The sequence below is a fragment of the Fodinibius sediminis genome (assembly GCF_900182555.1).
Classification (GTDB): domain Bacteria; phylum Bacteroidota; class Rhodothermia; order Balneolales; family Balneolaceae; genus Fodinibius; species Fodinibius sediminis.
Genome location: NZ_FXTH01000007.1, coordinates 115,343 through 173,013 on the forward strand (window position 1 = coordinate 115,343; position 57,671 = coordinate 173,013).

General features: G+C 49.0%; 32 protein-coding genes (2 of these 32 running past the window's edge). 6 read left to right on the forward strand and 26 right to left on the reverse strand.

Annotated features, from left to right (window positions below; translation table 11 throughout):
• Both FN808_RS09490 and FN808_RS09495 read right to left on the reverse strand, forming a co-directional pair.
• On the reverse strand, nt 1-2,466 hold the 5' portion of the coding sequence (locus FN808_RS09490; protein WP_221929997.1) for a SusC/RagA family TonB-linked outer membrane protein. The gene continues 645 nt to the left of window position 1, outside the view; the window shows 2,466 of its 3,111 coding nt (coding positions 1-2,466); the start codon lies at nt 2,464-2,466; its stop codon lies beyond the left edge, outside the window.
• Between the two features lie 531 nt (nt 2,467-2,997).
• Nucleotides 2,998-4,044, reverse strand: a complete 1,047-nt coding sequence (locus tag FN808_RS09495; protein ID WP_142714342.1) for a FecR family protein — start codon at nt 4,042-4,044, stop codon at nt 2,998-3,000.
• 249 nt (nt 4,045-4,293) lie between these two features.
• Here FN808_RS09495 and FN808_RS09500 point away from each other — a divergent pair, with 249 nt between their 5' ends.
• The 3 genes from FN808_RS09500 (at nt 4,294) to FN808_RS09510 (ending at nt 9,107) form a co-directional block, all read left to right on the forward strand.
• Nucleotides 4,294-5,361: a Gfo/Idh/MocA family protein gene (locus tag FN808_RS09500; RefSeq protein WP_142714343.1), complete on the forward strand. Its 1,068-nt coding sequence runs from the start codon at nt 4,294-4,296 to the stop codon at nt 5,359-5,361.
• A gap of 41 nt (nt 5,362-5,402) precedes the next feature.
• Nucleotides 5,403-6,386 (forward strand): N-acetylglucosamine-6-phosphate deacetylase, encoded by a 984-nt coding sequence (locus tag FN808_RS09505; RefSeq protein WP_142714344.1) that lies wholly within the window; start codon nt 5,403-5,405, stop codon nt 6,384-6,386.
• 255 nt (nt 6,387-6,641) lie between these two features.
• A complete protein-coding gene (locus FN808_RS09510) occupies nt 6,642-9,107 on the forward strand; it encodes a DUF7133 domain-containing protein (protein WP_185958330.1) in 2,466 nt (821 codons plus the stop codon).
• A gap of 142 nt (nt 9,108-9,249) precedes the next feature.
• On the opposite strand, the gene FN808_RS09515 is transcribed toward FN808_RS09510, so the two are convergent.
• From FN808_RS09515 to FN808_RS09595, 17 genes are all read right to left on the reverse strand, one after another.
• Nucleotides 9,250-10,509: an AGE family epimerase/isomerase gene (locus FN808_RS09515; RefSeq protein ID WP_142714346.1), complete on the reverse strand. Its 1,260-nt coding sequence runs from the start codon at nt 10,507-10,509 to the stop codon at nt 9,250-9,252.
• Between the two features lie 3 nt (nt 10,510-10,512).
• Complete coding sequence (locus tag FN808_RS09520; RefSeq protein WP_142714428.1) at nt 10,513-12,009, reverse strand: sodium:solute symporter family protein; 1,497 nt, start codon at nt 12,007-12,009, stop codon at nt 10,513-10,515.
• A gap of 241 nt (nt 12,010-12,250) precedes the next feature.
• Nucleotides 12,251-12,802, reverse strand: a complete 552-nt coding sequence (locus tag FN808_RS09525; RefSeq protein ID WP_185958331.1) for an RNA polymerase sigma factor — start codon at nt 12,800-12,802, stop codon at nt 12,251-12,253.
• A 304-nt stretch (nt 12,803-13,106) separates the two neighbouring features.
• A complete protein-coding gene (locus FN808_RS09530) occupies nt 13,107-15,455 on the reverse strand; it encodes a glucuronyl esterase domain-containing protein (protein WP_142714348.1) in 2,349 nt (782 codons plus the stop codon).
• A 106-nt stretch (nt 15,456-15,561) separates the two neighbouring features.
• Entirely contained in the window at nt 15,562-16,815 is a 1,254-nt protein-coding gene (locus FN808_RS09535) for a glucuronyl esterase domain-containing protein (RefSeq protein WP_221929999.1), read from the reverse strand.
• Between the two features lie 204 nt (nt 16,816-17,019).
• Nucleotides 17,020-18,795, reverse strand: coding sequence for a RagB/SusD family nutrient uptake outer membrane protein (locus FN808_RS09540; protein ID WP_142714349.1), 1,776 nt, complete (start codon nt 18,793-18,795; stop codon nt 17,020-17,022).
• A gap of 55 nt (nt 18,796-18,850) precedes the next feature.
• Entirely contained in the window at nt 18,851-22,339 is a 3,489-nt protein-coding gene (locus tag FN808_RS09545; protein WP_221930000.1) for a SusC/RagA family TonB-linked outer membrane protein, read from the reverse strand.
• 78 nt (nt 22,340-22,417) lie between these two features.
• Entirely contained in the window at nt 22,418-23,437 is a 1,020-nt protein-coding gene (locus tag FN808_RS09550) for a FecR domain-containing protein (protein ID WP_185958332.1), read from the reverse strand.
• Nucleotides 23,438-23,579: 142 nt separating this feature from the next.
• A complete protein-coding gene (locus FN808_RS09555) occupies nt 23,580-24,161 on the reverse strand; it encodes an RNA polymerase sigma-70 factor (protein ID WP_142714351.1) in 582 nt (193 codons plus the stop codon).
• Between the two features lie 287 nt (nt 24,162-24,448).
• Entirely contained in the window at nt 24,449-25,117 is a 669-nt protein-coding gene (locus tag FN808_RS09560) for a 3-keto-disaccharide hydrolase (protein WP_221930001.1), read from the reverse strand.
• Nucleotides 25,118-25,197: 80 nt separating this feature from the next.
• Complete coding sequence (locus FN808_RS09565) at nt 25,198-25,815, reverse strand: gluconate 2-dehydrogenase subunit 3 family protein (protein ID WP_142714353.1); 618 nt, start codon at nt 25,813-25,815, stop codon at nt 25,198-25,200.
• A gap of 37 nt (nt 25,816-25,852) precedes the next feature.
• A complete protein-coding gene (locus FN808_RS09570; RefSeq protein ID WP_142714354.1) occupies nt 25,853-27,565 on the reverse strand; it encodes a GMC family oxidoreductase in 1,713 nt (570 codons plus the stop codon).
• A 260-nt stretch (nt 27,566-27,825) separates the two neighbouring features.
• Complete coding sequence (locus FN808_RS09575; protein WP_185958333.1) at nt 27,826-29,394, reverse strand: RagB/SusD family nutrient uptake outer membrane protein; 1,569 nt, start codon at nt 29,392-29,394, stop codon at nt 27,826-27,828.
• A gap of 30 nt (nt 29,395-29,424) precedes the next feature.
• A complete protein-coding gene (locus tag FN808_RS09580) occupies nt 29,425-32,871 on the reverse strand; it encodes a TonB-dependent receptor (RefSeq protein WP_185958334.1) in 3,447 nt (1,148 codons plus the stop codon).
• A gap of 23 nt (nt 32,872-32,894) precedes the next feature.
• Entirely contained in the window at nt 32,895-33,929 is a 1,035-nt protein-coding gene (locus FN808_RS09585; protein WP_142714357.1) for a FecR family protein, read from the reverse strand.
• Nucleotides 33,930-34,044: 115 nt separating this feature from the next.
• Nucleotides 34,045-34,599, reverse strand: a complete 555-nt coding sequence (locus tag FN808_RS09590; protein ID WP_142714358.1) for an RNA polymerase sigma-70 factor — start codon at nt 34,597-34,599, stop codon at nt 34,045-34,047.
• A gap of 321 nt (nt 34,600-34,920) precedes the next feature.
• Entirely contained in the window at nt 34,921-35,856 is a 936-nt protein-coding gene (locus FN808_RS09595) for a sugar phosphate isomerase/epimerase family protein (RefSeq protein WP_142714359.1), read from the reverse strand.
• A 278-nt stretch (nt 35,857-36,134) separates the two neighbouring features.
• On the opposite strand from FN808_RS09595, the gene FN808_RS09600 reads away from it, so the two are divergent.
• From FN808_RS09600 to FN808_RS09610, 3 genes are all read left to right on the forward strand, one after another.
• Entirely contained in the window at nt 36,135-37,388 is a 1,254-nt protein-coding gene (locus FN808_RS09600; protein WP_142714360.1) for an MFS transporter, read from the forward strand.
• A 176-nt stretch (nt 37,389-37,564) separates the two neighbouring features.
• Nucleotides 37,565-41,026 (forward strand): HEAT repeat domain-containing protein, encoded by a 3,462-nt coding sequence (locus FN808_RS09605; RefSeq protein ID WP_185958335.1) that lies wholly within the window; start codon nt 37,565-37,567, stop codon nt 41,024-41,026.
• Between the two features lie 17 nt (nt 41,027-41,043).
• Nucleotides 41,044-41,868: a 3-keto-disaccharide hydrolase gene (locus tag FN808_RS09610; RefSeq protein ID WP_142714362.1), complete on the forward strand. Its 825-nt coding sequence runs from the start codon at nt 41,044-41,046 to the stop codon at nt 41,866-41,868.
• A 101-nt stretch (nt 41,869-41,969) separates the two neighbouring features.
• Here the strand turns inward: FN808_RS09610 and FN808_RS09615 are convergent, their stop codons facing one another.
• The 7 genes from FN808_RS09615 to FN808_RS09645 all read right to left on the reverse strand — a co-directional run.
• On the reverse strand, nt 41,970-45,341 hold the full coding sequence (locus FN808_RS09615; RefSeq protein WP_185958336.1) for a VCBS repeat-containing protein: 3,372 nt from the start codon (nt 45,339-45,341) through the stop codon (nt 41,970-41,972).
• Nucleotides 45,334-45,915, reverse strand: a complete 582-nt coding sequence (locus FN808_RS09620) for a hypothetical protein (protein ID WP_142714364.1) — start codon at nt 45,913-45,915, stop codon at nt 45,334-45,336. Before FN808_RS09620 ends, FN808_RS09615 begins: the two co-directional genes overlap by 8 nt.
• 5 nt (nt 45,916-45,920) lie before the next feature.
• Complete coding sequence (locus tag FN808_RS09625) at nt 45,921-49,349, reverse strand: VCBS repeat-containing protein (RefSeq protein ID WP_142714365.1); 3,429 nt, start codon at nt 49,347-49,349, stop codon at nt 45,921-45,923.
• A gap of 84 nt (nt 49,350-49,433) precedes the next feature.
• Nucleotides 49,434-51,131 carry a RagB/SusD family nutrient uptake outer membrane protein gene (locus FN808_RS09630; protein ID WP_142714366.1) on the reverse strand — a complete coding sequence of 566 codons (1,698 nt, stop codon included), beginning with the start codon at nt 51,129-51,131 and terminating at the stop codon, nt 49,434-49,436.
• A 28-nt stretch (nt 51,132-51,159) separates the two neighbouring features.
• Entirely contained in the window at nt 51,160-54,219 is a 3,060-nt protein-coding gene (locus FN808_RS09635; RefSeq protein WP_142714367.1) for a SusC/RagA family TonB-linked outer membrane protein, read from the reverse strand.
• Between the two features lie 534 nt (nt 54,220-54,753).
• Nucleotides 54,754-56,733: a plastocyanin/azurin family copper-binding protein gene (locus FN808_RS09640; RefSeq protein WP_221930002.1), complete on the reverse strand. Its 1,980-nt coding sequence runs from the start codon at nt 56,731-56,733 to the stop codon at nt 54,754-54,756.
• 94 nt (nt 56,734-56,827) lie between these two features.
• Nucleotides 56,828-57,671, reverse strand: the 3' end of a protein-coding gene (locus FN808_RS09645) for a 3-keto-alpha-glucoside-1,2-lyase-like domain-containing protein (protein ID WP_185958337.1). Its footprint extends 1,043 nt past the window's final position; 844 of the gene's 1,887 nt are visible here — the last part of the coding sequence; its start codon lies off the right edge, out of view — the gene reads right to left on this strand; its stop codon occupies nt 56,828-56,830.

Genomic DNA, 57,671 nt, shown 5'->3' on the forward strand with positions numbered 1-57,671 from the left:
CGGGATTTCTCCCTCATATTCCCTGCCCTCCAGAGTATAGGTTCCGGTATCACCAAAAAGAGTTTTGATCTCATTTCTATTCAATGAAAAATTGAAGCTCGATTGCCAGTTGACGTCTTCAGTACTGACATTCAGGGTATTCAGGGTAAGCTCAAAGCCCTTGTTACCCAGCTCTCCAATGTTGGTTGTCACCCCGTCAAAGCCGGTAAGCATGGGTAATGTCCGGTCCACCAGGAGGCTTTCCGTCGTCATATCATAATAATCGAGACTTCCGTTGATACGCCCCTCCAGGATGCCAAAATCCAGCCCGACATTGAAAGACTCGGTCTCCTCCCAGCGCAACCCCGGGTTGGCCAGCGAATTGGTTCGCACCCCGACCTGGACCTGCGAGCCATCATAATACAAATTGGTTCCCAGCTGGGCCAGAGATGAATAGGCCCCGATATTTCGATTCCCGTTCTGTCCGTAGGATAGCCGAAGTTTCAGGTTGCTGATCAGATCACTGTCAAAGAAATCTTCTTCCGAGATTTGCCAGGCAAAAGCGCCCCCTGGAAATATGGCCCGGGGATTTTCCTGGCCAAATGCCGAGTACCCATCCCGTCGGACCGAGGCTGTAAACAGATATTTGTCGTGCAGCGTATAATTAAGCCGGGCCAGCATGCCCTCACCTGTAGTTTTCGTATCAACGGTCTCCAGGTAAGGATTGGTGCCGTACTGCAGACCGCTGTATCCCAGGCTTGCGGAAGGAAGGAAACCGGTATTTTGCTGAAAACTGCTCCATGAGCGGTTTTCTTCTACTTCGTGCACCAGCGTCAGATCAAATTCATGTACTCCATAGGTTTTACTCCAGGTCAGCATATTCGTCAGCATCCAGTCGAAGCGGGTGGCATCCTGCCGGTCAGCCCGACCGCCCGAAACAGACTGTCCCCCCACCTGGGTGTCCTCGCCCCAGAACTGATAGTCTTTAAAAACACGATAGCGGGGTTGAAAAGTAACCCGGTGTGTAAAGTTATACGGCAGTGACACTTCCACGAACGGAGAGGCAAAAAGATTGTTAATTTTGCGATTTCGATCCGCATTCAATGTGTTCAGGGCGGGATTGGAAACAATATATCCGTGCGGGAACCACTCCACATTACCCGACTCATCATAAAGCCGGGAAAAAGGGCTCATCAAATAGGGGTTGCTCGCTGGTATTGTACTTTCATCACGATCAGAATATTCGGCATTGATGCCTGCGCTCAGCCAGTCGGTTACGTGAAAATCCACATTCAGCCGGGTACGAATAGCCTCAAAATAGTCGCCGAGCCTCACCCCTTCGTTATCCACTCGTCCTATTGACCAGTAGTACTGCACATCCTCCGTCCCACCCGAAATACTCAGGTCGGCCTCCTGGCGTACGCCTGTTGGAAAGATATATCCCCCCCAGTCAAACGTTTCGCCGGCCAGATACTGCTCTCGTTCCAGCGGAAAGAAATTCATTCGACTCATCCATTCCTCTTCATTATCGGAGAGCGGATTTTCATTAAGCTGTCGCCATTCGTCCGTTGAAACCCCTTCCGGCAGGTTGTCCGGGTGCGTCCAGTAATGATCAGGCTGGCTCAACCCCTGGGACCTGAAATAATTTTGTCGAAAGTCGATATACTCTTCAGGCCCCCGGTACTTGTAATGATCGGTGGTGGTCTCCGTTACTCCAACCTTGGTGCTGAATTCAACGACAGGCTTGCCCACCTGCCCCCGGGTTGTAGTGATAACTACAACACCGGACGCCGATCTCGCTCCATAAACAGCCGCAGAGCTGGCATCTTTCAGAATGTCAATCGATTCAATGTCATTGGGATTAATATCACGCAGCTGGCCCCGGTAGATCACCCCGTCCAGTACAATCAGTGGATCACTGCCTGCCGTCAGGGAGTTCGGTCCCCGAATCTGGAAATTTGTAGCCCCGCTGGCGGAAGTCCCCTGGGTTGCATTAAAACCGGCAATAGTTCCGGTCAGCATGTCAGAAACATTGGTGATTCCCTGGTCTTTAAACTGTTCGCCGTCTATGCGGTCCACCGAACCCGTCAAATCCTCCCTTTCCCGGGTGCCGTAGCCAACAACGATAACCTCATCCAGTCTCCCAAGGTCAACCGCCATACTCACATTAATGACCTCACGATCCTGAACCGTAATTTGCTGTGATTTATATCCCACAAATGAGAAGACCAGTATTGACTCCGAACCTGGAACTTCAAGGCTGTACTCTCCGTCAATATTCGTCGCCGTTCCTCTGCTTGTGGCCTGTATCATCACATTAACCCCCGGCAGAGGCTCTCCAGTCTCAGCATCGGTCACTGTCCCCGTTACGACGCGCTGTTCTGATGATTGTTGAGCCTGAACCGTTCGCGTCAACCCCATAAGCATAAGACAGGTTACGGCCATCCCCAGTACTCCAATCGCTACTTTTTCATAGAACTGTGCCATATATAATACCACCCTTCTTTATTGGTTCCCGTTATTTGTTTGGGATGAGAATCTGCAAGTGCGCAATCAGCAGCAGGATATGACTGTTACCCATATCCAAAATGGAGGTCCGAACGCCTCTAACCTTATAGAGAACAGTAGCTGAACGCTGACCTGCTGTTATATCCCCATGGTTATGATCCAGGCCACGGATCGCCCCTTCAATATTAACAGTCTCACAGCGTAATACGGTCAGCCCGATCCTGCTAATAACGAGGGGGCACAGGTGCCTGGTTCGACAGCGTAACTTGTTGAGTCACCATCCCTTCTGTATACATAATACACACAAGTGGTGCAAAAGTATTAGAAAATATCTGTTATCAATACTATGATTCATTTCCTATTCACCCCAGCCCGGATTCTGCTCCAGATCTGAGTTCCGTGCAGGAGATAAAGCTTTTCCCCTTATCCGAGATTCATAAGCTGATTCAGATATACAGCAGAGAGGTATAAACGATACATTCCATCCCTATTTGCCCCACACAACCTCTTTCAACTGCTCTCAGCTCCTGTCTTACTTCCCTGATGCCCCCGCTCCCACCGGATCCTATTTTCGGTGCGGTTGTACGATAAATCCAGAGTCAGCGCAACAACCTCCAGCGCTTTCTCCAGGGATCCCCGTTCAAAGGTAGACGACAAGGTCAACTCTTTGATCACAGGCGATGCATATTCAAAGGATACATCATAAATACGACTGAGCTGCCTGCTAACATCCTTCAATTTCATGTTATCAAAAATGATGCGCCTGTTCATCCAGCTCAAATAGTTGTTATGTTCAAACTCATCTATCTCAATGGTTTGATTGTCAAGGTTAAGGTAGCCGAACTGCCCCGGATTGAGGATGGCAGCCTCAGTTTCAACCTGCTGAGAAGACCATAATGAAACTTTTCCCTCATTAACCGACACCTGCACATTATCGTCGTCCGGAAATGCCCTGACATTGAAAACCGTACCCAAATCCTTTACCGATGCATTCGGCGTGTGTATGATGAACGGCCTGTCTTCATCATGGACAACCTCAAAATACGCTTCCCCTTTCAATCGGACTTTCCTTTCACCCTCTCCGAAGGGTTCGTATATCCATAGCTTTGAATTACTGTTCAACCGTATTTTTGATCCATCTCGCAGCGTCAAGGCTTTTTGCTGGTTGTTACCGGTCTGGTAATAAATGGGGTCAGGAGAAGCTTCGGGAGTCGTAGTGGCGTAAGGCCAAAGATAAAACATGGATGCGGCCAGTATGGCAAACGCAGCGGCAACGGCTCCCCAGTATGCCGCAGGCTTTCTCATTTTCTTTTTCCGGATGGAATGGGGTCCATATCTGTAGTCCAGGTTATTCCTGATTACGCCCCACATTTTCTGAGATTTCGTTTCCGAAACCAGCGACTGAATTCTTTCATCCTGCAGGAGTGTGTAGTCTTCCCCTATTTTTTCTTCAAGATACTGCTGCCCTTCAGTAGTTGACAGCCAATTCAACACCTGCTCAGCTTCTTCCGCCGTGCAGTCGTCATCGATAAATTTTTCTATTAAACCTGCCCGCATATTCTTCTTCTTTCGATAGTTTATTAGTAATACACATAACAGAACGAGAAGTATTAGAAAAAAATTAAATAGCTTTAAAAACTCTTCTATCAATGTTTTAGCATCAGAATAAATAATACTTCTTAAACCGGCTATTAATGTTCAAAAGGGATTTGAGTATTTTTCTTTTTTGATTTTATTAAGTAGGTTAAGCGCAGATTTTCCTACCCTTTCTGTAAATTTTTTATCTATCTAATATTGACCAGGATTATGAATACAGAACAAAATACGTACGGTATTGGAATTGTCGGATGCGGTAACATATCAGAAACCCATGCCGAAGCCATTATAAGGACCGGCCGGGGTCAACTCATTGCTGCACATAGCAGAACAGAACAAACCGTTGAAGCATTCAGTAGTAAATATGACATCAGTGGCTACACTTCATTTCATGAATTTCTGAAAGCCCCTGACCTCGATGTCGTCGTTATCTGCACCCCTACGGGTACCCACCTGGACTATGGCCAGGCAGCCGCAGAAGCAGGCAAACACGTGATTGTTGAAAAACCAATAGAAATTACTGTTGCCCGCGGACAATCTCTCATAGACAGCTGCAAGGATAATGAGGTCAAGCTTGCTGTCATCTACCAAAGTAGATTTATTGATGATGTCAAAAAGATGAAAGAGCTTGTCGATAATAAAACCGTGGGCGATGTTGTCATGGCCAGCGCCTCCGTCAAGTGGTTCCGTGACCAGGAGTATTATAGCGGTTCTTCATGGCGGGGCACTTTTGAACTGGACGGCGGGGGAGCGGTCATCAACCAGTCTATTCACACTATTGATCTTTTGCAGTGGTTTGTTGGAGGCGTTAAATCCATTGCTGCCTTCAAGGGAACCTTCACACACGAAGGCATCGAAGCCGAAGATAATGCAGTGGCTTGCCTTGAATTTAATAACGGTGCCATCGGCGTTTTTGAGGCCTCTACTTCCATCACGCCTCCGCAGGATCGAACGGTAGAAATCAATGGCACCAAAGGTACGCTCCTACTTGAGGGAGATCGTCTGCAAAAGACCCTTCAGGATCAGTCTGGGGAGCCTAAACAAGATTCTCCGGGCGATGCAGCCGGGGCAGCCAGTCCTTTGGCCGGCATGACGTTTAAGAATCATAAAAACCAGTATGATGCCATACTTGATGCCTTTCACAGCGACACTGCCCCCGTTGTTTCCGGTGAAGACAGCCTGCAGTCGCTGGCAATAGTTGAGGCTTTGTACACCTCCGCCGACAAGCAGGAAGTCATTTATATTGATGATATTCTTGACACGGGTGACGTCGATTAACAGTAGCATTAATTTTAAAAATACGGAGATCAAACATACCAATGAACATCCCTGGATTCGTAGACCTTCAGGTTAATGGCTACAAGGGCATTGATTTTTCAAATCCGGAGCTGACGGAAGAAGAATTCACAGCTGCATGCCATGCCCTGCTTGACCACGGTACCGTTGCTTTTTTACCAACGATTATAACCTCTTCTGCTGAAACCTTCGAGCGGAATCTGCGCCTCATGGCTCGGTCTATCATTGATAATGATCTCCGGGAATCCATCCCCGGCTTTCACGTAGAAGGGCCTTTTATTTCGGGCGAAGATGGCGCACGGGGGGCACATAATGCCGAATGGGTGCGTAAGCCGGATATCAACTTTCTCCAGAAACTTGATGAGTGGTCGGGTGGCAATATCAAGCTGCTAACCATTGCCGCGGAAACAGAGGGCGCTGATGATCTGTGTCGATATGCCACCGACAACCTGGGAATAACCGTCTCCCTCGGTCATCAAATGGCGGGGGAAAATGATCTGGATAAATTAGCCCATTCCGGGGCCCGGTCTCTCACTCATCTGGGCAACGGCATACCGAGACTGCTGCCACGGCATCATAATCCACTGTGGGCCGGGATCGGCAATGATGATCTGACAGCAATGATTATTGCCGATGGGCATCATCTCCCACCGGCTATTCTCAAGGCGATCATCAGGACAAAGGGAACCTCAAAGATCATTGTGGTCAGTGATGCCTCCCCTATTGCCGGCCTTCCGCCGGGGACCTATAACACCCTCGGCAATGACGTAATCCTGGAAGAGTCGGGACTCCTGCACAACCCCGAAACAGGATACCTGGTAGGCTCTTCCTCATCCATGCTGGAATGCATGAATTACCTGAAGACACTCGATCTGTTATCCGGGGAAGAGCTTGCCAGAGTGGGATTTTATAATCCCCTCGAACTCATCGGCATCGCTCCATCAGATGTACTGGCCCATGCTGATCCCTCAATTGAGCTAAAGGACGGTCAGTTTTGTCTCATCTGATAAACCATGGTCCTGTTACCTATGGTGAATGTGCGAGGTTTGAAGTTTCCGTCCCGCAAGGCATTCCGTCCCTTTCCATCCATCCCTCTCTCCTGCCCCCGGAGGTTCCGGGCGGAAACAGTTGCAACTGGTTCAATAACACTATTCCGAATTAATCATATTCAAAGCTTAAAAGTTATTTATTTCCTTATGAAGCAGCATAATAGGTCCCGTCGTTCAACCGCCTATTTGTTCATATTCATACTGATTCCCCTTATGCTGTCTCTGGCGGCATGCGGGGAACAATCCTGGCCGCCCGAGGTGCAGCCTGCACCTGATAAATCGCCAGTGCTTTCACCTGCGAAAGCCCTGGAATCTTTCTACCTTCCTCCCGGCTATGACATCCAGCTCGTTGCCAGTGAGCCCCTGGTGGTTGATCCTGTAGCTATGGATTTTGACGCGCAGGGTCGCCTTTGGGTAGCAGAGATGCGTAGTTACATGCCCAATGTAGAGGGAGAAGGAGAAAAGAAACCAACCGGAAAAATTGTCGTGCTCGAAGATACTTCGGGCAACGGCAGGATGGACAAGCGCACCGTGTACCTGGACAGCTTGATCCTTCCCCGTGCCGTCAAGGCCCTGGATCACGGAGTACTCGTGGGAGCTCCGCCCAACCTCTGGATGACAGAGGATACAACGGGGGATCTAAAGGCCGATGCCATACATAAAATCCGATCGGATTTTGGTGATCTTTCTGTTAATCCCGAATCCAATCCCAATGGCCTGATGTGGGGTATTGATAACTGGATCCATACTACTCACTATGACGGGCGTTTTCAGTTGCGGGACGGACAGCTACACTACGACAAGACACCCAGCCTGGGGCAGTGGGGAATAACGAAGGACAGCTATGGCCGCATTTACCGCAACAGCAATTCGAATCCCATGGCCGTTGACTATATCTCTTCGCACTATTACAGTCGAAACAAGGATCTGGACCAGCAGCGCGGGCTCTATGAGTCAATCTATAAAAATAAAACCGTATGGCCGGTACGCCCCACAACTGGCATAAACCGCGGCTATCGTGAGGGCATGCTGCGGGATGACAGCACCCTCACCCGCTATACCTCAGCCAGCGCCCTGGCTGTTTACCGGGGTGACAAGCTTCCCGGGGAACTTCGCGGTGATGTCTTTGTCCCGGAACCCGCCGGTAACCTGGTTCAGCGATATGTGCTTAAAAAGCAACGCGATGGATCTCTTATCGGTCATAACCCGTACGAAGACCTTAAGGCAGACTTTCTGACCTCCACCGACGAGCGATTCCGACCGGTCAATATTTACACAGCGCCCGACGGAACATTATATATTCTGGACATGTACCGCGGGATCATCCAGAACCAGCTGTTTCTTACCAATTATCTTAAAACCGAAATTGAAAAACGAGGCCTGGAAAAACCGATTGGCCTCGGACGGATATACCGCATCATTCACGACTCCACGATCCCCGGTCCAACACCCGACCTTTCATCAAAATCACCTGAAGAGCTTGCTTCATATCTCAACCACCCCAACGGATGGTGGCGAGACACAGCGCAGCGGCTTCTTGTTGAACGCCAGGCGGATTCTGTTGTACCAAAACTCCGTCAACTGGCTACAGACAGCGAAAAGGATTATGCCCGTCTGCATGCGCTGTGGACGCTGAACGGACTTGACGCAATAAATGACGACCTATTGGATGCTGCTTTATCGGATTCCTCTCCACACCTTCGGGCCGCAGCCATACGTATTGCTGAAGCTGAATTTTCCAGCCATACTGACTCTTACCATCAAAAGCTGATAAGCCTGCTGGATGATTCAGCTCATGTGGTTCAGCGACAGCTGGCAGCCTCCATCGGTGAACTTCCCTCACCTGAACGTTCTGCGGCCCTGATGAAGATGGTAAAAGCCCATGGTAATGATCCCATCGTGGTGAATCTTGTCCTCAGCGGTTTAGGCAACCAGGAGTTTTCCTTTTTGAGTGGGCTCCTTGACCAGTTTCCCGACCAACAAATCGCTTCCAAGACCATCGAAAGGTTAACACGCGCTGTACTCAACTCCGGGTCGGGCAATCATATAAGCAGCCTGCTGAACAGGATAGGTGATCAACAGAAACCAGTATGGCAACGGCGTTCCCTGCTTGCGGGATTGGAGGAGGTAGCCCCCGAGCCTTCTTCCGGCGGCAGCCCCAGACTCTTTGAACTTGACAACAAACCCATCGCCTTGCTGGATGCCACCAGCGAAACCGGTGATCCCCTTGCCAGGCGAATTGACAAAATGATTAAACGCCTCGACTGGCCGGGAAAACCAAAAGCCGAGCCCACTCCGGAACCGCTGACACCAGATGAAAAAGAACGCTTTGAACTCGGAAAACAACTGTTTGCAACATCCTGCGGTTCCTGCCACCAGGAAGACGGAAAGGGCATGAAAGGCATGGCACCACCCCTGGTCAATTCAAAATGGGTGCTTGGAAAACCAAGTCACTTGATTCGCATCCTGCTGGACGGCAAGGAAGGTGAAATGAGGATGCCTCCTGTAGGCGACCGATATTCCGACGAGGAGATTGCTGCTATAGCAACCTACATCCGTCAAGCATGGGGGCACAAGGAACATCCAGTACCACCATCCCTGGTCATGGAAGTTCGCGGAGCTTCCACAGGCCGCGACCATCCATGGACAGACGAAGAATTGAACAGCCACAGGCACTGACTGTCACGCAATCTGCAGCAGTATAAGATGCTTACTGCAGTTAATGGGTTAAAGAAACGTACCGGGTCTATGCCGATAGTACCCTGAAGGAGCGATAAACCCGGTGAAAGCAGTACCCCCTTCCGCCGAATCCTGTTATTTTTTATTCCTCTTTCTCTGCCAGCAGATCGATGATCAGAATCATATTGCGAAGGATATGGAATGGATCCTTTACCGGCAGGGCAGCAATCTTATCGATGGGTTTTCCTTTTCTGTCCCGTATCTGTATCCATTCCCCGATATTCTTGTCAGGATTTGGAAAGGTGTTAAAGACGTACTGCTCCACTTTTTCATAGAGCTTTAGCATCTTTTCATCGCGAGTAAGATCATAAGCCAACAGCAGTGCGTACAATGCCTCGGAGTGGGGCCACCAGAGCTTCATATTCCATGAACCGAGAATCAGCTCTTCATAGGCCGTCTCCCCGGCGGCTCCCCGGGGCTTCCCTCCTTCCCGGTCTACAAATCTCAGCAGACCGCCGTACTGTTCATCCCATCCTAATGTCACAGCATGTCGTATGGCTTTAACAGCCTGTTCAACATAGTTCTTATACCCCTGCTCTCGGGCGGTATGGATGACAAACCACATCGACTCAATCGTGTGACCAGGATTGAGGTGGCGGTAAAGCAGCGACTTATCTTCATTGGTCGACCGCTGAATCGGTAACATTTCAACAACCCGGTGATCAGGCATGTAAAAATGCTCCATGATATCTTCCATGTACTCCACGCTGTGGGCCACCAGCTGCTGCCTGGCCGGGTGAATCATACGGACAGCCACCTCCGCCATTTCCTGGGCAACATTCAGCATGATCATCGGAATGGAATGAGCACGGTAATCCTTTGGAATCGGATACGGTTCAGTAGAAATACTTCCCTTTTCGATTCGTCTGCGAATGCGATGATAAAGGTCGAGTACCCGTTCGAAGCGCTTCTCATCATGAGTGAGTCCAGCAACTTTAGCCAATCCCAGGGCAACAAAACAATCCGCATAAATACTGCTGTCATAGCCCGCACCGGCTACGCTTTCCTTCTTATGTCCCTCTTTGGTTAGCAGAAAGGCGCAGTTACCATTTGGAAGGAATACATGTTCTTCCAGGAAAGAGGCACTCCTGTTCAGGTGCCGAAGGTACTCTTCCCGTTCACCCTTGAGTATATTTTGGTCAATAAGGCGTATTATTTCGGACCACAGCCATAAGAACCGGCCCTGCGACCAGGTATATTTATCCGTGCTGACCAATGCATCGCCCCTGTTGTTAAAACAGGTAAAAATGCCTCCGTGCTTTTGGTCCAATGCCCTGTTCCAGAATGGAAGCAGGACATCCTCAACCTGCTTAAGGTAAAAATCAGCTAACCCTTTTTCCACGAATTAAAAGGTTTCTTCAATCACTTCCCGTTTGTCCAGCTCCAGTTTATCCAGCAATTCATCCACTTCGGCCGGAACTTCATCTTTCTTGTTAAACCAGCCGATTGATACATAGAGAATAAACGATATAAACAGCGGCGATGCGATCTCAACGACCTGGGTCGAGTCCATCAGGTATTTGGACACAACAAAAGCAACCAGCCCCCCGATGATGGAGATAATGGCCGTCTTGGAATCGCAATGCCGGAACCTGGGAAGCAATCCCAGTATCATGGGAACAGAGATGGGACCAACGATGGCTGCAAACCAGCTGATAATCAAGCCCAGAACTCCCCCGAAGGAATCGGCATTAATGGCGATCACCAGGGTCAGCGCTGTAAAACAGAAGGTAGACAAGCGTGCCATGCGCAGCGACTCTTTCTGTTTTAAATCTTTGAACCTGTCAGAAAGATTGGGCAGTATATCCCGGGTGATGACGGACGAAATCGTATTGGAATCCGAAGAAGTCATCGACATGGTATTGGCAAACATGGATGCCAGCACCAGCCCAACCATCCCGGGTGGCAGCAGTTCCTGCGTAATTAAAGCGTACGACTGCGTGGGGTCCTCAAGATTAGGCAAGATTATAGGCGCCGCCCACATCGGGAAAAAGAGAATAAGAGGCCAGATCAGATACAACAGTCCTGACAGAATCGCCGCTTTACGAGCATCCGACCCCGATGGAGAAGAAATATAGCGGGTGGCGAGGTTCCAGGTGCCGCCGTTGTAGCTGAGAAAATTGATGAATAAAAAGGCAAAAGCGAAGCCTGGGGTATATGGATCGTTAAATAATTGTCCATTGTCTTCCGGAAGCTGGTCCCAGATCGTAAACAGAGAGTCAACCCCTCCCAACATGTCCATCACGATGAAAAGCATGGCCAGACCGGCAACAATTTGCACAACAAACTGTGCCAAGTCGGTCCAAACATCGGCCCATAATCCACCCACGGTGATATAAATCAATGAAATGCCGCCTGCCAGCAGAATTCCCACCACCAGGGAGGTCCCGGTGAATGCCTTCAACAGAACCGCGATGGCAGCCCATTTGGCTCCCACATCAAACAATTTCAGCAGCACCCCGGACCAGGCCATAAGCTGCTGGGTGGGGAGATTGTATCGTGTTTTCAGATATTCGGTGGGAGACTCAATATTGAGTTTGGCCCGCAACCGCGACCATCGGGGGGCAATGAAGATGGAACCCACAAAAATTCCGATAGCGATGGTAAAGGCCCACCAGATGTAGATGGTAAAACCGTGGGTATAGGCCAAGCCGGCATAAGCCACAAATACAGCCCCGCTGTATCCTGATATATGATGTGAAATGCCTGAAAGCCACCATGGTAGCTTACCTCCGGCTACAAAAAAATCACCGGAATCATCAACCTCCCGGAACGACCAAATTCCTATGATTACCATCACTAAGAAAAACAAAAATATAACTATCCAGTCAAGTGGCTGCATCATCTATATCGATCCTGTGTGCTTATTTATTTTTAGTGTTAAAACGTTTTATTGTTGTCTATTTCTCGCTGACATACCTGTCCATGCATTCGCTTCTTCCATGCCATATCGTAAATGGGTATTAACCTTTTTTAATAGTACACATCAGCAGGCAAAAAGTATTAGATAGGAAGTTCCTGCACGGTCCGTAAGCTAAAGGGCAGCTGTAAGATAACAACATCAGCAATAATCCATATATCTTTTATATAAAAAATATGATAAAAATAAATGAATAAATGTCGGCATGTTTTCTCAGATAATTGCGGATGAATTTTGAACTTAAATAATATTGTGTCTTTACCGTATTGATGGAGACCTTATTGAGCTCAGCTATCTCGGCATTGGTGAGTCCTTCAAAGCTTTTCATCTGGAATACTTTTCTCTCAGCCGGCGAAAGTTTCTTCAAGGCCTTCTTCAGAAAGTCGAGATACTCCGTATAGATAATTTTATTTTCTATGGGGTTATAACCGGGATTTTGCTGTTCATTAAGGGTGAGATCCTTCAAAATGCGCTTATGATTCTTTTTGTCGCGAATCATATTCAATACATGATTCTTCAGCATGGTAAATAAAAAACTCCTCACCGAAGCAGACTCGTCAAGGTCCTCGCGTTTCTGCCATAATTTTATGAAAACATCCTGAACCGCATCCTCGGCTATTGCTTCATTCTTTAGATATTTTCTTGAAAGATAATAAAGAGGTTTGTGGTACTTCTTATAAAGACGCTTGAATGATGTTCTGTCACCATTCTTCATACCCTTTACCAGAACGTAGTCATTCTTTCCCTTCATCTTACACCCATCCTATAAATGTATGTTTATGTATTTTGCAGACAAATGAATACAGCTTCCCAACGCATATCCCTTCCGCTCCTATGGGAAATCCCATTGCATTCCCTGACAGGCAATGATTAGTTCAGCCTCTTCCAAATATTAAGCTTACAACAGAGGATTCATCCCGATTACCCAGTGAGTACGCTATGCAAAATGAGTTAACAATCAACAATTAACTATTTTTTTAAAATAGTGCAAATATTAATTGCAGATCCCCTTTCGGGTTCTATTGTTTCAGCTGTCCATGCAACCAGTCTACCAGCTTTTTCTTCTGCAGGGAAGAGAAGCCTGTAAATTCATAGGGTGTCATGAAGTCAAGCTTTGAATCGCTATTGAAAAGACGATAGACCGTCTCAGCCTGCCCCACAGCCTGCTGTACCTTTTTGAAATCTGAATGCCGGTCCAGCTCCGGCGTTATAACAAGCATGGGCCTTGGCGCAATAGAGGCAAGGATAGCCGGAAAATCTACGGGTATGCGTTCGGTGTCATCCACAAAGAATCCCAGCCGTGGAAGCAACCCATGCAAATGGGAGTAGGTCTTGACTCCTTCCACATCTCCGGAGGCGTCACGCAAAGGCGTAAAGGCTCCTGAGACCCCCACCCCCGCAATCCGATCGTCGAGGGCAGCAGTAAACAGGCTGACCGTCCCTCCCAGTGCGAATCCGGAGAGAAAGATTTGATCACGATCAACAAACTCAAGTCCCTCCAGTGCATCGACGGCCGCCCGCGTATCAGTGACCATCTTACCCAGCTTGGACCAATGGGGATAGCGCTCGTAAAAGAGGGTTCCCTCCTCGATTCGGGTTCCATACCCGATCAGGTCCATAGCCAGCACAGCCATCCCCTCAGACAGAATGTCTTCGAACAGGCCCTCCACATTCGTGGCATCAAAACCGGTATTTGAGAAGCGGTGCAGATAGATGACTACCGGCAGCTTGCCCTCTTCCCCCGTTTGCATTTCTCCATCTTCGTCAGTGGGATAGTAAAGTCTGCCGTGCAGGTAGTCGCCCAGGGCGTTGTAGGGAGCGATATTCCTGCTGCGTCCGTTGGAGACTTCCGGGCGGCTGATAAAACTGTTGAGATAGTCGTCTCTCGCAGTAAGCCGTCTGATGGGGCTCGCAGTAACACCAGCCGGTCTGTCACCGAGCAGCCAGTCAACATCCGCAAGGATAGAATCCTTTTGTGCTTTCCACGCCGAAGGCGAATCAATAGTTGCGCCCCCTTCCCCGGTGAGGATTGCACGCTCGGCGGGAATGACCGGAAAATCCCGGGGATCGACAGTTTCTCCGCTCAGTTCTTTCCACTGGTCAAAGGAATAATTGTATACCAGTTCATTCTCCCAGGGGATCATACTGCTACGGTCGAACTGTATGTCCAGCCAGTCGATAAAAGCCTCGATATCCCGGGCCTCCACGGCATGTTCTCCATCCCGAAACCGAATTCCCAGTTTATCGCCAGCATCCAGGAACCCATATACCTTCTCAAGCGACTGGTAATTGTGCTCTATAGCCCACGGCGCTCCGCCCGCCTTGTTCTCGCGTATGGATGTACTCAGCAGTAGTGAATTTGGAGCAATCAGGGACAACAGTGAATTTTGATCAATCGGCAGCTTATGTTCCCGTCCCCAGTAAAAACGGAGTCTCGGGTGCAGCCAGTGCGTTCTCCGGGATACCAGAAACTCAATCTCCTCATTCGAATGACGTGCATCGGTATAGCGGTAGGGAATTTCACCGCCGGTCCCCCCGCTGCTGCTGATAACGGCCGTAATCCGATCGTCAAAAGCCCCGGCAAAAACCGACTGTTTTGCATTTCTCGAGTGACCGGTAATAGCAATTTGGGATCGATCTACCCGGTCCAGAGTATACAAGTAATCTACGGCCCTATGGGCTCCCCACGCACGTGCCATCAGTGTACTCCAGTCATAATCAGGATACAGCTCCAGGTATTCCCGGGTGTCGTCCCTGTCATCCGCCCCGGCATATACCAGGCCCATATATCCCCTACGCACTGCTATCTGAGCCCATCCCCGGTGATTCCACTGAGTCATAAAGACCGGAAATGGGCCATCTCCGGGCGGGGTGAAGAGTTCAAGGGTCAATTTCGCTTCCTTATTATTACCGAAACGCAGTTCAATCATTTCAATCTTGACCCCGTTTTCCATCTTCTCATCCAACACATGTGCAGTAACATTGCTGGGCGGCGGCGGGAAGGTGCCCGATAAAATATGTTTTGCCTGCTCCTTTATCCATTCTCTCTTCTCCTTCCACTGCGCCCTGGTCTCAACTGGAATATTTTCACCTCCCTCATCAATGACCAGTGGATCGGGAAGCAGCGGTATGGAAGGCATGTCCTCAAAATTCGGGGGTAGAGCGCCTGTACGCTCTACCCAATCGATCCAGGTAGAATCGTGGTAGCTGACAAAGGCATCATGAGAGGGAGGGGTTTCCTGGAGTTCCAGCAACTGTTGAAGGTAGGCATGCCGCTGTTGCTGCGCACTTTGCCCATAGGATGTAAATGCATGTGCAAAAATAAAATATGACAGTATGAACAGTGCGTATTTTGTTGTCTTGATCATGTGCTGAAAACTTCCCTTATGATGTTAATCCGTAGTTTTAGTGCTGAAGTACCGGTGTTGATCTTTGTGAACATATACTGTACCAAAAAGTGACTGGCCCCGTCTATCATTGCCCCCTGTTCCACCAGCGGTCAGCAAAATCCATATAGTGATTCCAGTCTTCCGGTGTAAGATTGTGCCCCCCGCTTCGAATGTGATATCCACGGGGACCAGCGACAAGCGGCTGATCCAGCGGGGGCATCTCATCGGGCTCAACGGCCTCATACCCCCACAAGCCATAGGCGGGAGAGGCATGGGCCAGTGATAAAAATTCACCGCGGGGATCGGCCCACAGGTCCTCACCGGCACTGGCGATGTATACCGCGCGCGGGGCCATAAGTGAGATGAGCATGTGCTGATCGAAAGGCAATGCTTCCTCCCGGTCATTGAAAGCCATATAATTTTCTGCAAACCAGTGATCAAATCCATTCACCGCTTTGACTGTTTCCCCGAACCTGCGCCTACTGAGGGCTGCGCCTCCGCTTCCGGAATTATTGGAAATAACGATGGAGAAGCGCGTGTCTTCCGCTCCGGCCCACAGTGCCGCCTTTCCTCCCCGGGAGTGTCCAAGCAGGGCCACTTTGGAATTATCAATACCGGATTCAGATTCAAAATAATCCATGACCCGGCTGGCGCCCCAGCCCCAGGCCGCCAGAGCCATCCATGCGTCAGCCTCTCGGTCAACTGAGGCGTCCTCTCCTTCAAAAAGACGAATAACGCCCTCGTGATAGCGGTCTTCGTCATCCGGGGCCAAATCATTATTTTGAATAGCTGCTATACCATATCCGCGGTCAATGACCTCCTCAGCAGGCCAGAAGCCTGATTTCTCCTTTCGGGTGGGATCCGTATTCGAGGGGGCCCGGTTATTCATCAGCATAAAAACGGGAATGGCACCGGATACATCATTGGGAAGAAACAGGATCAACTCGAACTCGTGTCTGCGCCCCTCATGCCGGCTTTTAATAGCCACTCGACGAAGTGTTGCCCTTCCCTTCATGGCTTGCGGATCTTCCTGAACGACTTCGAAGCTGAGTTCTTCCGGCGGGCCGGGCCGACGGCCATACATGTGGGTACGGAACAATTCCAGAATGTGGCGCCGTCTCCGGGGCCATTCCTCCTTGTTTTGTACCGTTGAACCTGAAGTGGTTCGCAATACTTCAGGTAACTCGTAGTCGGGAACGCCCGACTCACGCCAATTGTACCCCGGTCGCTCCTCCTCCAGTTGTTCAATACGCTCCCGATCAGCCTGCCAGCCGCTTTCCTGTGCTGCTAAATTCTGTCCGCAGGAAACGATAAAAACAATGACTAGAAAAATACGCAACGGGTAATATTCCATTTGATAGTTATGCTCTTATTTTAAAGGGATACAAGTACACCTGACCTTGTTAAGAAGGACTAAAATTTTATCCGGGCTATTATATAATAGTAGCGTGATATTAATTAACGTAATAATTTTTCAGTTCCACAACCTTAAAAGGCAGGTACTGTGTCCATGATAAACTAACATATTCGGTTGTATATCTCTTTAATAATTTTGCTCGTCGATGGTTTGTATGGGAGGCTCGTTATTTTCTGCACCGTCATAGCCTATATTTTGGTTCACTCGTCCCAGTGTATTCGCTGTAATAACGTTCTGAGGGATTGGCCAGAGTACATTGTGCGGCTCAATATTGGCTGTGTTCCCATACCACTGTAGTTTAGGTTCGTGATAATGATGGTTCACCGCCATCACCCTGTCATAAAACCAGTTATCTTCGCTGAACGTATCCAAATCATAGCCATCAATATTCTCAGCTGCCATGATGTAGGATGTCCTGACCATTTCTGAATGCCGGGGCACCTCCATATACAATTCACGAGCACGTTCATCGAATATATAATCAATGGTAACATCCGCGGCCGTAATCAGGGGAGCATTGGAGCGATCCCTGACCTTATTAATGTCATCGGCGGCTGCCCCCGATTTTCCAAGCCATAAATTAGCCTCAGCCCTGATAAGATAGGTCTCTGCCAATCGGAAAATATACCAGTCTGCCTGCCCTCCCCGGGGTGAGGATGAATTGGGAGTAGGTACAAATGTCTTGTAATGCGGAAAAGAATACCAGGTATCGGTTGTGTCATGAAGGCTCCCATACAAAGACAAGTTGAACTGTTCCCCGTACTCTGGAGAATCTTCCCTGCAAACCGTAATTTCAGCCGTCTGGTCTCCCATTTCAATCCAGTTAATATCCGCTCTTCTAATGTCCGGGGTCTCCTGCCAAGTATGCTCTTCATCCTCCCAGATTTTATAGTGCCAAAAATCATTGGTGCGTACGTCGGAATTCCCCTGCCCCAGCGTATCCCCGGTCGCAGTATCCCAGTTACAGCCGCGGGTCCCTTCCGAGTCCAGTATTTTCCACCAGGCCGGACTAAAAAGGCGAGACATATAAACGCCAATGCTCCAGGCATCAGAGGGGGCGTCTGGTCGGTCTACCGTCGTATAAATAGTTTCGGTATTGGCCGGGATATTTCTGTTTTGCCAACGATGCAAATCCCATTGCACATTTCTCTTGGGGTCCTCCTCGTCAATTCCAAACCGTTCCGTCATCAGAGCATAGGGCCCCTCGATGAGTTTTGTAGCCGCTGCTACTGCTTTCTCATATTCCATATTTGCCAGGTACACCTTAGCCAGCAGGTGCCGAGTAGCCCCTTTGGTGACATCTCCAAGCCTTTCCGGTTCCACCGGAAGTCTCGATTCAGCCCACTCCAAATCTCTCTGAATCTTATCGAGGATGGCCCATCGGCTGTGAGTTTTGAAATCAAATTTTGCCCCCTCTATTTCCTTTCCAACCCACGGCACATCACCATAGGAGTGAACCAGTCGGTAGTACCAGTAGGACCGGTGCCATAACGCTTCGGCCACCATCCGGTCTCTTACCTCCCCTGCCATGTCGATATTGTCTATTCGTGAAATTAAAACATTGGCATCCTTAATCAGTTCATAGACTTCCTCAAACATGTCAAGGAAGGGAAAGAACTGGCTGTTACTGGGGGTATTTCTGGTAAAATCCGCCTGGAAAACAGCCACCGCTAAATCTGAGGCCACATACTCCGTGGACAGATAGTGTCTGTTGCCCGTGTTTTCTCGTTGCAGTTCCTGTCTTAAACGAACAAGGATGGTTTCGAAGCCTTCTTCATCTATGTATACATTTTGAGGTGTATAGTCCGACAGGGGATCCGGGGCTAAAAAATCACTGCCACAGGAAATGATGAAACCTGTTACAAGAACTGCAATAAAGCTAAAATTAACTAACCGTGTCATAATCCGTTTATTAAAATATTGTTGGTACAGTTTGTTTAATGAATTGCCAACTCATTCATAATGCAAGGTTAACCCCCATCATGAAGGATCGTGCCAATGGTGTTCTGCCTGTCTCAGGATCCCAGTGGGGCCAGTTGGTAAATGTGGCAAGATTCCGGCCGCTCACATAGACTCGCATATTTCGGAGCTTCACTCTCTCTGTAAATTCGGAAGTTACGGTATAAGATAAGGTGGCATCCTGAATTCTAACAAAGGACCTGGGCTTGTATATCATCAGTCCCCCTCCATAACCACTGGTACTTACATCCAGCCTGGCGTAGTCATTAATTGTGTTTTCAGGAGTCCAATAGGGTACCGGCCCGACATTGCGGCTTCGCCGGTCGTTGCTTTCCGCACCGCCGTTCAGGGCTTCAGGATATCCCCCGATATGCCCAAGGTCTGCCCGCACAAAAACAGACGCTGACCAATTACCCAGAAAGTCCACCTGGTTTCTTAATCCCAGACGGTAGCGGGGTTCCAGGAAACCAATGAATCTCTTATCATCTAAATCCACATACCTGTTATCATCATTGGGGTCAACCGCTTTAAAATCACCGGGCCGCATTCCATATTTTTCAGCTTCTTCAGCTTCATCCTCCTGCCAGACTCCAATAATATCGTAATCCCATACCTCATCAAGCGCCCTGCCGGGGAACCACTCATTATCAAAATCGGGAATTTCCCCTGTACGGCTCTGTCCCAGCAACCGGTATTCGCCGGTATCCCCAAAAAGTTTTCTTACTTTATTTCGATTCAGTGAAAATACAAAATTGGAATTCCAGCTCAGGTTCTCGGAATTGATATTAACGGAATTAAAGCTCATCTCAAACCCCCTGTTACCCAGTTCTCCCAGATTAACCGTTACATTATCAAAGCCCGTCAACGACGGAAGCTGTCGATTCATCAACAAGTCACTTGTCCGTGCATCATAATAATCTAAGTTTACATTGATTCGACTCGCGAAAAAACTCACATCCAGGCCGATATTTATAGACTCTGTACGTTCCCAGGCCAGGTCAGGATTGCCAATAGTGTTGATATAACTTCCCACGCGAGTACTTGTCCCATCATACCACGTCTGTGAAGAGACATCAGCCAATGCCGCGTAGGCGCCGATCTCACGGTTGCCATTAATCCCCCATGAGAGCCGCATCTTTAATTGTTCCACCCAGTCGACATCAAAAAAATCTTCCTGGGCTATCCGCCAGGCAAAAGCAACAGAGGGGAAGTTGGCCCTCGGAAGATCCTGTCCAAAAGCAGAATACCCATCCCTTCTAATCGAAGCCGTAATCAGATACCGGCTCAAGAGCGAGTAATTCAGACGGGCCATCATACCATCACCAGATACCGTCATGTCGTAAGCCCCAACCCCCGGATCAACGCCAAAGCCTATACCGTGATACGACAGCTCCTGATTGGGTGAAAACCTTTGATTTACCAGTGAAGAGCTCCACTCACGGTTACGTTCCACGGTATGCAACAGCGTCACATCAAAATCATGGATTCCGAACTCCTTCTTCCAGGTCAACAGGTTATCAACCCGCCACTCAAATGCTTCAAAGTGAGATCTTGACCCCGTACTTATATCCGCTTCCAGTCCCCCCACGCTTTCATCAGTAGACATGAAAGAAAAGAAACGTCCATATTCATAACGGGGTTGAAATGAAACGTTGTGCTCAAATCCAAACGGGAGACCTATGTCAAAGCTTAGATTGGAAAAGAGGCTTCTATTTCTGTCGTCCTGGTCAAACCGATAGTAATTGAGTAATGGGTGGTTCGTGTGCCCGTGGGGACGACGTTTTAAATTTCCATCCTCATCAAACTGTCTGGCAAAGGGACTGTTGGAATAAAAGCCCAGGCTGCCGGGTATGGAAGTTTCATTTCGATCGCTCCACTGAATATTTGCACTTGCACTTAGCCATTCCAGAATATCGAAATTAACATTTAGCCGCGAACGAATCGCTGAATACTGGTCCCCCACGCGGATTCCTTCATTCTCATCGTAGCCAATTGACCAATAATATTGAGCATCCTCCGATCCCCCTTCAATACTGAGGTTGTGAGATTGCTGAACACCACGCCTCATGACCACATCATACCAGTCAATCGTTTCGTCGGCGGGACTGTTTCCAGCCTTATAGACCTCTTGCTCCTCGGGAAAAAACCTCAGCCGTGATAAGTATTCGTCAATATCGTTCGATAAATTAGAATCAGAATAGTTACGCCATTCCTCCAGGCTTATCCCATCGGGCAGGTTGTCCGGATGCGTATAATAATATTCCGGCTGATCGGGAAATACGGTTCTAAAGTAATCTTTCCGAAATTGGATGTATTCCATGGGACCGTAGGGACGCCTGTCGTTCAACGGCTCTCTGAAACCTACTTCCGATGAAAAGTTAATGGTTGGCTTTCCGGCTGCTCCCTTCGTTGTTGTTAGTAATATCACGCCTGAAGCAGCCTTGGCACCATAAATAGCAGCAGAACTAGCATCCTTCAAAACATCAATGGTTTCGATGTCGTTGGGGTTGATATCCCTCAGGCTGCCATTGTATACCGCTCCGTCAAGAACAATCATTGGCTCTGTGTCTGCCTGCAGTGAATTGGTCCCTCTTATCTGCATGGAACTGCCGCCCGCCGCATTGGAACTTTGATTCGCTTCAAATCCGGCTATTGTGCCGGTAAACATGTCCGAGAGTTGCGTAATATTCTGATCCTTAAATGTCTCTCCCTCCAGCCGCTCTACCGAGCCTGTCAGATCGCTTCGCTCCTGTGTTCCATAGCCAACTACAATAACTTCATCCAATCTTCCCAGATCCTGTTCCAACACAATAGTTATTGTCCGTTGCTCTCCGACCGTTATCTTCTGTGTTTTATAGCCGATAAATGAAAAAATGAGAACGGACTCCGGACCGGCAACTTCAAGACTAAATTTACCTTCCACATTAGTCGTGGTTCCTTTGGTCGTGCCCTCAACCGATATGTTGACTCCTGGCAGTGGCTCACCGGTCTCACCATCAATGACGGTTCCCTCAACTTCTATCTGAGCCCGCATCTTATTCAATTCACTTAACGACTGATAAATCAATAAATAACCATCCCTCGAAAACATATAGTCCAGGTTGGTTTTCTGCAGTACATGATCCAGGGCATCACTAATACTGATTTTATCCTTCACCAATGTCACTTTCTTCTGTTTCATGATATCCCCCCGGTAAGTGAGCCTCATACCCGTGATAGCCGCAATTTCCCTCAGTGCTTGCTCTACCGTCACATCGAAGACATGAACACTGATCTCGGTATCAAAATCAGTCTTGTAAAAAGTCTTTGATTCTTTCAGCATCGTCATATACGATATTTCCCTGGGTATATTTTTTTGCTGATTTTGCACTTGCACCGCTGTTAAATCTACCGGAATAAATACAAGGACAAGTAACCAGCTCATCCCCCACCGGGCATAGGTTATCCATCCGTCTGTCTTCCTATTTCCTTTTGTAAGTATTGGCATTTTGATCCCTATTATTTATAGATATTAGTATTGATCCCATCACCCTCAAACAGCTATGGGGGTTTCCTTCACATCTCTTTAAGGCTTTGAAAATTCTATTTCCTGATTCTTCTTCCGGTAGTTCATTTTCATGGAAGCAGAGAGGACCTTCAAAACGTTCTCTAAATTTTCATCGCTAAACGTGCTGGTAAAAGGCACATCCAAAATGCTTGTATCCTTCACCGAAATTTGTACGTCAAATTTTCGTTCAATTTGCAATAAAACCTGTTTAAATGGCTCATTGTCGAAATACAAACCCCCACTTAACCAAAGCAGATGTTTCTCAATATCCACATTTTCAATTCCGGTAACTCCTTTGCCCTTAACTACGCTTACATGCTGGCCGCCGGTAAGCAGCACGCTGTTTTCTGAGCGTATACTGCTCGCTGGTTTAACTGCAACCTTCCCCTCACGCACCCCAACATCAACTGCCGTTTCTTCATCCCAGGCACGGACATTGAATTTTGTTCCCAGCACTTCCACATCTGCCGTCTTCGTGTGAACGATAAATGGCTTGTCTGCACCGGGTACTACCTCGAAGTAGGCCTCCCCCTTCAGGTATACCTCACGATTAGCCCCATCAAACCTTTTGGGATAGCGCAAGGAACTTGCCGCATTTAGCACTACGACGGTACCATCGGAGAAAGAGATCCTGGCTTTTTCACCTCTCCGGGCTGTACTGTGCTTTAGTTCCGTATCATGTAGCTGGCTACCACCAGCCTGTTGCTCATCGAGGTAATGACTGGATAAGACGCCAACGAAAATAACCAATAAAACAGCGGCGGCCGTGCTCAGAACCGTTACCATGCGCTGGTTCACAGCGGAGGAGGGCTTCCAGTGCTTCCTGGACGGACCAGGATCTATCTCATGCATCCTGAATCGATTCCAGGCGTCTTCAACATTTACCCCGAACTCTTCCTCCGGGCTCAATTTCCATATTTGCTTCAAATCATTCACCAAGCGCCGGTTCTCCGAACTTTCATCCATCCACCGTTCTACTTTCCGACGCTCTTCCGGCAGACAGTTGTTCGTTACATAGCGTTGTAAGAGTCTCCACATCTGTTGTTTCACCATCAGTCATCCATATATTTCATCCCTGTACTAATAAGACGAACGAAAAATCGGGCACCCTGCAATTTATTTTTTTAAGTATCTGGAATGGCCAGCTGTTGCAGGCGGGGCAGTATCCGTTACCCCTATGCTAAACCGAAAAAAAAGCTACAACTAAGAATGGAAGCAAATGGGAAAGGCGCTTGCGGAGACGTTTTAACGTCCTGGTCATTTGTGATTCGACTGTTTTAACGGATACATCCATAACCTCCGCAATTTCACTGTATGTCAGCCCATCATAACGGTGTAATTTATAGGTCATCTTGCTGCGGGGAGGCAAGGCTTCTATCTCTCTCCGTATAGCCTCCTGGACCTGCTTCTTTCGACGGGGATCCCTGTAGTCAAGAGTGGGGTTGTCTTTCGCAGCCATCCATTTCGGATCGTATTTTTTTCTTACCTCCTGGTGCCTGAGGTAATCCAGAGCCTGATTCTTTACCGACTGGTAAAGATAGAGTTTTAAAGAACTGGTTGGATGCCATTGTGCTCTATCCTGCCATATATTGGCAAAAACCTCTTGAACCAGTTCTTCAGCGATGGCATTTGATTTGACATATCGCCAGACGAAACGTGTCAAATCAAAATAATAGGTCGTAAACAGACGCTCAAAAGCTTCCTTATCCCCTTTCTGGATTTCCAATATCCAACGTTCTTCTTTATCCCCTTTTACACCCATCTAACTTTTTTGATAATAAAAATAACGTTTAAAAAACGTAGCTTTTTTTAAAAAGTAAACTGAGATATGGATGGAGGTATCCAAGGAGATCACAGACAGTCATTTATTCATATCCCGTCTGTCTTTCTGGAAACAAGCCTCTTAAATATGCGGATCTGTTACTCAACCGTACACAGAAATCACTTCCTTGAAGGAACATGAGGAGCCACAAAAAAACCTGCAGCCCTGAATCCATATAATGGATCATTGCTGCAGGTCAAATCAGGTACTGGCGGTCAACGTATAACCTACAATTCCTTAATCTTAATATTTCGAAAGTTTACGAGGTTTCCATGATCCTGCAGTCCGATATATCCTTCCCGCGCATCACCAAACTCCGGATGTTCCCGAAATTTACTGTTACGGATCATCTTATACCAGTCGTTGGTCCACAGTTCATACTCCAGTACTTTTTCCCCATTCTGCCAGTGTTCCACCGTCGAACCATCAGCCACAATTTTTACAGAATTCCATTCGCCGTATGGATTGGCGTTCTGCGGTTTGGCCGGAATCAGATCGTACAGTGATCCCGCTTTACGATTGCCATTTTCACCTCGTTCAGCATCAGGATGGTTTTCATTATCCAAAATCTGTACCTCCGGTGCCGACCAGTATATGGGCTGGTCGGGCTGTTCCATGGCCCGATAGAAAATGCCGCCGTTTGCACCTTCAGCCGCTCTCCAATCCAGCTTAAGTATAAAGTTGCGATATTTATGCCGGGTGATAATATCTCCTCCCCCGCCGGACGAACGTACCGACAGCATGCCATCCTCTACCATCCATCCCTTTTCAGGAAAATTCGGGCTGTTATAGCCACGCCAGTGTTCTGCTGATTCTCCGTCAAAAAGCAAGATCCATCCTTCGCTTTTCTCTGCATCTGTCAGCTCGTTATGCTGAGCCTGGCTGTTTAGACTCATGGCTGTGATAATGAGTATTGAGGTACAAAATATTGATAAGAATTTCATGGAGTTCATTGTCGTATCAGGGTTATAACTTGTTAAGTGTTCGCTTTCGCCTTGTCAGCCAAGCCGATATGTTCCAGGGCTTCGTGTGAGCATCCTTGCCAGTCGTAGGGCTGATTACCCATGTAGCCGATATCTTCAATTCCAATTTTACTGGACCAGAAACCGGAAGCCACCAGATCTCGGAAGCGATTAAAAAAGGTGACGCCCGGCTGCATTTCGGGACTGGCCACCTCGGGATAGGCAATTTCATCCAGCATCTCCTTCTGCTGCTGTTCGGTACAATCAACAAATTTTTTATTGAATCGCTTCTGACACTGAACATCCAGCCAGTTGAGTCCGCCGCGAATGGGCGTCTGGTTCTGCGGGCGATCGAGCATCATAAAATCTATAAATTCCGGCACCCCGGCATCCTCGGCGTTTCCCGATCGCTCATCGGCCGGAATAATCAAGTTAGACAGCTGGCGAACCGTCTCGAATTCATGATCCGTAAAAAACTGGCTTTCCCATTTTTCCAGATCCTCTTCAGTTACATGTTTCCAGAATTTATGCTGTTTTGCAGCTTCCTCCGGGGCCTGTTCGCAGCCCGTCATCGCAAAACTGGCGGCCAGCGTTCCCAGCGATAATGTTTTTAATGCATCTCTTCTATCCATAGTTCAGCTATTTTACCTAATATATTATGACTTTACCTTAAAGATTGCCCTTGTTCATTTGATCAGTAATATATTCCGATGTCCGCATCGACAGTGCCAGAATGGTCCAGGTGGTATTCTTGTGGGGCTGAGATACGAAGGGCCCTCCATCGGCGACGAAGAGGTTATCAACGTCGTGAGCCTGACAGTATTTATTAAGTACTGAGGTCTTGGGATCATCGCCCATCCGGGTGGTTCCCACCTCGTGGATAATTTCCCCAGGGGTGGAGATTCCATAGCCATCCTCCCTGGAGGGCATGTCCCAGAGCGGCGTGCCTCCCATTTCTCCAATGATATTGCGGAAGGTCTTCTGCATATGCCGGACCTGGCGGTATTCATGATCGCTCCAGTTATAATTGAACCGCAGCACGGGGATTCCCCATTCGTCAACGACATTGGGATCAATCTCGCAGTAGTTCTCTTCGAAGCCGATACTCTCTCCCCGGCCGGAGAAACCAACAATGGAGCCATAATAACGGCGATAGTCCTCTTTAAGCTGCTTCCCGTATCCGCCGCCGCCTTTGGGCCGATCCTGGTAAAGATCACTATAGTTCTGAATGCCGCCCATAAATCCGTAGCTGGGCATGCCTCGTCCCCCCCACAGTTCCACATGATAGCCGCGGGGAAAATCAAGGCTGCTGTTGTCTTTCCACCATGGGATATACAGGTGCATTCCCCCGGTGCCATCCTCATTGTGGGCCGGCATATTCATCAAATCGGGGATAAGTCCCGCTACAGAAGTACCCGTGGTATCCATCAGGTATTTCCCCACCGTGCCACTTGAGTTGGCAAGTCCATCCGGGAAATCGGGGGATTTCGAATTCAGCAAGAGACGGGCCGACTCACAGGCACTGGCCGCCAGTACCACGACCTTGGCCCGCACCTTATATTCCTGCTTATCTTCCTTGTTGACATAGGATACGCCGGTCGCCTTGCCATCGCTGTAGGTTACTTCCCGAACCATCGCCCCGTTGATAATTTCGAGATTACCCGTTTCCAATGCCGGCGGAAGCAATACGGAGGGCGATGAAAAATTTGAGTGGGTAGAGCAACTTCGGTTACACTGACCACAGTAATGGCAGGCGGCACGACCGTTATGAGGCTCTGTTATGATAGAGAGACGTGAGGGGATACATGGTATGCCCATATTGTCACAGGCATCCTTGATCAGATGCTCGTAGCAGCGGGGTTCCGGCGGTGGCATATAGATCCCGCCGGGTTCGTTGGGAATACCTTCATTAGTTCCAAAAACACCGATAAGCTTGTCAATACGATCATAATAAGGCTTCACATCCTCGTACCCAATCGGCCAGTCGTCCCCCAGGCCATCTATGCTTTTCACACGAAAGTCATCGGGACCAAAGCGCAGAGAAATACGTCCCCAGTGATTGGTCCGGCCTCCCAGCATCCGGCCGCGAAACCAGTCGAAATCGGTGCCATTGGTTGTCGTATAGGGTTCCCCCTCAATATCCCAGCCGCCAAAACAGGCATCAAATTCACCAAAAGGCTGCAACCGGGTACTGGCCCCGCGCCGTGGTGACTCGTAGGGCCAGGTGAACATGGCAAAATCCTCGGAGTCAAACCAGCCTCCCGCTTCCAGCATAATAACATTAGCGCCCGCTTTGGTAAGTTCATGGGCAGCCATTCCTCCACCTGCTCCTGAACCTACGATACAAACATCATATTCTTCGGGACTTTCTTTAATCTGCATAAACTATTTATGTATACTTTGTCTGTTTTATTATTCGTTCGCACAGCTACCGGCAATTTGCAATTGCGCACTAATTAGTTCCGTGGCGTAGAGCGGGATGCATTCTAAATGAAATCTCCGGGAGATGCAACCCCAACCTTTAATCGAAACAATTTATTACAACGGCATAATCCTCCCCCGGCCGGGAGGAGGATCATATCCGCTTGGTAATTATTTTTTAAAATTTCTCAGAAAAAGCCGGTGAGCTTATTTTCTGAAAATTAATAGCCCGGGTTCTGCTCAAGATTCGGGTTGGTCTGGATTTCATCATCCGGCAGCGGATACAGCAGCTGATGTTCCTGGTAGGTCTGTCCCCAGTTGTTGGACTGCCCGACCACATTCATAAAACGGACTTCGCCGGGATTGTCCTCCGAGGGCACCGGGTACTGGCGCGTACGCTGAATATCCGACCATATCTTAAAGTTCAAGGCCAGCTCGCGCAGCCGCTCTTTCCAGACCTCCTCAACAAACTCCTGCTCGGAAAGTACGGCCAGTGAGGCTTCAATGGTGCTGCGATCGGTCTGCCAGTAGGCCCGGCTTCGCACATCAGCAAGATAGGAGATCGCCTCACTCGTCACCCCTTCGGAACGGACTATGGCCTCTGCGGCTATCAGCAGCACCTCAGCATAGCGATACACTCTAATGTCTCGCCCTCCCCGGCCGGTTTCAAAGATGGCATCCTCTTCAAACCACAGGTACGGGGCCCATTCGCCAAACTCATAGCTTTGTCCACCGTGTTCAAAGGAATGGTAGAAAAGCTGCTGATTCTGGATGCGAAGATCTTCGTCGGGGTTGTACATCCAGGTAAAAGCATCAATGGGACGATAGGCGTTCAGCGTTCGGCCATAGTTGATACCGGTCGGCCTGACCACCCCGGGGATGGTAATACGCGGATTGTCATTGGCATCGATTTCCGCATTATATTCAATGCCGTAGACATACTCCATGTCATTGTCGGATGTGCGCAACTTGTTATAGGCACTGCGGTCCGGAAGGGATCCATGCTCCACCAGCTGGTGGTTGCCCGCTTCTATAACCGATCGTGCGGCATCAGCGGCATTGGCGTAGTTGTCGGCCTGCAGCGGGTAGCCGGACATTTGAAGATAGACATCAGCCAGGAGGGTCTGGGCCGCCCCTTTTGTAATTCTGAATCCGTTCATTGGGAACGGGCCTTCGCCGAGGGCTCCCTGATCAATGGCCCAGTTCAAATCGGCTACAATTTGATTGTACACCGAGTCGGTGCTGGTTCGCTCTACCTCAATGCCCTCCAGGCCCTCCACCGGTTCTGTGACCAGGGGAACATCACCGAACGACTTGACAAGGGCAAAATAGTTCAGTGCTCTGAAAAAACGGGCTTCAGCAAGCAGCTGATTTTTTTCGCCCTCACCCATACCCTGCATATCAGGGATATACTTCAGCGCTGTGTTGGCCCTCGATATAACATCGTAGTGCCCCGACCACCAACCGTCAAAAAACTGGTTTAGCACTTCCGGGCCTACCTGCAGATCCTGGGCGACCTGCCCCTGGATCCGTTCTCCCTTCCCTTCGTTATCAAAGTAGCCAGACATGTAGCCCCCCATCATAACATCGGCGCCGCCAAAACCTCCGGAATTGTAGAAACTGGCCCCCTGCCCATCTCTGTAAAGGCCGTTTATCAGGCCTTTGGCCCCTTCCGGTGTTTTTAAAAGCTGGTCAACAGAAATTTCATCTTTGGGAGTTTCTGCTAAAAAATTGTCGCATGCACTCACCGCCCAAAAGGACAATACAAGAATAAAAACTAACTTCTTCATAGTATTCATGATATGTGTTAAAATGCGTGGTTAGAATCTAAAATTCACTCCAAGAGTAAATGTTCGCGGCTTCGGATACTGGTAAAAGAATATATTCTGCGTATTGGGATTACCGCCCCAAGAGGTCCCTTCCGGGTCATGCCCCTTGAAATCGGGATGGTGAATCACAAATGCATTTTCCAGGCTCGCGGTGATTCGCATACGCTGCATGCCCAGTTTGGAGCTCGTTTCCTGATCCAGTGTATAGCCCAGTGAAAAGAGATTGCCCCTGATATAGGAACCATCCACGATCCAGTGACTGTCGGCCTGGGTGTTCTGTCCGGACAGCGGCTGATGCCTGATTCGCTGAATGGGCGTATTTTGATGGTCAGGCGTCCAGGCATCATACAGCTGGGTGCTGATGCCGTTGGTCAAGGCCTGACGGTCTTCAGCGGTATGCAGGAACTGCTGCATGATCTCGCTCCCATAGACAAATTGTAAATCAGCGGTAAAATCAAAGTTTCCGAAGTTGAACTGGTTCACAAAACTTCCCGTCCAGTCCGGCATGCCGTGACCGATGATCTGCCGCTCTTCCGATCGCTTGGCCTCACCGGGAATTCGTCCTGCTTCAGCCGCCTCGGCCGCTTCATCCGTATTCCAGGTGCCATAACGCTTAAATCCATAAAAGGTACCGATGGGTTCGCCCACCCGCAGGATGGTCTGGCTACCAGACACCCAGTTCGGACCGGGGAAGATATCCTCATCCTCGGCACCAAGGCTTTCCACCCTGTTGATGTTGTAGTTAAAGTTAAGCGTAGAAGACCAGAAGAAGTTGGACGACTGGATATTATTGGTGGTCAGCATGAAATCGACCCCACGGTTTGAGACCGACCCCACATTGTCCATAACCACATCAAAGCCGGTGGTAGCCGGGATGGGACGGTTGAGCAGCAGGTCATCCGTTAACTTATAGTAGTAATCCGCTTCCAGCGACACCACCTGGTTGAAGAGATCAACCTCCATACCAACGTTATACTGGGTCGTCTTTTCCCATTCCAGGTCGGGGTTGGCCAGCCGCTGCAGGCTGCTGGAGGTCTGTCTTGCACCTCCTATCAGTACCGTTCCGGAACTAATGGTTGACAGTGACTGGTACACACCGATTTCAGTATTACCGGTTTTACCGACCGATCCTTTGAACTTCAGGTAGTCGATAAAATTCAGATCCGACATGAAATCTTCGTTTGATGCTGTCCAGCCCAGGCCCAACGAGGGGAAAAAGCCATACTTATTATTTTCTCCGAAACGAGAAGAGCCGTCCATGCGGCTTGTAAATGTTACACTGTAGGTTTCATCGTAGGTATAGCTGCCCCGGGCAAAGTAGGAGTTCATTGTCCAGTCCCAGGCGTTGGATGAGGGGATACCGTTGATGTCGGTCGCCGCATCAATGTTATTGGTGCGGTACAAGTCATTGGGGAATTCGCGTACGCTTGAGTAGTCGCCCCGGTAGTCGGTTCCCTGCCAGCTGGCTCCCAGTACGGCGTTCAAACTGTGATTGCCGCTGTCCAGGATATAGGTCAAATAGTTCTCGTTCTGCCAGTAGGTAGTCTCACTGTTCGATATAGACGCATTCCCAACGGAAGCTTCCGGAGACACCAGGTCGGTAGGCTGGTAGGTTCTGGCTTCATAATTGGTATTATCGATCCCGAACTGGGTTCGGAACTCCAAATTAGGAGTAATCTGGAATTCTGCATAGGTATTACCAAAAAGTTGGATTCTATCCCTGAGCCTGTCTTCCTCGAGGGCGCGCTGCACCGGGTTGGGCTGGCCTTCGAGGGTCAGGCTGCGTATATCGTTATAATGCGTATAGGTACCATCCTCCCACCGTACCGGCAGAATAGGAGCAAATTCAATCATCGTTCGGCGGATTTCCTGTCCACCTCCTCCTTCTTCAATGTTATTTTCCCAGGTTTTGTTGACCGTCAGATTTGTACCCAGAGACAGCCAGTCGGTGGGCGTGGTATCATAGACGATTTTTGCACTGGCCCGTTTCATCCAGGAATTAAGGATGATTCCCTCATTGTTGGTATAGTTGAGGAAACCGCCAAAAGATGAATTTTCACCACCGGACTGAATCCCTATCTGATGGTCATGTGAGAGGGCAGTGCGGGTCACCGCATCCTGCCAGTCCGTATCGTAGATTGGGTTCCCCTGGTCATCAAACAGCTTTTCCATATCCGGAGACAAATCCAGTGTTGGTTCTTCGCCCGGGGCATAATCATCAAACAGAGGAGCATTTTCATAACCGGTACGCTGAACTTTCATAAACTCTTCCGCATTCATTGCATCCATGCGGCCGCGCATCCTGCCCACGCTGAAAGAGCCGTCATAACTCACAACCACCTCATCGGAGACGGCGTCGCCCCGTTTCGTAGTCACCAGGATCACCCCGTTGGCTCCGCGCGATCCGTAAATGGCCGTGGCAGAAGCATCCTTCAGAACCTCAATACTTTCAATATCGTTGGGATTCATATACTCAATACCACTCTGCATCACAACCCCGTCCACAACATAGAGAGGATCGGTATCCGCGTTGATGGAGCCCGAACCCCTGATAACCACCCTGTTGCTTCCTGTCGGTGATCCGGAGTTGGTGAAAATATTTACGCCTGCCACTTTACCCCTCAAGCTCTGCAGCGCATTGAAGGAGGGCTGCTTTTCCAGGTCGGCCTCCGAAACCATTCCAATAGATCCTGTCACATCTGATTTTCGCTGGACGCCATAACCTGTAACAACCAGCTCTTCGCCCGAGATCGTCTCTGACTGCAGGGATACATTGATTTCCGTTCTGCCATTAATGGGCACTTCCCGGCTCTGGTATCCGATGAAGGAAAAAATCAGGGTATCCTGCAGGGATGGGACATTCAGCTGGTAGGCACCCTCTCCATCCGTGGAAGTACCAGTAGTGGTACCCTTTACCATAACATTTACCCCCGGCAGCACTTCACCTGTACTGGCATCGGTAACCGTACCACCGATGGGTTCCATAACAGTTTTGCTGAATTTATCCCTCCGACTGGTCAACACCAAATGATTATTGGGAGACAGTGCAAACCGCAGGCCTGTCCCTTCCAGGATGGTCCACAACGCTTTATTGACCGTCACGCTTTGTGCTCCCAGCGTCACCCGTTTTGACAGGGGGACCTGCTGATCGCTGTAGGAAAGCTGCAGACCCGCCTTAGCTGCAACATCCTGCAGCGCAGCTTTCAGCGCAACGTCCTGGTATTCAATCATAATCATCTTGTTAAGTGATGGTGGTGTTGTTCGGCTGTTGGTAATATTGACCCCGGAAAAAACCGAAGCTTTTGTATACAAACTGCCATTATCGACAGCCGGTGTATCCTGTGCCTGAGTGGCATTCACTGCGAGTAGAAACACCGATAAAAAACAGACTATCTCTATCCCGTTCCGTAAGATCCCGCCTTGGTTGCGTTTTCTCATAAAAAGCTCCATTAGATTAAGGTTTATTGTGAATTTTGGTTAAAGCTTATGGTCCGCCCCTCTCTCTGAAATTCCGCATCCAGAGAGAGCGCCAGAATATTCAGTACTTCCAACAGCGGCTCGTCATCAAATGAGGCGGTTACCTGCTGATCAAGCAGGGAAACCTCCGCCTCGACTTTTATATTATACCACCGTTCCAGCTGGGGTATGACCTTTTCAAACGGTGTTGACCTAAAGACCAGCCGCCCATCCTTCCATGCAACATATGATGCGATATCCGGCACGTTGCTCATGTTTTTTTCTCCATCCCTTCCCAGCACCCCTACCTGACTGGCCGTCAAATGCAGCTCACCGGAAGCCTCTGCCCCTGCAGTATTCAAAGCTACACGCCCCTCTTCAACTGCCACCTGCACCTGCTCATCCCGGGGGTAGGCCTTGACCCCAAATTTCGTGCCCAGTACTTTCGTAGCTGAGTGAGCCGAATATACGATGAATGGGAGATCGGGATCATGGGCCACCTCAAAGAAAGCCTCCCCTCTCAGCTTCACGCTGCGGATGGAATCCCCGAAGTTGGCTGATAATTCAAGATGAGAGGCTGCATTGAGATACACCCGGGTACCATCAGATAATCGGAACGACGTTCGCTGCCCCAATGCTGTTGAAACCTCCTGTATCCGGGTCCCTTTTTGAGCGATTTCGTTATCGGCCAGGTCAAAATCCGGAACAAAGAAATACAATAACACAGCTACGAAAACTACTGCAGCAGCGGCTACGGAAACAGCAAGGGAACGATTATACCCTTTTCTGTTCGGTACATTGTCTCGAATGCTGTGAATATTGCCTGCTGGATCCTTTTCCGACAGGTTATCCTTAAAAGATTCCCATGCCTTTTCGGCATCAACACCTACTTCACGTGCAGGTTTCACATTCCAGATTTTTACCAGTCTCTGAATTTTTTTCCTGTTATCACTGCTCGCCTCTATCCAATCTTCAACTTGTTTTTTTTCTTCCGGCGTGCATTCTCCCGCCAGGTATTTGTGCAGCAAAGTCCAATTCATCAATTCTTACCGAATCCTCAAATATCATTTTTTTAGAGTTCTATAGTTTATACAACTGAAAAGAGAGGGACCCTGTAATTTTTTTTATTTTTTTTGCAAAAGAGACAAAAAAATATCATCCCGATATATATTGGGCGAGAGACTGGCGCAATGTTTTGAGTGCTCGGCTCATTTGCGATTCCACGGTTTTAACCGAGATATCCAGTACGGATGCGATTTCACGATAGGTCAGGCCCTCCCTGCGGCTTAACTTGTACACCTGCCGGGCACGACTGGGCAGATTCTCAATCGCCCGCTGCGCGGCCTGTACAAATTCCGAAGGTTCTTCTTTTCTTTCACTGTGATGCTGGGTTACCGGGGAGGGCTTAACCCATTCAATTTTGCGATTGTATTCGCGGGCCAGCTCCTTATGCTTGATATGATTGAGCGCCTTGTTCCTGACTGATTTATAGAGGTAGGACTTTATGTTTTTCCGGGGATCCAGCGACTCCCTTGACTGCCACAAGCCCAGAAAAACCTCCTGGACCAGCTCCTCGGAGATGTGCCGGGAATGGGTATACTGCCACGAAAACTGACACAGGGGGTCATAAAAGCGAAGAAAAAGCTTTTTAAAGGCCTTTTGATCACCCTTTTTTATTTTTTTGACCCATAACATGGTGCCATTTTTCATACAATTCTGATAATTTCCCGTACGGAATTATTACCTTTTATACCATAATCTCATGAGGCTAAAAACGTTTGCTTGATGCTGGCAGGGTTTAGCGGGGCAGTGAATGCTGCATCCTGGATAAGCATCGAAAGAAATGAATCAGCAATACCGCTCCATCAGGACGTGAAAAATCACGTTTTTTAACCCCTACTACTTGAATGGCTTCCATGACACCGGGTATATGTTCACCCTTCCACCTACCCTCATCTATCTGTGATAAGGATAAGGCGCTCTCATACCCTGCGCCTTATCCCTTTATCACAACAACCTGTTATCTTCGTTTTAGGAAAGCTCCTTGCCAGCCTGAATCAATAGCTCCTTGGTGGCTTTGATACCTTCGGATTCACTGAGTTCGCTTCCTTCATATTCAATGCCAATATGACCGGTATAGCCGGCATCCTTCACGATTTGAAGCATTTTCTCATAGTCGGTATTTGTTTCATGGCCCTCTGCGTTAAAAGCGTGACTTTTAGCACTGACGCCTTTGGCATACGGCATCATCTGTTTAACACCTTTGTATCGGTCGTACTCATTGACACACTCTCCGTCTTTGTGCTCAATACAGAAGTTTCCAAAATCAGGCAGCGTCCCACAGTTATCCATGCCTACTTCTTCCATGACACCGGCAATCCAGTCTCCATCTGAAGAATAGCCGCCGTGATTTTCAACAATAATGTTGATATCGTAATCCTTGGCAAAGCTGGCCAGGCTTCCCAAGCCGTCCACAGCCGCTTTTCTCTGGTCTTCCCGGGAACCACCGCCCCTTGCATTCACGCGAATGGAATGACAGCCCAGGTATTGTGCAGCTTCTACCCATTTGTAATGATTTTCTACCGACTGCTGGCGTTCCTTGTCATCCGTTGCCGCAAGAGCACCCTCGCCGTCAATCATGATAAGCACTTGGTCAACTCCCAGGTCGCTGCAGCGTGAATTCATCTCATCCAGATAATCGGTGTCCTCTGCTTTATCCTTGAAGAACTGGTTGACATATTCTACGGCTGTAATACCAAACTCATTTTTGGCTGTCGCCGGAAAGTCAAGGTGTTCAAGGTCTCCATCAAAGAGGGTTCGGTGCAAACTCCACTGTGCCAGTGAAATGTCGAAAAAAAGGTCTTCCCCCCCTGCATTGGCTTTTGAATTACACGCCGTAATCAAACCGGGCATAGCAGCAGATGCTACGGCAAATCCACCCAGTTGTAAAAAATGCTTTCTGTCCATAATAATCCTGTTAAGATTTTTTTGCCCATCATCAGATCGTAAGCTGATAACCCATCAACTTTCTGAATTCCAACAATATGAGCTACTTATAATTAATGAAATTGAATTCGCTATAATGTAACAAAATATTTAGGTGATGCAATTTACTCCTTGGCATTTTTTTGTAATATTAGTGCAAAATATTTTTACAGTAACTGTGATGAAAATTTCACATACTTAGCAGTATCATATTTTGATTGTACTCAATAGTAATCGGACTAAAATTTAAGGATTGTTTAATGAATAGATTATTACAAGCGAAGCTTAGCCTCATGATGTTTCTCGAGTTTTTCATCTGGGGGGCGTGGTATTCCACCGTTGCCGTGTATATGACGGCCAATGGCATGGAGAGTCTCACTCACTGGCCTTTTACTGTAAACCCTATTGCGGCTATCGCTGCCCCCTTCTTTGTAGGGCTGATTGCAGACCGCTACTTTGCTACGGAAAAAGTGCTTGGCGTGCTTCATATTCTCGGTGCCCTCTTTATGTTTCTGACTCCGATGGCCGTTAACAGTCCGCTGCTGTTTATTCTCCTGCTTCTTGCCTACAACCTGTGCTATATGCCAACCATGAGCCTGGCCAATACCCTTTCCTTCCATCACATTGATGACCAGGAAAAAGATTTCCCCATCATTCGGGTATTCGGAACCATCGGCTGGATTGTCGCTGGACTCATCATCAGCTTTGTTCTGGGCATTTTTGTGGCGGATAATCTGAAACCCGAACAAACCGCCCTGCCCCTCTATCTCACATCAGCTGCCAGCCTGCTGCTGGGCATCTACAGCTTCACCCTTCCGCATACTCCCCCGCCGGCAGCCGGTGAAAAAATATCTGTTCGCAGCATTGTCGGTATTGATGCACTCAAGCAGCTGGGGAGCAGGTCATTTTACGTATTTTTGTTCAGCTCTTTTCTAATCTGTATTCCCCTGGCTGCTTATTATAATTTCACCCAGATCTTCCTGGGTAATGCAGGCTTTGACAATATAGCTGCCACCCTAACCATCGGCCAGATGTCTGAAGCGCTGTTCATGGTCCTTATCCCGGCTATGTTTATCCGCCTGGGGGTTAAGTGGATGCTGGCAGCAGGCATGTTTGCCTGGGTTCTCCGCTATGCTCTTTTTGCCCTGGGCGCCACTGAGCCTACCGTATGGATGATCATCACGGGTATTGCCCTGCATGGCATATGCTACGATTTCTTCTTCGTAACGGGACAAATTTATGTAGACAAAAAATCAACCCCTGCCATTCGCGGACAGGCACAAGGGTTGATTATTCTCATTACGTACGGCGTAGGGATGCTTATTGGTGCACAGGTGGCGGGACAAGTTTACAACAGCTTTCTGGGTACCGCTTCATCCCTGACCCTGAGCCAATGGTATGATTTCTGGTGGATACCCGCAATTTTTGCCATTGCCGTACTGATCTTCTTTATCATCTTTTTCAATGACCAGGTGTTGGATGAAGATGCAACAGCTGAAGATATAGCCGTCTAGGATATTCCTCACCAGTTATCAAGCCGGTCATGCCATTTCGCGTGACCGGCTTTTCTTTTGGACCAGGAAACTCCTTACCATCATTATGGACAGGAACGATAAAAAACTTGCTTCAAAATGCTTTTTTTCCTATCAATACTCATTTGACAACGATTTCAATCAATAGATCATTTCTAATGGCTTTTCGCTTACAGAATTACCCGGGCGCCCACAACAGATATACGTTACTGAAAACGATCTTTTTCTTTTCCCTATTACTTGTCACTGCAAGCTGCAGCAGCCCGCCGGAACCTGAAATTATCTCGCTGTCCGACCAGGAAGCTGCTGAAGACGCCCAAGCCATTCGCAGCAAGGTATCGGTTAAACTTGCGGATGACCTTGAACTGCACCTGTGGGCTTCAGAGAAGCTGCTGGCTGATCCCATAGGGCTGGACATTACGGACAAGGGGGAGGCTTATGTCACGGTCACCAACCGCAGGGGAAGCTCGAAGCTGGGGATACGGGCTCACCCGGAGTGGATGCTTGAGTCGTTGAGCTGGACCCGCGTGGAAGACCGTTCTGCCTTTTTGACCCGCGAACTCGCTCCGGAAAACAGTTCTCAGAATACCTGGCTCGAAGATGTTAACGGCGACGGATCGCACGACTGGAAGGATTTATCGGTGGAGGAAGAAATTTTTAAAATTTCGGATCAAACCGGCGATGAAATTGCCGACCATTCCCAGCTCTATTACAGGGGCTTCAATGAGAAAGAAAGTGATGTGGCCGGTACCGTACTGGCCATCGACAATGATGTTTATATTGGCGTTGCACCCGACATGTGGCGCACCAGAGATACCAATAACGATGGAATAGCCGATACCAGGACCGCAATAAGCAGCGGCTATGCCGTCCATATTGGATATCGGGGACACGGTATGTCGGGGCTCAAAATTGGTCCCGATGGAAAAATATACTGGAGTATTGGCGACGTGGGACTTAATGTCGAAGATACCGATGGAAAACGATGGTCCTATCCCAACCAGGGAGCTATATTGCGTTCAGACCCCGACGGCAGCAATTTTGAAGTCTTCGCCGCCGGACTGCGCAATCCCCACGAATTTGCTTTTGACAAGTACGGGAACCTGATCACCGTAGATCACGATGGAGATCACGCCGGCGAAGAAGAGCGCGTGGTTTATGCCATCAACGGTTCCGACAGCGGATGGCGAATCAACTGGCAGTTTGGAAAATACTCGGATCCGAAGAATAATGGATATAATGTCTGGATGGATGAGAATTATTTCAAACCCCGTTTTGAGAACCAGGCAGCCCATATACTGCCCCCTCTTGACAATTACATAAACGGGGCTTCCGGCATGACCTATAACCCTGGAACGGCACTTAATGAAAAATGGCGGGATCACTTTTTTGTATCCTACTTTGTCGGGGCGGCAGCAGGATCTGCGATCAATGCTTTTGATTTAAAACCCAAGGGGGCCTCCTTCGAACTGCGTACCGACCAGCCGGTGATGGAGGGCATTCTGCCTACCGGAATCGATTTTGGTCCGGATGGAGCACTCTACTTTGCCGACTGGGTCACCGGATGGAATACAAACGATCAGGGACGCATTTGGAAACTGGACACCTCCCCTGAAACGCATTCTGAGATCCGTATAGAAACCAAAAAACTATTAGCTGAAGATCTTGGCTCACTTTCAAAACGACAGCTCTCCGACCTGCTCTTCCACCAGGATATGCGTGTTCGTCAAAAAGCCCAGTTTGAACTGGTAAAGCGCTCCTCTAAAAAGGAACTGCTTTCGGCCATTCAGCAGAAAGAGTATCAGCTTGCCCGACTGCACGGCATCTGGGGCGTGGGACAGTTGGCCCGCAAAGACATCGAAGAGGCCGACCCCCTGATTCCCTACCTTTCGGACAAGGACCCTGAAATAAGAGCCCAGGCTGCTAAAACCCTGGGAGATGTCCGCTACAAGCCGGCTGCTGATGCCCTGATTCCACTGCTCAAAGATGAATCACTGAGAGTTCGTTTTTTTGCAGCCCAGGCTCTGGGCAGAATACAGTACCAGCCGGCTGTGCAACCCATCATTGCCATGCTGGAAGCAAACAATGATGAAGATGTATATTTGCGGCACGGAGGAGCTATTGCCCTGGAACGCATCGGGGATGTTGAGGCTTTGGCCGGCCTGGCGGATCATCCCTCTGAAGCGGTCCGCATTGCGGCTGTTGTTGCCCTGAAACGGCTGGAAGACCCGGCCGTAGCACGTTTTCTGAACGACGAAAGTGAATTTATAGTAACCAATACTGCACGTGCCATAAACGACGATGCCTTTATTGACGAAGCCCTCCCCGACCTGGCACAAATGCTTGACCGGCAGACGCTCACAAATACCCCGCTCCTGCGAAGGGCTATCAATGCCAGTTTGTACAGCGGTACGGCTGCAGATGCCAAGCGGCTTGCCTCTTTTGCAGCGCGCGAGGGAGTTCCTGATTCGCTGCGGACTGAAGCTATTGCAACCCTTTCGGTTTGGCCCGATCCGTCGACTCTGGACCGGGTTACCGGACGATATCGAGGTGAGATCTCAAATAAGAAGGCAGATGCTGTCAACGCCATAAGCTCCATCGTCCAACCGCTGCTCTCAGGAGATAATGCCCCGGTCCAGATTGCCCTGGCCAAAGCAATTGAGGCCCTGGGGCTTACACAGATGACCTCCGACCTGCATGCCTTAATGCAGGAATCATCCTCGCCAGAGGTAAAAATTGCGGTGCTCAATACCCTTCACAGCCTTGAGGACGAGAGGATGGATGATGCTATCGCAACCGCCTTAAAAACGAATGATCAACAACTGCGGATGGTGGCCCTCGAATTCATTCCAGCACTGGACATTCCAGACCGGCAGAAAGTTGAACTCCTGTCCTCAGTATTGAATAATGGCTCCATCTCCGAACAGCAAAGCGCGATAATGGCGCTGGGCTCCATGGAATCTCCGGAGGCTGTCAGGGTACTTAAGGATCAATTTTCCAAACTGATAAATGGAACCCTGCCCAGGGGTATTCAACTGGAACTTGTGCAGGCGGCCGACAGTGCTGATGCCAAACCATTGGATGAAATGCTAAAACAGTACAATAGTGCCAGAGAAGAAGACAATATCGTGGCAAAGTACCAGGAAACACTGTACGGCGGAAATGCCGAACGTGGATCGCGAATTTTTTACAACAACAGTTCCGCCCAGTGTATCCGCTGTCATTCCGTGGGTGAAGAGGGAGGAAATGCGGGACCAGACCTGTCAACTATTGGAAACACACTCAGCCGCGAACAACTGCTGGAATCAATGCTGGCCCCTGATAAACGCATAGCGCCCGGCTTCGGATCTGTCACCATAACTACCCGGACGGGAGAGAACCTACAAGGTATGCTGGTGGAAGAGACCGCAGTCTTTTTAAAAATTCAAACTTCTGACGGAACCATAAGACAAGTACCAAAAGAGGAAATTGCCAAACAGGAGAATTCCCCTTCCGGGATGTATTCCATGGAGGGCATTTTAACCAAGCGGCAGCTTCGTGATTTGATTGAATTTTTAAGCCATCGTCCGCAGGACGCTCCAAGCGAGCAACAGGCCCCGAAGGCCCATCCCAACGATTAATTCAAACCATTCCGTTTATGCATACCTTAAAGAATTTCAAAAAAAAGACAAGCCTCTTGTTGGTCGGTCTCATGCTGGTACCCATGATGGGGTTCGAAGTTCACTCAGCCGAGAAAAAATCATCCAGCCCGTACGGACCGTGGATCTCGATCTTTAATGGCCGGAACCTGGAGGGCTGGACTCCCAAATTTTCCGGTCATGAGCTGGGAGTAAATTATAAGAATACCTTCCGGGTAGAAGATGGACTGCTCAAAGTTTCTTATGAAAACTACGAACAGTTCAACGGAAAGTTTGGCCACCTGTTCTACAAACAGCCGTATTCCAAATACAAAATACGGCTTGAATATCGATTCGTTGGCAAACAGGTTCCCGGAGCCCCCGACTGGGCCTATCGTAACAGCGGAATTAAATTTCACTGTCAGCCGCCCGAATCCATGGGACAAGACCAAGACTCTCCGGTTTCAATTGAAGTACAACTGCTGGGCGGCGATGGGAAAAATGAACGTCCCACCGCAAACATATGCTCCATGGGCACCCATATTGTGATGAATGGCGAGCTCATTACTCAGCACTGTACCGAATCAAATTCCAGAACCTACCATGGCAGCCAATGGGTTGAGGTGGAAGCTGAAATCCATGGTGCAGACATCATCAAGCATTATGTAAACGGAGAAGACGTCCTCACCTATTCCGAACCCCAGTACGACATGAGTGATCCAAATGCCAAAAAGCTTGTTACAGATCCTGATAATCTCCTGATTGAGGATGGATATATTGCCCTTCAAGCCGAAAGTCATCCTGTTCACTTCCGCAATATTGAAATACTGCCTCTCGAACAATAATAAACGGAGATTCCCCTGGAAGACGGCAAAAGCATAAATATATATAATTAGTGCCCGGCAGAACCAGGCGCCTCCACTGGAAAAGAACGTGCCGGACAGGGTCAGTGTTCCCGGGTCTCCAGGATAAAGAATTTTGGAGCATCGTTGTTGCGAGCAACAACGAACAGGGTACGTCCATCGGCCAGGGCAAGTGTCTCTATCGCCCTCACCTCTCCTTCCACTAAGAAACCGCTCCTTTCCGGTTCCAGACGCTTCATTTTTTTACCTTTCTTGCTGCTCAGGCTCAAAACGGTACCGTAACTGGCAGCATAATTACCTATCTCGGGCTTTACCCCGTACTGGTTCCCCCCCATGATGACCTCCTTGGTATCGTCACTGTTGATATCTGCAGCAGTAATTCCGTAAACGATTGACTTCTGGGCATCAAAGGGCAGTAACTCTACCCGAAATTTTTCATTGCTTCCTGTGTTCCAGGCTATTACGCTGCCCAGCATGTACGCCTGCCCTTGGTAAGCACTGGCCAGCTGATCACGGCTAAAAATCTCATCCACTGTTTTTCCGGCAAATGATTGGTACGTCGGAAACTTTTTTTTCAAACCGGGGATCTCCTCGATGAGATCGTGCCTGAGGGCCATGGGATACCGGTCTCCCTCTTTATAGGTCGAAATAATCTGCTGGATGGTTCCATTCTGGTTAAAATCCCCGGTCCACATTTCAACCGGGGCATCTTTGGTGGCCTTGAAGCGTGAATTGAGGCCATAGTTGCCCACGATCAGGTCTGCATGACCGTTACCATCCAGATCATCAATATGAACAGACCGCCACCAACCGTGCGTTGAATCAAGACCCGTATTGGCAATACGCTGTTCCAACCTTCCCGCATTGTTCTTAAAATAGGTCACGGGCATCCACTCTCCCACTACCACCAACTCAGGATAGCCGTCCCCGTTCATATCCTGCCAGGCGGCATCGGTTATCATGCCTATATCGATGAGATCCGGACTTATTTTTTGGGTTACATCTTCGAACGTTCCATCGCCTCCATTTTCAAGCAAGTATCCCCGGTCCGGATATCCAACCGAAAACGGCCGGAGACGTGCCCCGACAAAAAGGTCGGTGTCTCCGTCCTGGTCAAAATCGGCTGCTTCCACCGTACCGGTTGTTTCATAGTTCCAGCTCGGTAATGCCTGGTCCGACTTCTCATAATCAAGCGATCCCCGGTTCAAGTACAGACGATCTGCCAGGGCAGCACTGCTGGAAGAAAATTCATTGCTCCCGCTTGCTACATACAAGTCCATTCTGCCATTGCCATTGGCATCAAAGAAGGTACAGTCAATATCCTCACTGGGAGCATCCTGGGTAAAGGATGCAGGAGTCATTTTTGTAAATTCATTCTGTTTATTCTGGATAAACAAACTGCCCGGCTGGTCCCGTGCTCCCCCCAGGTAAAAGTCCTCCAGGTCATCCCCATTTGCATCTCCCGTACAAAGGGCCGGGCCCTCTGCCGAACGCATATGAAACTGCAGGCGGTCTCTCTCAAAATCGATATACGCATTCTCTTGATGCTTCCAGTCGATGTCAAGCTTGTCAGTCGCATCGGACAGCAGACTTTTCCCACGGTCATTGTGCCTTAGGGGAGGAACCCGCTGACTTTCAGGGGCGTCTTTCTCACTCAGCCTGATTCGATTGTTGGTTTTAACATTTGTAAGTACTGTCTGTTTTCCCGAGGGCCAGCGTATAAGCAACGAATCCAGCTGCTTTGCTTTGCCCAATCCCAGGTGAAGGCGATGATCCACGGTAGACTGAAACCCCCTTACCGGGAACTGTTCTACGGTCCAGGACCTGTTGTCTTTCCAGGCCGTTAGCCGGGCTCCAACCGCAAATGTGTTGGGAGGCGATCCCAGGAGATCAACCTGAAGCCACCGGTGAGCAGGACGCAGCTGATCCGCCCTGTTGCGATAGACAAAAGCCGGTCGGCCCACATTATTGACGACCAAGTCAAGATCGCCGTCATTATCCAGATCGCCGTAGGCGGATCCACTTGAGAACGAAGGGGTAGCCAATCCCCAGCTGGACGAGGAATCCGCGAACTGCATATTCCCCCTGTTGTGAAAGGCGAAATTTGATACTGGGCTCGAGGGGATCATATCAATCAGCTTTTTGAAATTCACATCATCTTCCTGAATTATTTCCCGTACCATGTCCTCGCGGGAAACCTCAGCCAGGTAGTCCAGGTTGGTCAGATCCTTGTATATTCCATTGGCCACAAAAATATCCTTACGCCCATCCAGATCAAAATCCGCAATATTTGCACCCCAGCTCCAATCGGTAGCTTCCACTCCGGCCCATCTTCCCACCTCGCTGAAGGTTCCATTGCGGTTATTAAGCTGCAGGGTGTTTCGGGTAAACTGGTGATGAAAGCCATGTTCAACATGCTCGCGGTATCGCTGCCAGCTGTCGAAAGTCGTGTTCAACTTCAAACGGCTCTCTTCCTCTGGAAGCATATCCGTCACAAATATTTCAGGATATCGATCGCCGTTGAGATCAGCTATGTCTGCCCCCATCGAAGCCGCACTGGTACTGTTCATTTGATCTGTCAGTGACTCCCGGAAGGTACCATTACCATTATTGATATAAAGGTAATCACGTTCAAAAAAATCATTGGAGACATAGATATCCGGCCAGCCGTCCCCGTTTACATCGCCAACCGAAGCTCCGAGTGCAAAGCCTATTTCACTGCTTATGATTCCGGCCTCACTGCTCACATCCACAAATTTATCCCCCTTATTCTCAAACAACCGGTCTCCCCCCTCTTCATTGTTTATGGTCCGGTTGACCTGTGCCAGCTCAAAACTTCCTATGGCACGATAGGAGTTGTTGATAAGAAAGAGATCCAAATCACCATCCCCGTCGTAATCAAAAAAAGTACCGTGAATAGACAGTCCGGGATGATCAATTCCATACGCCCCGGCCTTCTCGGTGAATGTACTGTCCCCGTTGTTGATGTAGAGTTCATTTTTCCGGTCATCGCCCTCTACAATGCCGGCATTCGCCACATAAATGTCGAGCCAGCCGTCGCCATTGACATCGGCCATACTTACCCCCGTCGACCAGGCTCGCCTCCCCTGGATGCCGGCACCGGCAGATATATCTTCAAACTGCCAGCCGCCTTTGTTGAGATAGAGCCTATTGTCTTCCATGTTGGAAGTAAAAAAGATATCCAGCAGTCCATCATTGTTGATATCCCCAAGTGCCACTCCCCCGCCATTGTAAAAGTTACGATAGCGGTAGATGTTGAACTCCTGTTTAAAATGGAGCTCATTTGTAAAGGATATGTTTGTACGGGAGGGAGACACCCTTTCAAAAAGATGCTTTTGATCAGCAGCCGTATCCTCCTTGCTGCATCCACCACCCCATAAGAGCAGGATACCTATTGCAATAGAATAGTATTGAGCATACCGGGAGTTAATCATTTTCACCATTTTTCATCCTCCGGATCGCTTCCAGATCTGTGAAGATAACATTCACATACTGATCATCCTTCTTTTTTATGACAATGGATCGGTTACCCTCAATCGCAACATGCACCTTTGTTTTAAAATCGGGATGATTCAGCCTTCTGAAGTCAGCTTCATATTCATTTTCGTAATAAGCAACCAGATCCACCAGCAGGCTATCTGACCATCGTTCCTTATTCCAGGGTGCCCATCCGCTGTAGGCATATCGAACAGGCAGGAGAAAGATAGCATCATTGTAAAAAGAAGGATAAAAATTGCGCGTGGCGGCATAGTCCAGGTAATCGACTTCCTGCCTTACCGACCGGTTTGAAACACCCTGCATTACGATTTTTCGACTGTTCAGTTCCCAGCTGTGGTCGTAAAAATCCTGGCGGGTCATCCCAAAATGATAGCCCAGTAATAAGCTGTCCCGATGTACTCCCCTGTCGAGCTCCTCTGCAACCCATTGCTCGTATTCGGATGTCGAAGAGCGACAGCCTATTATAAGCAAGCAGAAAACCAGCGTTGCCAGAGTATTTATTCTATTCATATTCCTTAATCCTGTTTTCGTACAAACCACCAAGGTTTGCCATCATTCCTGAGTATTAAAAACAAGGGCATCCTCCCTGTGTCGAGACGGCGGATAGCCCGCACTTCTCCTTCAAACTCGATACCGGATCGGAGAGAAGTAACAAAGGCCAAGCTACGGTTACTATCGACATTTACCAACCCCCCGTAGCCGGCATCATAGCGCCCGAATTCAGGCTTCACATCATGCAGATCACCACCAAGCAGGAGCTCTTTCCTCCCTTCTTTATCCTCAGTGGCGCCAATTGCATACACCGGCGCCTGCTGCACCTCTTCCGGAAGATTCTCCATGACAAAATCGTCGCTGCCCAAGTTCCATAAAACAACACTCTCAGCTTTGACCGCCTGCTGCCTGACTGATTCATCTATTTTTTCCTGGTCAAAGAGCTGTTGTACAGATTTCCGGCTGTAGGATTTATATGACGGTACCTCAGGTTCCATACCAGGCAGACGACTTAGAAAATCATCGCGCAGCGCATACGGATAATGCTCATCCTCTTCTGAAAATGCCAGCAGCGGATCGATACTCCCGTTCTCATCAAAATCATTGATCCACAGTTCCAATGGCGAAGCGGTGCTTAACTCAAAGGCATTGTTTCGTCCAATATTTCCCGCGATGATATCCTTGCGCCCGTCCCCATCCAAATCAACGACTTCCACCGACTGCCACAATCCCCGGCTGTCGCCACCGGGGCCTTTAATTTCTGAAAAAGAAACTGCAGCATTTTCATCCGCATGATTTTTAAAAATCCTGACAGGCATCCATTCCCCGACGACCACCAGATCCAGGTCCCCATCGTTATCATAGTCGCTCCACGAGGCATCCGTAATCAGGCCCGTTTTCATAAGATCCGGTGCCAGGGATTCGGTTTGTTCCTCAAACCCTCCCCCTCCGTCATTGACCAGCAGGTGACCATCCGTGGGAAGACCATAGGCGAACGGTTTCAACCGCGAGCCTGTAAACAGATCTATATGGCCGTCAGAATTAAAGTCCGCAGCCCTTACCACCGATGTAACCTCGTATTTCGAGGGCGGCAGCGCCGATGCCACCTTCGTCCATTCCATATTCCCCTCGTTTATATACAGCCGGTCTGCCAATGCAGTGGAGCTTGCCGGAAATTCGGAACTCCCGCTCCCCACATACAAATCCTGCTGTCCATCCCCGTTGGCATCAAACCAGGCACAGGACGTATCCTCTGCATCGCTGTCTTCGTTCAGCGATGGCATACTTATGCGCCTGAAACGGTAATCCTTCTCTTGGATAAACACCCCGCCGGACTGCCCCTTTGCTCCTCCCAGGAAAAGGTCGTCCCTGCCATCCCCGTTGAGATCCACTATGCAAACCGGGGGACCTTCGGAGGCGTAGCTCCGGTACAGCAAACGGTTGCGTTCAAAATCCCGGAAGGGGTTCTCACGGTGGATATAATCAATGGACACCCGGTTCGTAAAATTCCTAAACTGGGGTTCGGGAAGTGGAGGGGGTTCCCGGTTTTCATCTCCTGACGCTGTTTCTTCCACTGTCAAAAACTGATTCAGAGGAACCTCCTTCATGACGGTGTATTGACCTCCGGGCCATACGACAAGCATGGAATCCACCGAAGCATTCTTCCCCAGTCCGAAATGAATCCGGTGATCAACCGAAGACTGAAATCCCCTTCCGGGCATCTGCTCACGGTAATATGTCTCCTCTCCGCTCCATACCGTTACCTTGGCCCCTACAGCTGAAGTGTTCAATTTCTTCCCCTTCAGCTTTAGTGAAAGCCAGTTTCCCGATGTTTCCTTTTGATTGGTATTATTCCTGTACAGCGATGCTTCCTCATTGATATTGTTGACGATCAGGTCCAGATCGCCGTCATTATCCAGGTCGGCATAGGCCGCGCCATTGGAGAAAGTGGGGGTATCCAGTCCCCATGCTTTCGACTTATTGCTGAACTGCAGACTGTCGGTACCTGCAAACAGGTAGTTTGCCAGGGGCGTGGACGATAATTCCTCAAAAAGAACCTCCACCGGAGCTTCTTTTTCTACCACCTGCTTCAGCTTTGAGATATTCATCCGGTCGCTTACATAATCCTGGTCGGTCAAATCATGCAAGATGCCGTTCGTAACATATATATCATTATGACCATCATTGTTAAAGTCGGCGATAAGGGAACTCCAGCTCCAGTCCGTGGCTTCGACACCCGCCATGCGTCCAATTTCACTGAATGAAACCATCGGCAGCGGGGAATTGCCACCAGAAAAATCAGCCGTCTTATTCCTGGAATATCCATTGTTAAGCTGCAAGGTATTCCTCACGAACTGGTGATGATATCCTTCCTGAACTTTCTTGTTGTACTCATCCCATTTTTCGAATGATGTTTTTGATTTGCGACGGCTCATATCCTCCGGCAGCATGTCGGTGACAAAGATGTCGGGGCGGGCATCGTTATTAATATCCGCAATATCAGCCCCCATCGAGCTCAGGCTGATGGAACCTGTAACCGACGGCAGTACTTCGCTGAACGTCCCGTCCCTGTTGTTCAGGTAGAGATAGTCCCGTTCGAAAAAATCGTTGGTGACATAGATGTCGGGCCAGTTATCACTGTTTAAATCGCTGACAGCCACATCCAGTCCAAAGCCGATACTGCTGCTGTAGATATGGGCCTGCTCGGTTACATTTTCAAAGGTTGAGCCGGCGGCAGAAGCCGGCTGGGTGGAAATGCTGTTATTTTTCAACAGCTGATCTCCCCCCTGCGGATCCATCTGATTACGCAGCCCCTCTTTTATGGCACTATTTCTGAGTGGATCCAGGGAATTATTAAGTACATAGGCGTCAAGATCCCCGTCTCGGTCATAATCAAAAAACAGCGCATCGGTGGCCAGCCCCGTGATATTGAGCCCATAGACCTCCGACTGCTCCGTGAATGTAAGGTCGCCGTTGTTAATAAAAAGTTCATTATGTCGATTCTTGCCTCCCGGACTGCCCGACTTGCTGACATACAGATCAAGCAGTCCATCACCATTCACATCGACCATAGAAGCTCCCGTAGACCAGGTTCCCTTCACCGCTACACCGGCCTGTTCAGTAATGTCCCTGAAGATGAAGTTGCCTTCGTTCAAATAAAGTCTGTTCGAGACCTGGTTGCCGGTAAAATAGATGTCAACGAGACCGTCATTGTTGATATCGCCCACCGCTACTCCACCGCCGTTGAAAAAATTCCTATACGTATAGGGATTAAGCTCGCGGCTAAACGTCAGTTCATTGCGGAATACTACACCGGATTCCGATGAAGCCACAGGCTCGAAGAGCGTGTGGCGCTCCCCATTGGACTGACAAGCAAAGCCTATAGCAAGCAACAGGCAGAGAAGAAGACCATGTAAGAATAGCTGGCCCCGTTTTTTCCAGATAAGAATCACCGTACCTTGAATACACTTGTTAAAAAAAGAGGAAACACGGGCTTTTCCGTGGTTCCTCTCCCTGTATCATCAATTTAGCACCCATTATCCCTGATAACCGGGATTCTGTACCAGCTGGGTATTGGCCTCCAGCTGGTCCCTTGGAATGGGAAATACATTTTTACTGGGATCCGATGTGCTCTTGAAAGTCCATGGATCGTTAAAACGGGTCGCTCCCCCGTTGACTCCTTCAAACCGAATCAGGTCCTGCCGGCGGGTAACCTCCCAGAACATCTCGCGGCCCCGCTCCATGAGTATCTTCGTGGCATCCAGACTGGAGTAATTGTCAACTCCTGCCCGCTGGCGTACAAGATTCACCAGCCGCAGTGCCTCGCCGGGCTGTTCGTTGAGTCGCCACAGGGCCTCTGCCTTCATCAGAAGGACATCCGCAAAACGAAAGATGGGATAGTCATTACTCAAATTGGCATTAGCCCCGGAAGCAAACTCAAATTTCCCGATCCGGGCCCCTCCCTGTCGCAGGCCATTTGGTGCCAGGTTCTTAATTTCGGGCGTAAACGTGAGGGGGGGACCGTTGGGGTCTGCATCTTCAGAGCCGGGATCCTCGAGGCGCTCTCCACTCGAGCTGTACTGCGGCCCCACGATAAAGTTGCTCAGACGGGCATCCTGGGTCCCCTGAATACGGTTCAGCCCATCTTCACTCGAAGTTGCTTCGGTACCCCAGACTTCGCCCTGCGGACCCGGATTTTTCTCCGGATCGATATAGGTGGAATACATTTCCTCCATTGCTGCGAAGCCATTCCAGGGCTGCGCCTCAAGATCGTAGGTACTCTGGCTTTGATAATGGAGTGTCATCATAGCCAGGTTGAAACCCTCGAGGAAAACCTTGTCGTAGGGTACCACAAAAATATTTTCCGGAGAAGAGGAGTTATTCGTGGCAAAGTTAGCCGAATAGTCCGAAGCAAGGCTGTAGTGCCCGGAATCGATAATCGCATCGGCATGCTCTATCGCGCTGTTCAAATAGGATGCATATTCAGCACTATTGGGATCAAGGTCACGATAGACGTGTGCATTGAGATACATTTTCGCCAGAATCATATGGGCTACATCCTGATTGACCCTTCCGTAGCTGCTGTTTGGATCATTGCTGATGGCATCAAGATTTTCCAGAATTTCCTTCTCCACAAAATCAAAGACCGCATTTCTTCCCTCCTGGAAATTAGAACTCGGCTGGGTGGGCTCTTCCGGAGCATCCTGGAAGCTGGTGATGATCGGCACATTCCCAAAGCCATCCAGCAGCATATAGTAGTAAAAGGCCCGCAACACTTTTAGCTCGGAAATAAAGCTCCCGGCCTGTTCCTGATCCACGTCACCGGATTCCACAAGCGACTCAAACTGGAAGATCAATCGGTTGGAATTGTTAACTCCACTGTACAGGAAGGTCCAGGCGGCATTATACTGCGGATCGTCATAAGTCTGCTGATGCCGCTGCAATCGAATCCAGATCCCCCCGTCTTCCCAGTCCGTTCCCTTCTGGGTGACGATGCCTTCTTCTGTTGCCACCTCGTTGATGGCCGTCCAGCCCCCCGAAGTTCCCCATGCAGAAAGTACATTGTAAGAATCACCGAGAGCTGAGATAAACTCCTCGTCCGTCTGGAAAAACTGGTCGGAAGTTACCTCGCTGTTAATCGTTTCTGACAGATCTGTGCACGAGGATAACAACACTACCAGTGTTAAGACAAATACCGAGCAATATCTTGAAAACAGATTAGTTCGTATAAACATGGCTATTGGTTTTTGTATTGAAATTCATTTAGAAATTGAGCTGAACACCAGCAGTAACTGACCGGGTGGTTATCCATGCATCCCGTCGCTCGATACCTGGTGCAAGCGGTCCACCGCCACCGACGTTGTCAATATATCTTGGTTCCGGATTGATCCCCTTGTAATCCGTGATGGTAAACAAATTATTGCCCGATACGTAGAGCCGTAATTTCTTTACATATGCCGTCTCAGAGACAGGAACCGAGTACCCAATGGTGGCATTCTGTAATTTCACATAAGAAGCATCCTCAACATGCAGGCTGGAGAACTGCGGCGGTGACGTCAGCTCCGTATAATCAAAAGCCGATTGCAGTACATTCCAGGTTGAAATGGAGGATGGTGTTTCATAGAAAAGGCGAAAAGTATTGACCATGTCATGCCCGAAATCGCCCCTGAAGAAAAAACTGAGATCGAAATTCCTGTAGGTCAGGCTGTTGGTCCAGCCCAGTGAAAAGTCGGGAAGACCATTCCCCAGTACGCGTTCGTCTTCAAGGGTTGTTTCATCGTTCAGAACCTTGTTTCCTTCAGCATCATAGAAAAGCCATTGCCCCTCTTCACTGATGCCGGCAAATTTTTTGCCCCAGATCTGTCCGATAGGTTCTCCCTCCTTTACACGAACCAAAGGCGTACTATTTTGGCCCGGGGAACCAGCGTTGGAAACAAAAATCTCATCCTCGGAGATAAATTGCTTGAGTACCGTATTGAAGGTGGAGAATGTCAGATTGGTGGTCCAGTTCAGATCATTGCTCTGTATGACTGCATATTCCAGGGAGGCATCAAAGCCCTCATTTTCCAATTCACCCACATTCTTCCAGGTTGTGGGGTACAGGTTGGGAGGAACGGGGACCTGCACTTCAAACAGGAGATCTTCCGTATTCTTCCTGTAGTATTCGAAAGAGGCGGCGAGCCTTGAATCCAGGGCCTCCAGATCCACACCTACGTTCCACTCCCTGTTCTCTTCCCATTTGAGGTTGGGGTTGGGGTTGCTTACAGGACCAAAACTCTGTACAAAGCTTCCATCCACAAAGAAGTTACCCTGGGGACCAAACCGCAGCTTGGAGATCCCGTTAAAGGGAGCATCCTGCCCCGTCACGCCATAACTACCCCGCAGTTTAAACTGGTCGAACATGGTCAAATTGGCCACGCCCACCAAATCTATTCCGGCCCCCAGTGCAAAAAAGGTCCCCCACTTGTTATCCACACCAAAACGGGAAGACCCTTCACGCCGTATACTTCCATTCAGGAAATAGGAATTGTCCCAGCTTAGGTTGAGACGCCCAAAAAACCCAATAATCTTGTGGGTTGACTTAAAGCTGTTGACCGTACCCTCACCCTGCGAGAAGTCCTGGGCAAAAGCAAGGTTGTACGCCTCCACGGCATCTGTAACAAAATCACCCCCGCCGGCAAAGGTATTTTCACTTTCAAAATCATTGTAGGAATAGCCTGCAATCGACTCGAGACGAAGCTGGTCGATGTCTGCCACGTATTCAACCGTTGTTTCAAACAACTCACTCGTATTGTTGCTGGAATACCGGTTGGCCAGTCCCGCGCCGAGACTGCTCTGCGTTGCCTGCCCCTGCCATTTATTGGTTTTGGAAAAAAACTGGTTGTTGAGCTCCGAACGGTCCTCCATCGAATAAAATACCGACGCCGAGATGCCCGGAATAAGATGATCAAAATCATAGGATGCCTTCAGGGATCCGTTAATGACGCTCCGTTTGCCTTCATTAAAAGAAGTATTCATGATGGCTACAGGGTTCAGTATATCAAAGGCACCGATCTCTGTGTATCCGCCGGTATTTTCAAACCCCTCATCTGTGACCGGCGCCGTGGGATTCATGGTTTGGGCATACCGAAAAACTTCTCCAAAACTGAAATCGGATTCCCTGCTCGTGACGCCCAGGTTAAAATTGAGCTCCAGGTTGTCATCCAGGGCCCGCTGGGTGAGGTTGATGCGGCCATTGATCTGTTCAAAACCCGTGCCCTTCTGTATACCCTGTCGATCCCTGAAGTTCCCGGAGATACGGTAGTTGCTGTGTTCGGTGCCACCGGATAATGCCAGGCTGTGGACATTGTTGGACCCCAGCTGGGTGACCCGATCGTACCAGTCGGTACTGCTCTCAAGATCATTAATGCCGATACCTGTTTCGTCACTCAGGCGCCTAAACTCACTGGCAGAGAGAACCTCCAGTTTATTCTCAATGGTCTCAACCGTATAATAACCGTTGTAATTGACCGATACCCCCTGACCGCCCCCGGCCATCCCCGATTTTGTTGTCACTACAATAACACCGGCAGCGCCCCGGGTTCCGTAGATAGCAGAAGCTGAAGCATCTTTGAGTACATCAATCGATTCAATGTCATTGGGATCGATATTATCAAGACTTGCGCCAATGATACCATCAACCACCACCAGAGGCTCCTGGTTGGCACTGAAGGTCGTAACCCCGCGCATCCGAATCGTGGGACTGCTGTTGGGGTCGCCTCCGCCTGCATTGGAAATAGTCAAGCCCGGCACTTTGCCCTGAACCAGCTCCGAGGCATTATTAATGTTTCCAGAAACAAAATCCTCAGATTTCACACTGGAAACAGAACCGGTTATCTGCTGTTGTTCCTGGGTACCGTAGCCCACAACCACAACATCCTCAAGCTGGGCCACATCAGCGGCCAGGGAAACATCAATGGTGTTTCGTCCGTTGACCGGTATTTCTTGCTGTATATAGCCGATAAAAGAAACCATCAGGGTATCCTGTCCGGATGGAATTTCAAGCGAATAAGTCCCGTCTGCCGACGTGGAGGTTCCGATCGTAGTTCCCTTGACTATAATATTTACCCCCGACAGCGGCTGCCCGTCGGAATCATCAACTACCGTACCGGATACGTTGAATTGTGCAAATACGGTAGTGGTTGCCATCATTAAAAACAGAAGAGTCATTCCCGCTGCACCCAACGTCGTTCCCCTGTTTTTGAAGAGTACTGTTTTATTGAGTGAAAGATAAGAAAAAAGCCGATTTATGGCTGCAATCACTCGTATCATTTTTCCATCCATAGTCTATCCCCTTGGTTGAATTGAAAATTAGGATTTAATAATGAATTGGAATTGCAGGAGTATGGTGAAGCATCGGAAACCTCCCTGTGCCCTAAAAGTTATTATGAAATAACCCTTCCTATTTTATTTTTTCACGACCAATCCACTCTAATTTTACATTTTTTTTAAGGGCTTGCAAATATTTTTCACCCTTCTCTTCTTTTCTTACTAATACCAATTCAACAAAATTTTAGCCTTAAAATAAATACTCCAATCCATTAAACCACCTTTTAGATAATACTTCTTAAGACTATGGCGTTAAATTAATTAAGAATTTCCCTGGCTGGTATACCATTCCGCTCTCCCGAAAAACTCAGATAAGTGTTGAAGCTACGGATATTATCAGTGCTCGAAAGGAATCTTTTTCCCTTAACAATGCTCTGCCATATAGCCCGGGTGTTCTGCCAGAATGGATTGCAGGCTGAAAATTTCATCTTTTAAAAATTATTTCATAACTGTGAAAACAGTTCCGGGATAACATGCTGGCATTTGCTGCTATTCTATCACAGTCATCACGCCCTGCATCGTCTTCCAGTGGCCTGGAAAGGTACAGACATAAGGGTAGTCTCCTGCTGTTTCCGGGGCAGTAAAGTAGATGGACTCCGATTCGCCAACTCCCACCAGGCTCGTAAAAAACAAGACCTCCTCCATATCGGGCACATAATTTTTTTCCGGTCCGTCGATACCCATATTCCGGGCTTCCTCAGCTACCTTCGGGAGAGAACCGGACGCTACGATTAATAAATTATGAAGCAGGTCTGTGGGGTTGTTGAATGTCAGCTGAATACGACTGCCTGCTTTTACCTTGAAATTCGTTTTATCGAACGTCATCGCCTCAGCAGCGTTAATAGTGATAACCTGATCCGGGCCACCTTCCCAGTCTCCCGGCCTGGTTGTTTGATGACGCATCATTTCATCCTTTCCATCCTCTATCGCCTTCCCTTTGTCGACAGGGGCGGATATTTTCCTCTCTTCATCCCGGACTATTGGCTGTCCTCCCGGTATACGATTCAACGTATAATATCCGACGGGATGGAGCAGCGGGTAGCCGGTTTCCTGCTGTATGACCCCTTCAGCTTTAATTTCATGGATATACCCTTCTCTATAGTTATCAACCTTCAGGCGTACAGATCGGCCGTCCTCAGCTACTTTCACCCTCGACACAGGGGCTTCTTCGCGGTTGATGATGTCGCTGCCATAGGTTGAGTGGTAATGATAGGTGAAGCCGGTAATGGAATAGGAGGACGGATCACTGGCAGAGGCACGATCCACCGGCCTGGTGAAAACCAGCTCAAATCCATCGGTCCTGGCATGGATCTCCTTAATTTCAAAAGGGATCTCCCCGTTCCATACAAGGCGTTGCAAACCGAAGAGTTCTTCGCCCGTCGAGCGCCAGCCACGGCTGGTCATGCCCACAAACATGGTGTGATCCTGCCCCCAGTTCATACGAAACACCCCTGACTCAAATCCTTCCCTGAACGGAAAGACGACCCCCTGGTACATTCCCTCCACTTTTTCCTGGTAAACCCTCATAACCTTGCTTTGTCCCTGATCACCAACAAAAAGCTGCCCCTCAAAGGGTCCAAATCCTCCTCCCGTTGTGTCGGGAAGAATGCCGGAGGTGGAAATCCCCATAATTCCGTGGGGAAACCAGACCGAAGGTCCCTTGAGTTGCGGGATCTTCCGGGCTACCTCGTGAAGGGGGGTACCGCTGTCGGGAATATCTTCCGGTGTCAGGGAGATCGGTGATCCCGGCAGGTCTGCCCAGCGCAGACTTTCCGGGTTACCAGCAAAATCCCCCTTTTCCAGGTGCGTGATATTGCCAGAACCTACCCATCCCCCCTGGTTCTCTGCATAAAAAAGATCACCGGCTGTATTAAAAGCAAAGGCCGCAGGAGAACGAAGTCCACTGACCAGGGGCTCGACTGCACCGTCAGGGGAAATTTTAAGCAGCCAGCCATCCCATTTCGACAAGCTGGCGCCATGACCGATCCAGGCAAGATTGACGGTCACCAGCATATCGCCCTCCGGAGTAAACAGCGGACCGTAAAAATATTCGTGGTAATTTCCTGAAACGGGACGTATAAACACTGTTTCATACTGATCTGCCCGTCCATCTTCATCCGTGTCCGCAAGGCGGGTTATTTCTGTTCGCTGAGTCACATAAAACGCTTCATCGCGGTACGTTAACCCCAGGGGCTCATGCAAGCCTTCCGCAAAAAGCTTGTACCGGGGGGGCTGACTGCCAAGCTGTTCCGTATTTTCAATAATCCATACCTCTCCCCTTCTTGTACATACAGCTATATTCCCGTTCGGCATAAGATCCATCCCGCCCACTTCCAAGACGATATCATCCGGTATGGGAATATCAACAATTTCGTAATAATCGGACTCCGAGGGGATAGCCTGCTGGGCTGCACTGACCATCGGCTGCATAAATAGCAAAAGCAAAAAAAATATTATTGTAACTGTCATGCTAATTCCTTTCCCCCAGGTTTGCATTCTCATAAACAATTTCGATAATTTTGAGACACTGTTTATCATATTCATAGGCTGAACCGCTGCAGGCTTACCAGATAACGGCATATGTTATTGTTGCGGCCGATGCTGCATCAAGCAACTTCAGTCGAAGCTCCTGCCCGGCCTCGGTTTCAATAATCCGGGGTTCTGCACCAGCACTCTTCTCAATATCAAGATAAAAGCTCCGATCGCCCACGATGTACTCTCCCTGGCGTTCTTCCTCAATCGTTTCCCCGGATGCCAGATGCATCCAGAAGTCATCCCGTGGATCGTCCGCTGAAAATCGGATGGTGCGAACCAACCGCCGGTTGTGGGTTTGTCCTTCAATCCGGTCTTCAATACTGATGCCATCCAGATTATAGGAAAAAACCGGGATGCCTTTCTGACTGATGGAATAGCCTTCAACCTGCAAGACATCCCAGGAAACCGAATCGGGCCAGCTGCTGGAACCACCGGCCAGCGTGGCAAAAGAGGGTTTCCCATCAAAAGATAGAGACGGTCCCGCGGGTTTGGCGACCTGGGCCTCGCCCCTGTTGACCCACATCTCATTGGTATTAATGAAAGGACCATTCCAGGCCTGCAGCAGCGCCCCCTGCCCCATATCATAATTGAAATTAACCTGATTGGGAAAGCCGACATTCACAACGTGCGTACGCTTGGTATTTCCGTGCCGCGTGAAAGAACGAAGTACTTTAACCCGCTCCCTGCTCTCTACCACAATATCAGGAAGTGAACGTCCGCCGCCCGGTACAGAGGAAAGAGAATGTAGCCTCTGATATCTCAGATGTGGCCCCTCGGCAAAAAGTGTGAGTCCCCAATACCAGTCATTTTGATGGTCAAGATATTCTAGTGAAAAGGTATGCCGGCCGCTGTCCAGCATCACTGTTGCAACA

Bases quoted from the DNA above. Each gene is read 5' to 3' on its own strand.
- FN808_RS09585 (WP_142714357.1), bottom strand. From the start codon at position 33,929: ATGAATTGGACTTTGCTGCACAAATACCTGGCGGGAGAATGCACGCCG.
- FN808_RS09605 (WP_185958335.1), top strand. From the start codon at position 37,565: ATGGCTTTTCGCTTACAGAATTACCCGGGCGCCCACAACAGATATACG.
- FN808_RS09620 (WP_142714364.1), bottom strand. From the start codon at position 45,915: ATGAATAGAATAAATACTCTGGCAACGCTGGTTTTCTGCTTGCTTATA.
- FN808_RS09575 (WP_185958333.1), bottom strand. From the start codon at position 29,394: ATGAAGAAGTTAGTTTTTATTCTTGTATTGTCCTTTTGGGCGGTGAGT.
- FN808_RS09495 (WP_142714342.1), bottom strand. From the start codon at position 4,044: ATGCGGGCAGGTTTAATAGAAAAATTTATCGATGACGACTGCACGGCG.
- FN808_RS09530 (WP_142714348.1), bottom strand. From the start codon at position 15,455: ATGATCAAGACAACAAAATACGCACTGTTCATACTGTCATATTTTATT.
- FN808_RS09500 (WP_142714343.1), top strand. From the start codon at position 4,294: ATGAATACAGAACAAAATACGTACGGTATTGGAATTGTCGGATGCGGT.
- FN808_RS09510 (WP_185958330.1), top strand. From the start codon at position 6,642: ATGCTGTCTCTGGCGGCATGCGGGGAACAATCCTGGCCGCCCGAGGTG.
- FN808_RS09560 (WP_221930001.1), bottom strand. From the start codon at position 25,117: ATGAGTCTAAACAGCCAGGCTCAGCATAACGAGCTGACAGATGCAGAG.
- FN808_RS09525 (WP_185958331.1), bottom strand. From the start codon at position 12,802: ATGAAGAATGGTGACAGAACATCATTCAAGCGTCTTTATAAGAAGTAC.
- FN808_RS09505 (WP_142714344.1), top strand. From the start codon at position 5,403: ATGAACATCCCTGGATTCGTAGACCTTCAGGTTAATGGCTACAAGGGC.
- FN808_RS09565 (WP_142714353.1), bottom strand. From the start codon at position 25,815: ATGGATAGAAGAGATGCATTAAAAACATTATCGCTGGGAACGCTGGCC.
- FN808_RS09580 (WP_185958334.1), bottom strand. From the start codon at position 32,871: ATGAGAAAACGCAACCAAGGCGGGATCTTACGGAACGGGATAGAGATA.
- FN808_RS09520 (WP_142714428.1), bottom strand. From the start codon at position 12,009: ATGCAGCCACTTGACTGGATAGTTATATTTTTGTTTTTCTTAGTGATG.
- FN808_RS09540 (WP_142714349.1), bottom strand. From the start codon at position 18,795: ATGACACGGTTAGTTAATTTTAGCTTTATTGCAGTTCTTGTAACAGGT.
- FN808_RS09610 (WP_142714362.1), top strand. From the start codon at position 41,044: ATGCATACCTTAAAGAATTTCAAAAAAAAGACAAGCCTCTTGTTGGTC.
- FN808_RS09590 (WP_142714358.1), bottom strand. From the start codon at position 34,599: ATGAAAAATGGCACCATGTTATGGGTCAAAAAAATAAAAAAGGGTGAT.
- FN808_RS09630 (WP_142714366.1), bottom strand. From the start codon at position 51,131: ATGTTTATACGAACTAATCTGTTTTCAAGATATTGCTCGGTATTTGTC.
- FN808_RS09615 (WP_185958336.1), bottom strand. From the start codon at position 45,341: ATGATTAACTCCCGGTATGCTCAATACTATTCTATTGCAATAGGTATC.
- FN808_RS09600 (WP_142714360.1), top strand. From the start codon at position 36,135: ATGAATAGATTATTACAAGCGAAGCTTAGCCTCATGATGTTTCTCGAG.
- FN808_RS09570 (WP_142714354.1), bottom strand. From the start codon at position 27,565: ATGCAGATTAAAGAAAGTCCCGAAGAATATGATGTTTGTATCGTAGGT.
- FN808_RS09555 (WP_142714351.1), bottom strand. From the start codon at position 24,161: ATGGGTGTAAAAGGGGATAAAGAAGAACGTTGGATATTGGAAATCCAG.
- FN808_RS09595 (WP_142714359.1), bottom strand. From the start codon at position 35,856: ATGGACAGAAAGCATTTTTTACAACTGGGTGGATTTGCCGTAGCATCT.
- FN808_RS09545 (WP_221930000.1), bottom strand. From the start codon at position 22,339: ATGCCAATACTTACAAAAGGAAATAGGAAGACAGACGGATGGATAACC.
- FN808_RS09640 (WP_221930002.1), bottom strand. From the start codon at position 56,733: ATGACAGTTACAATAATATTTTTTTTGCTTTTGCTATTTATGCAGCCG.
- FN808_RS09550 (WP_185958332.1), bottom strand. From the start codon at position 23,437: ATGTGGAGACTCTTACAACGCTATGTAACGAACAACTGTCTGCCGGAA.
- FN808_RS09635 (WP_142714367.1), bottom strand. From the start codon at position 54,219: ATGGATGGAAAAATGATACGAGTGATTGCAGCCATAAATCGGCTTTTT.